This window comes from Flavivirga aquimarina (genome assembly GCF_030540835.1).
Classification (GTDB): domain Bacteria; phylum Bacteroidota; class Bacteroidia; order Flavobacteriales; family Flavobacteriaceae; genus Flavivirga; species Flavivirga aquimarina.
In genome coordinates this window covers 1-57,671 of the sequence record NZ_JAUOEK010000082.1, presented here as the reverse complement: position 1 = coordinate 57,671, position 57,671 = coordinate 1, and the positions used below count along the sequence as shown (strand labels likewise).

The following is a 57,671-nucleotide window of genomic DNA, read 5'->3' as shown; positions in this document are numbered from 1 at the left end:
CAATCAAACGATCTACATTGTTTAAATAATTTGGTTGTCGAGCACCTAAATCTTGAGGAAGAGGAAAAATAGCATCTGGATTTGTAAGCGACCAAACATCCGTTTGATAAGTATAAGGTACAGAGTTTCCTAAGAATGGTTGTACAATTTCATCCTTATTCCAGTATTGATTATTATCTAATGCACCATAAAAACGAGCAGATAATGATAAATTTTTATAAGATACAGCTAAGTTAAAACCAATGTTTAAATTAGTATCACTATTATCATCAATAATAACGCGGTCATCATCGTTAATGATACCGTCTGCTGCATCCATAATGCCATCTCCATCGGTATCTATAGTTAATTGGTCTACAAATTTATAATTACCTATGGCACTACCTCCTACTGCAGATTGATCGATAAGCGTTGTAGTACCATTGGTTACAAAGGTATTGCTATCTAGTTCTTCTTGATTATCAAAGAAACCATCTGTTACATAGCCAAAACGGTCATTAACACTCTGACCAATTTGGAAATCAGGGTCTAGAGCATCCTCTGTAATATAAGTAATTTCGTTATTATAACTAGAAATATTACCTGAAATGGTATAACCAAAATCTCCTATTTTGTTTCTATGTGTTGCATTTAGTTCCCAACCCCAACTTTTAACATCATAAGGGTTACCTTGTGCATCACCAAAACCATATTCAAATGGCGTTCCTTTAATCTCTGAAATGATGTCTGTTCGCTTATTATTAAAATAATCTGCTTCAAACTGTAGTTTACCATTAAATAATGAAGCGTCAATACCAATATTAAGGATTGTTGCTGTTTCCCAAATTAAATTTGGATTAACAACATCACCTATAAAAATTCTTGGAGCACTTACCCCTCCTAGTGGGTAACCTGAAGCATCAAAACGAACAAGTTGCTGAGTTACAGAACCAAGTGATCCATCATCACCAGCAGTACCATAAGAACCTCTAAGTTTTAATTGATCCATAAAGTCAACATCTTTCAAAAAGTCTTCTTTTGAAACTAACCAACCAACAGCAACAGATGGGAAAAATGCCCATTTATTAGTATCTGTAAAATAAGAAGATGCATCTCTTCTAAATGAAGCTTCAATTAAATATTTATCATCAAAACTATAATTAAATCTTCCAAAATATGATAGTGTAGATTCATTGCCATTTCTAATCTCATAATTCCCTACATTTTCATAGTCTGTATCGATAAGATTTATTAAATTACCTTGACCTAAGGCTATAATATGATCGAAAAGAAAACCTGTTCTTCCAGTTCCAAACTCTTGAGCTTCTCCTGTTTCGGTTTGCATAGCTAAGAATGCTTTTAACTTATGCTTATCTTTTTCAAATTCGTAAGTTAAAGAGGTCAATGTACGAATGGTTTTGGATGTCTTAGATATTAAATTTAATGATCTAGCATCTGTACTCCCTAAAAAATAAGCCCTGTTAGCAGAATCTGGGTTAGTATACGAGTCAGGATCTGTTGGGTCTAATAAAACTCTGTCATAAGTATTGTTCCATTCTCTTGTATTTTCATTCGTTTTAATAATAGATACTCTTTCTTCTAAAGTTAATCCAAAAATAGGTTTAACTTTAGCGTATAATTGCAGGTTAACTCTATCTATATCATCTTTTGTAAAGCTTCCAGACGCTGCATTCGCTACGTGGTTGGTTTGTGAGTTACTAGTACCATTATCTACCCAAAGACCATCTACAGTCTGAACAGGGAAAAATGGTAAACCTCTAACACCAATACCTCCAATGGTGTTAACAGCATTATCTGCTACATTACTAATTAAAGCATTAACTCCTGTAGAGAACCAATCAGTAATATCTGTATCTATTTTTAAACGTAAATTCAATCTTTCAAATTTATCATCTCCAATAGCTAAACCATCTTGGGTTAAGTAACTTCCAGACATTAAATAGCCTGTCTTTTCAGAACCACCTGTTAATGTTAAGTTATGCGATTGTTGTAAAGCTGTATTTTCGTAAAGTTCGTCTGCCCAATTTGTATCTGGGTAAAAACCACTACTAGCCAAATTTAAAGCCGCCTGATCCCATGTTCCAGGAACAATTTCGTTTTGAAATTGCATATACTCAGAGGAATTTAAGATTGTAGGCAAATTAGGTTTAGATTGTACTGATGAACTAAAATTATAACTTACAGAAGTTTTTTTATTTCGATTCGTATTTTTTGTGGTTACCAACAATACGCCATTTGCACCACGGGCTCCATAAATAGCTACTGCAGAGGCATCTTTTAAAACAGACACACTTTCTATAGTTTGCGGATCAATATCGGCTAACGAACCCTCAAAATTATCTATGATAATTAATAATTCAACATCATCTGGATCTGCTAGAGTACTTGTCCCTCTAATAGATATGTCTGGTGTTGCGCCAGGTGATCCATTATTGTTACTTAATACTAAACCAGGAACTGCTCCTATTAAAGCAGAATAACCATTTGTTACTGGTCTTTGCTCTACATTTAGCTGTTTACTAGTAACTTGTGCAACCGAACTTATTACAGAACTAGCTTTTTGTTTAGCAAACCCTACAACAACTACTTCTTCAAGGACAGATACATCTTCTTCTAAAACGACGGCTATACTTTTTTGGTTAGCAGCAACTTCTTTAGTTTTAAAGCCTATATACGATAATACTAATGTAGAATTTTGATTCAGTAAAGTTATTGAGAATGTGCCATCAAAATCTGTATAAACACCATTATTAGTGCCTTTTTCCATAATATGGACACCAGGAATTGAATGACCGTTAATATCTCTAACGATACCATTAACTTGTTGTTGTAAATTATTATTAATATTTTCTGATGCTATTACAGTATTTGGCGAAAAACCAAAAGCTATAGTAAAGCTCAAAAAAATAAAAGTTCTCATAATGAGAATTAACAGCCTTTTTTTAAAAAATAAAAAGCTATTGTTTAATTTGATTTTCATAAAATGCGAGTTGAGTTAATTAATGTAAATAAAAAGAGGTGAGATCTTTTTTATATTTTTTCAATTGAATTTGTTAAATATTTTATTCTGTTGTTTTATATCATATTGTTTTATTTTAATTAGTTATTTTATTTTTTAATTATTAAAAGACATAACACCTCTTCTCTTATAAAAAGAAGGTTAAATCTAGGGCTGTAACAAGCTTATTGATTTAATGCCAATCGATTAAATCAATTTTGATATTACAACTCTTTCGTATTTAATTTGGAAAATTTATTCTTGAACTATTAATCTTTGTGCTTTAAAAATTTGGGGTTTTGTTCGCAGCTTTAAAACTTTGAATAAAATTAGGCTTTTCTCTGTTGGCGAAAATAAAAATTTCGACAGGCAGCTTCTAGTCATCGATAAAAATAGCAATGTTTGATCCTATAAATTTTTAAGGAATTATAAGCAAACTTGAGAGGCATTACATAAAAAGATCGATTAATTTCTATTGAAAATAATTATAAGGAATGAGGGGTTTAAAAGTTTACTTAGGGGTTGTATGGAGAGAGAATTTTAAGTAAACCTATGGACTATAAGTCTATAGGTTCATTTTAGCAGAATGAAAGTTTACTTTCGTGAAATACCGAAATAAAAGAAAAAGAATAAACATTGTAAAACTGAATTCCTGTGAATTCGTGAAACCTGTTAGCCGGTAGGCTGGTTCGTGTCATTTTTTTAGAAGCTGAAAGCGAAATGTAATAAGAACGCAGTTTTAACTACAGTTGAGACCAATAAAAAAAGATTACCCAAACAGATTACTTTATATAAAGTAATCTTAATTTGAGTAATCTGGAAAATAACTAAACTCGCTTTTATTTAGTTATAACAATATTATTAATTTATCTACCTTCCCATCCAGGATTTTGTTGCCAAACAACATCCTTATTACGATCTATTACCGCTTGTGGAATTGGAAATGTATTATAATCAAAAGTTAAACTATTAACTTGGTAATCATACCTGGCGAATCTTCTAATACGATCTGAAGCAACATTACCTCCCATACGTAATAAAGTAGCCCATCTATTTTCTTCTACATATAGCTCTCTAGCTCTTTCGTCTAGAATAAAATCTATATCTACCATACCCGCAGTAGCTAACACGTTACATTGTGCTCTTTCTCTTATTAAATTAATATCATCTGCAGCAGATTGGTTATCTCCTTTTCTAAAATGTGCTTCTGCTCTTAAAAGAATAGTTGAAGGTAGTCTTACCGCATAACGACCTCTCCATAGATCTTCCATTCTTCTACCATCTTCAAGACCTTCAAATTGATCTGTAGTTAGCTTTTCAAAAATTGGAAAATAAGCGCCATCTGCTAAACCATCATTAGCGGCAATTAAATCAGCCATAGGTACTTCTTGACCAAGTAATGACCCTGGGTCACTATCTGGGAATGTTGGGTCGTTATAAAAAACGGTACGTCTAATATTACTTTCATCACCCCTCATATCACCATCAGAAATACTAGGATCCCAAATTATATTTTCCGCTAAATCAGTCGGTCTAAAAATAGCTATCCCTCTACCACCTGTGTACTCATCCTCTCCAATAACACCTGGTATTGCTCTCCAAACAGGACTATAATAATAAGGGTAACGTAATCTTGCACCATCACCTGCTTTGAAGGCTTCATAGTCAAATTGATACACCCAAATACTTTCGGTATTTCCATCAGCATAATTTTGATTACCTAAACGGAATAAATCCCACCATACATTTTTTCCTGCCTCTGCCGCTCTAGTACCAAAACGATTTTGCATTAATGAGTAAGTACCTCCATCGATAATATCAGATGCATATTTTATAGCTTGATCATAAGCACTGTCATCATTATTCTCTACACCAACACCTAAATAAAACTCAGCTAAGTAGTGTTGTGCTGCCCCTCTAACAACTCTTCCCGGCTCGGTAGTAGTTACTGGTAAGTCATTTAGAATAGATTCTAAATCATCAATTGCAAATTGATAAATCTCTGCTCTTTCTGATTGTTCATAATCAAATCGAACAGTAGTTGTTGGCTCATCTACAATAGCAACTCTACCAAAAAATTGAGCTGCTTCTCCATGCGCTTTAGCTCTAAAAAATTTCGCTTGTGCAGCAATATATGCACGTACCGCTTCTGATTCGAAAGCAATATCTTCTCGCTCTGTTAAAGAAAGCACAAGATTAGCACGCGATATCATTTCATATAGCTCTCTATATATCGTATTTAAACGACCAGCTCTTGGTGTAAATGTTGAATTGTAATCACTAAAATTGGTGTTTTGACGAAACGTTGGCACCGTTATAAGATCTGTTCCTTGTCCATGCATTACTCTTCCTTGAGCATTATCAACCTGTGCATGTAATGCACGGTCTTGTTGGTACATGGTTATAAGAACCTGATCTACTTGTGCACCTGATGTAAATATATTATCAACTGTTAAAAATGTTTCAGGAGATGTATCTAAAAAATCCGAATCATCACAACCAATAGCCAAGATAACTAATGATAAAAATATTATTCTTCTCATATTATTTATTTTCATGATATTTTTTTTTTAAATTAAAAGCTAAGATTAACTCCAAAGGTATAAGCGCTCATTACCGGTAGTGTACCACTTGTTGCATTTATTCCCCTTTCTGGATCTCCACCTCCAAACCAATCCGTAAAAACTAAAGGATTGTCTGCACTTATATAAACGCTTAAGGATTTTACATTCAGATTTAAACGATCAAAAATATTTTGATCAAACTGATAAGATAAATTCACATTTTGTACACGTACAAAACCTCTAGACTGGTAGCCTTGATAACGGGAATCATTAAAATCAGGACGTAAATTGGTGGTACTTTGATTTTCTGGTGTCCACCAATCTCCATTTTCTATCTCGTTAAAATCAAATCTAGTTCCGTAAGAATTACTTCGCGGATTTTGGCCTATAAAATAATTATCTTTTCCGCCACCAAAAGTACCATTAACTAGCACATATAAAGTAAAATTTTTATATTCTAATGTGTTAGCAAAGCCCATTCTAAAACTTGGCGTGTTATATCCTAAAATTTTACGATCATCAGCAGTTATACCTGGTTCGCCATCTATATCTTGAAACATAGGATCTCCAGGCTGTGCCCCATTATCAGTTATATACTGAGTATCACTTTCTTGTACAACACCTATATATTCATAACCATACTGTGCACCTAAAGGCTTCCCAATAAATAAACTGTTAGAAATATCATCATCTTCTACGCCATCACCATCAATATCATCTCCATATAATGAGACAATTTCATTTCGGTTTCTCCAATACGTTATTGTCGACGTCCAATTCAAATCTTCTGTATTTACATTTACAGTACGCAATGAAACTTCAACACCTTGATTATCAATTTGCCCTAAACTAGCAAGTATATTTGAAAACCCACTCGTAGTTGGGATATTACGTTGGAAAATTTGATCTCTAGTTTGAGAGAAATATACATCGGCATCTAAGAAAATACGATTATTTAAAAATGCAGCATGTACTCCGAAGTTTAATGATGTAGTTTCTTCCCATCCTAATTCTGAATTACCAATACCGGATTGCGAAATACCAAATTGGCTAACTGAAGGGTTGTCTCCAAAGGCATATCTAATATTTCCTGGTTGACCAGCACTTACAGGGGATAGTGTTTCGTATGGATCTAATCCTTGATTACCATTTAAACCATAAGAAGCATTAATCTTTAAATAATTTAAAAAATCATTACCCTTTAAAAAGCTTTCTTCAGAAACAGTCCATGCTCCCCCAACAGACCAAAAAGTACCCCATCTATTATCGGCTCCAAAAACAGAAGCTCCATCTCTTCTAATAGATCCGGTTAAGTTGTATTTATTATCATAGCCATAAGATAAACGTCCTAAATAACCAATATTTGATCTTTCAGTTGAATCATAATCACTCTGTAAATTTGTACCAAAATGTACGCCTTTAACTCCTAAAGTTGTATTTCCAACAGCTGCAAAATCAGAACCAATTAAGGAAGAAACATCTGTAAATCGGTAATCTCTTGTAGCAGCAAAAGTTGCATCAATACTATGATTACCAAAAACATTATTATAATTTATGACATTATCAATTACATAATTTCTATCTGTATATCGTCTATTACGACCAATTGCTTGAGAGAGGTTGGCTTGTATAGATTCCTGAGAATACCTATCAAAATAAGGTGTACCCTGAGCCGGAAGTGCTATAAAATGACTTTCATACTCAAATTGATCAAAACTACGGTTTTGTTTGCTCAATGTATAGTTTACTGTATACTTCAATCCTTTTATCCAAGGTACTTTAACAGTAGCATTAGCAGCCAATCTATAATAATTTCTATTATCAAAACTGTCTTGTGTTCCATCAGTACCCCAAAGAGGACTTTCTACGTTATTTGCTGTAGGGTAACGTTCTAAATCTGTTGAAGTATTTGAAGCCGTATTAAATGGCTGTCCATCATAACGATATGGATAACCAATAGGCGCCATTGTAATTGCTCTACCTACATTAGCTTGTACTCCAGAAAAATCACTATTTGTATATGACCCATCGAGACCAACTTTCAACCAATCGGTTATATCTGCTTGTAAACGTGTACGCAATGTTATTCTATTAAAGTCATCACCAATAATAACACCTTCATGGTCTTCATATCCTCCAGACATGAAATAATTAAAATTATCTGATCTTCCAGAAACAGAAAGATTATGTTTTTGAATTTGTCCCGTTCTAGAGATTAAATCAATCCAATCTGTATCAACACCTTCGTCTTGTAATACATCTCTATACTCTTCTTCCCAAACAATATCATCTACTGTAGGAAAATTCTGTTGTACAATGTATTTTTCTAAGTAACGGTCTCTACCTAATACATTTGGTTTGTTTTGCCAAGTATTAAAACCAGTAGATGTAGAAAGATTAATTACTGGTTTATCTGTTTTACCTTTTTTAGTATTTATTAAAATTACGCCGTTAGCAGCACGAGAACCATAAACCACGGCAGCCGAAGCATCTTTTAAAATATCGATAGAAGCGATATCATTAGGGTTAATATCATTAATACTTCCTAAAAACACAATTCCATCTAACACAATTAGTGGGTCATTATTACCATTAATTGAATTTGTCCCTCTTATTAATATAGAAGGTGTGCCTCCTGCTGAGTTTTGAGCACCAATATTTACACCAGGTGTAGCACCTCTTATGGCTTGCAATATACTCGTATTAGAAGTTCGAGCAATAGGAGAGTCTTCCAACGTAACACGTTCTACCGCACCCGTTATATCTCTACGCTTTGCTGTACCATATCCAACCACTATCACTTCATCAAGTGCCGCAATATCTTGGTCTAGAACTATATTTATATTGGTTTGACTATTAACTGCTACCTCTTTGGTAATATAACCAATGTAAGTTACTACAAGAGTGGCATCGCCAGATACAGTCAAGGAGAACTGACCATCAAAATCGGCTTGAGCTCCATTAGTTGTGCCTTTTTCTAAGATATTAGCACCGGGTAATGGCAGTCCATTATTATCTGTAATAGTACCAGAAATTTTTTGTTGTATTACATTATCAACTTTTTTTTCTTTTACAAGTACAGTATTATTTGCAGTAATAGTAACATTAAAATTGCCTTTAGACAAACTCTTATTAAGTAACTTGTTAGCATTAATAATGCCTTTTTTAACTCTCGTTTTAGGGAAATTGTCAAAAATGCCTTCCTGATAAATAAATTTATAATCAGTCTGTTGCATTATAAGGTCAAAAACTTCATCTACTGTTAATGTCTTGTCTGCTTCAATTTTAATTTTAGAGTTTTGTGATAAAACATCTATGGAAGTAAAACTAAAAGCTGTGGTTAGACATAAAAAAGCGAAGGATTTCATAATGATAATTAATAGCCTCTTTCTACAAAAGAAAAAAGAACTGTCTAATTTAATTTTCATAAATTTGTTTGTTATTAATTAGTTGAACATTTTATTAATTAGTAATCTTAAAAAAGGGGAATGGAGTTTATACTTTGCACGGTCTATACTCTTTCCTCTTTGTTTTTTAATACATTCTGAAACTGGTTCAGTAGAAGAATAGTTGTTTTATTTCATATTTTTAAATTTTGTTAAAGGTTAATAAAAATTGTCTTCTCTAATTCAATATTTCATAATTGAAAATTGAAAATTGAATTAGTTTAATATTATGGTTTTACCGTTAATTTTATAATTTTCAATATCGCTTAAAGTCTTAATTGACTTTAAAATGTTTTCAATGCTTTGGTCTTTCCCTAATACACCTTTAAATTTTATATTTTCAAGATCTTTGTCCATAAAAATAAAATCTACATCATACCATCTGGAAATTACCTTCATAATGCGTTTTAAATCTTTTCCTTTAAAACTAAAAATGCCTTTTTTCCATGCTATTTCAGCTTTAACATCCACAAAAGCAATCTGTATATTATTGTCCTTAACATCTAGAACAGACTGCTGATTTGGTAATAAATTTCGTTTTACAGAACCATTGTCTATTACTACGCTACCTTCTACTAAAGTAGTGTAAACATGTGTTTCGTCTTTATAGGCTTTAATGTTAAATTCAGTACCCAAAACTTCAATTTCTTGAGCTTGGTTGGAGACTTTAAACTTTGCTCCTTTGTGATTTGTACTTGGAGATACCGAAAAATAGGCTTCTCCATAAACTAATTCTACTAATCTGGTTTCTCCTTCTATAAATGCAACTGGAAATTTTAATCGAGATTCAGAATTTAACCAAACTTCTGTGCCATCAGAAAGTACCAAGTTATATTGCCCCCCTCTAGGGATTGTTAAGTAATTATAAGCTATTTCTGCTTTTGGTTTGCTAGGTTTTGTGTAAATTAATTTCTCTCCATTGCTATTAATGGTATTGTTTTTAAACATTTTCCCTTTCTCTAATTCTATATTAGAACCATCTTCTAATGTTAAAGTAGCTTTGTCTGTACCTACTACTATGATATCGTTATTTTTAACTATAGGTGTTGCAGATTCTATTGTATTGGTAGGTGCTGTTTTATCTAATAACAAAGGAATAGATATCAAAGCACCAATTATAATCGAAGCAGCCGCGTATCTCCAGAATATCATTTTTTTAACAGGCATGTTTACCTTATTTTTAACAGCTTTCCAATCTTCTTGAGTACCAATTTTTTCAGATAAGTTATTACGTTCTTTTACTAGTGCTTTATCAGTAAGGTTTTTTAATATATAATCTTTATCCTCTTTATTAAAGAGTTTTGATTTTTGTAAATCAATAGGTTCTTTTTCTTTTAACAACGAAGCAGCTATACGTTTAGATAATTCGATAAATTTATAAAAATGAGACATGGTAGGGTTGTGTACTATTTTAGCTTAATTATATACTTATTTAACCCTAAGACGATAAAATTTATCAGTAGGGTTAAAAAAATAAAATATTTTTTGAAATTTATATAGTGAACAGAGTTAATAGGATCGTTATATTCCTATTAATAAAAGAATAGTTTTAATTAAAAATAAAGGCTATAAAAACAAAATATTCTTTTAGTATGGGTTTTAACCTTTTGTAGGCTATTTTTTTTTGGGCTTTTACAGTATTAATTGAGATATCCATTTTTTTTGCTATTTCAGCATTTGTAAAATTCTTACTGCTAAGTCTAATTATTTGTGCACATTTTTTTGGCAGCGTATTGATTGCTTTTTCTATAATGAATGAGGTTTCAAGAACAACCACTTCTCTCATAAAAAAAGATTCTGTTTCTATTTGCTCCATTTTTATAGAAGAAAAATGATCTGTAGATTTATAATGTTTGCTTTTTAAATAATCTAAAGATTTATTTTTTACAGAAGTATATAGGAACGATTTGACATTATTCTTATTTTTGAATTCAATTTTATTTTCCCATACTTTTATAAATACGTCTTGAACAATATCTTTTGATACTTCTAAATTTTCTACATATTTGTTAGCAAATAAGCATAACGATTTATACAGCTTGTGAAAAATGTTTCTATAAGCTGATACCGATAATTGATATGTGTCTACTTTTCTCAATTGTTAATAAAATCTTAATTCTTCCAAATCCAAATTAAAGAAATTTAATTTTAAGATTTGATAATTTTTAAATTTTTCTGAAAAATAATTTAAAAAAAACAATGCAAAAATGCAAATTATCCAATCATATTCATAGTTTTATAAACTAATGTTAATTATTTATGTTGTTTTATAAACTAATGTTAATTATTTATGTTATTATATTCCTATGATATCAGTCGGTATTGGTCAATATTTTGACTTACCCTAAAGTTGATGAGCTTATTTCTAACTCATAATAATTTAAAAATAACAAGGAATCTGTTTAAGTATTAAAAAAATCGAAACTTAAACGTTATTTTTTTAACTTAAAATGGAGCAATTTTATTCGCAACTAATTATAAATTTAGACTGAGTACAAGTATACTTATTATTGCTATACCAAATAAAGTTCGTTCGTTCTGTTTTTGAATATTTATAATAATTAATTATCGGTCTTTTTAATAGTTCCTATTATTAATTTGTTTTAAAAGTATACAAATATGATAAAATACAAATAACCCCCATTAATCAAGTTATTTATATTAGCTATACCATTTTTATCTATTAACAGAAGTTATTGGTCGAAATTTTAATTCTTAAAGATAAATAAATATATAGTTTTACTATTTAATAAAAAGTAATTGTTTAGATGAATACGCAACTTATAAAGTATAAAGAAGCTGGTAAATTTGAAGAAACCCGCTTTGAGAAGATTCATAATGTTATTTTTGACTCGTCGCAAGAAGCTTCAATAATAGTAGCTCAAGAGATTGCAGGTTTAATTAAAGAAAAGCAATCGTTAAATACTCCATGTATATTAGGTTTAGCAACTGGTTCATCTCCAATAAAAGTTTATGAAGAGTTGGTAAGAATGCATAAAGAGGAAGGCTTAAGTTTTGCTAACGTTATTACTTTCAATTTGGATGAATATTATCCAATGGATAAGGACAATATCCAAAGTTATTTTTATTTCATGCATGAACACCTCTTTAATCATGTTGATATTTTACCAGAAAACATTAATATACCCAGTGGTACAATAAGCAATGAAGAATTGTATCAATATTGTATTGATTATGAAACAAAAATCAAATCACTTGGCGGGTTAGATTTTCAATTGCTTGGTATAGGACGTACCGGACACATAGGATTTAACGAGCCCGGATCTCATTTTAATTCAGGCACCAGAAGTATTACACTCGACCATATAACCAGAGTTGATGCTGCTCCTGCATTTTTAGGTATTGATAATGTACCTAGAAAAGCCATAACTATGGGAGTAGGAACAGTAAGAAGTGCTAAAAGAATTGTGCTTTTGGGCTGGGGTATTAGTAAAGCAAATGTTTTAAAAAAGACTATAGAAGGCGATATTACACCTCAAGTACCAGCTACATACTTACAAGAACATAATAATACAACTTTTGTACTAGACAAAGGAGCTTCATCAGAACTTACAAGGGTAAAAACACCTTGGTTAGTATCCTCCTGTAAATGGACGGAAGCTCTTGAACTAAAAGCCGTCGTATGGTTAAGTGAGTTAACAAATAAACCGTTTCTTAAACTAACAGACAAAGATTATAACGATCATGGAATGTCTGATTTATTAGCTGAGGAAGGAACTGCATACGATTTAAACATTAAGATGTTTAATAAATTACAGCACACCATTACTGGGTGGCCAGGGGGAAAACCAAATGCTGATGATACCAACCGACCTGAGCGATCTACTCCAGAAAAAAAGAGAATTATTATTTTTAGTCCACATCCCGATGATGATGTTATTTCTATGGGAGGTACATTTGATAGATTAGTTCAGCAAGGTCATGACGTACATATTGCTTACCAAACTTCGGGGAACATTGCTGTATCTGATGATGAAGCGTTAAAGTTTGCAGAGATTTCAAAAGCTTTAAACCCAAAGTCCATTGAGGCGAATGCTATTATTAGTTATTTACATAAAAAAACGGGTAACGCCATTGATTCTGTAGAAGTAAGGAAACTAAAAGGCCTTATAAGAAGAAGTGAATCTGTAGGAGCTACACGATATTTAGGATTAGATGATGCTAATGTACATTTTTTAGATCTTCCTTTTTATGAAACAGGAACTATAAAAAAGAATAATTTATCTCAAGTGGATATAGATATCATGTGTAGCTTAATTGAACACATAAAACCACACCAAATTTATGCTGCCGGAGATTTGGCAGATCCTCACGGCACACATAAAGTTTGTTTGGATGCGCTATTTGCATCCTTAGAAAAAATGAAAGGTCTACCCTATATGAACGATTGTTGGGTTTGGCTATACCGTGGTGCATGGCACGAATGGGAATCGTATGAAATTGAAATGGCTGTCCCATTAAGCCCAGATCAAGTATTAAGAAAGCGACATGCTATATTTTATCACCAGTCACAAAAAGATGGTGTTATGTTTCAAGGTGATGACAATAGAGAATTTTGGGTAAGAGTTGAAGACAGAAATAGATTAACAGCAAAAAAATATAACGATCTTGGTTTAGCAGATTATGCTGCTATTGAGGCTTTTAGGCGTTATTATTTCTAACGTCTCTCATTGTTTTTCATAACACTTTGGTTTTAACATAACCTTTATTTCAAAACAAGATTATATAAAAAAGTAAATCGTCTATAAAGTAATTTATAGGCGATTTTCTTTTTTTAATACTGATTATAATTGCTTACCAGAAAGTTCTGAAGAATTTTTTAGCCCTAAATGGTTTAGATTAGCCTATTTGCTGGCCTCAGATCATTTCAAATACCTCGAAAAATTAACTTCTAAATAGACAAAATAGCATGGAAACTAAATGAGATCAGCTATCAAATCCTTTTTGGTGTTCATCACTTTGATCTGATTTTACTAATCTCTTTAATTTTGATGTAAGTATCTAATTTTGAAATTATTTGCGAAAACAATGTTATATTTAGCATCTAAGAAAGGTTGTTTGTGGCGCACCACAAAGGTGACTTTGGGTAACTAAACGCCCTTTTTCTTTCTAATCATCTAATATATAGATTGTTTACATTTATGAAATGGCACCGAAAAATCGACTTTATTATATTATTTGGTATTATAATAAATTTTTGGAGTTTTGTTCAAGCTCAAAACTTTGAACGATTCTCCAACAAAGAAGGTTTTAATCAAAATACCATAAATGTAATAGAGCAAGACCGATATGGTTTTCTATGGTATGGCACCCCTAATGGATTGATTAGGTATGATGGCTATGAATTTAAAACATATACGACACAATCTAAAACCAACGGCAACTTATCTAGCAATTATATATTTTCACTTTTCAAAGATGAGCAAGGTGTATTATGGATTGGTACAAACTTAGGCGTTAATATATATATACCTTGGTTAGAAAAATTTTACACCGTTCCATTATCCAAAAAAGTTTCAATAACCCATATAGAATCTGGACCTTTGGGACGTATATGGTTCTCTGGGAAAAATCATTTATTTGTCTGTGAACTAGCCGATATTGAAAACGGTACATTTAAGGTGTCAGAAAACATTTTGAAAAGTTCCCCAGAATTCCCAACAATTAATTCATTCGCTTTTAAAGATGAAAACACATTGATTTTAGGAACCTCAACAGGCTTAAAAAATATATCTTTAAAAGACGACGTACCATCAATATCTAGTTTCGATAAATTAACTGATATTCCTATAACAACAGTTGTACTTATAAATAATATATTTTGGATTGGTACTTATCAGGGCTTATATAAAGCGACTTTAGACAAGAATAGGCTACACATAATACAATCATTTAATAACACAAAAAAACAATCTGCACCAGAAAAGGTAAATACTATTTTTGAAGATCGTGTAGGAATGGTATGGATAGGAACAAAAGATGATGGGTTATATAAATACAATCAAGAACAAAATACATTCGATCACTTTTCTTTTAATCAAAAAAACGAATTAGGCTTAAGTAGCCACCAGATTAACTCCTTGTATCAAGATGATTTTGATGTATTATGGATTGGTACTGCCCAAGGCGGTATTAATAAACTAGACCTAACTCAAAAACCATTTATTAATTATTCAAGCAACCCTTATGACAGCTTTTCAATATCAGATAATCTAATAACATCAATCATAGAAGACAAACGAGGCTACCTATGGCTATCTGGTTATAACACTCCTTTAGTTAGAAGTAAAAGCATCATAAACAGCAATACAATTAATAAATTAAAATTTGAAGATTTACAATCTAAACTACCCTGGTCCGAAGGTGATGTTATGCGCTGTATCTTTGAAGATCAAAAAGGATACATATGGCTAAGCTCTGATAATTCATTAATAGTTTATAATCCATTAAATAATAAATTCAAAAAAGTTATACTTCAAGATAACAAAAACGCTCCCCTCAGAAACGGGTTTCGTAATATTATTCAAATTAACAAAAACAATCTACTCTTTGCCGGTGCCCAGATTATCGCTATAGAAAACCCATGGGAAAAAATAAAAAATAAAACGAACCCTATTTTAAAAATAAAATCAAAATTAGATTTTAAAAACAATCTTGCAAATGTTGTACTCAAAGATGGGGAAAATTCTTTTTGGCTTGGAACTTACAAAGGCCTTCTTAAAGTTTTATTTAAACAAAGTAAACTAATAATAGAGCAACAATATACTGCTAATAGCATTGATGCAATAAAGTTAAGTTACGATAATATATTTTCTCTTCATAAAGAAAATAATCATTTATGGATAGGAACCTTTGGAGGAGGTATAAATAAAATGACATTAAATAATCAAGGGTTACCTACTAAAACTGAATATTTTAGAAAAAATGATATTTTACCTGATGATGCCATTTACGGCATTTTACAGGAAAATGAGTCTGACTTATGGATTAGCACAGATATGGGCTTAGTTAAATTCAATATTAAAAATGATAATGTTGATGTTTTTGATGTAAGAGATGGTTTATCTCAAAACAATTTTAGACAAGCTTCTTATTTTAAAGGAAACTCTGGTTATTTTTATTTTGGAGGATTAAATGGTTTAACCATATTTAGACCTGAAAATATTCAATTAAATAGTACACCTCCAAAAATTATAATTACATCACTTTTAGTGAACAATAAGGTCATGGAAATTGGAGAAAAGATTAACAACAAAGTTATTCTTGAAAAATCCATTTCGGAAACAGAAAACATTTCTATAAGTCAGAATGAACAAACCATAGCATTTCAATTAGTAGTTAAACACACATCCACTCCATCCAAAAACAAATTAGCATATAAATTGGAAGGGTTTAATGATATGTGGATTGAAGCACAAACTGGAAAAAAGACTATAACCTACACCAATCTTTCTGCTGGAGATTACGTATTTAAAGTAAAAGCTGCTAATGGTGATAGTGTTTGGAGCCCAGAAATAAAGAGTTTAAATGTTACCATATTACCCCCATGGTATCAAACTTGGTGGAGTTATTTACTTTTTGTTTTACTAACAGTTTTAGTTTGTGCTGGAATTATTATTTATTTTGTTCAGCACGAAAAGTTAAAACAGCGCTTAAAATACGAACAACTAGACAAAGAACGACTAGACACCATCAATCAAGGTAAATTTAGATATTTTACAAATATCTCTCATGAATTTAGAACACCACTAACTTTAATAACTGGACCATTAGAACATATAATCTCTCTCAATAAAGATTCCGAAAACACAAAATATTTAGCCATCATTCAAAAAAACACAAAACGACTACTTAGCTTAGTAGATCAATTAATAACATTTAGAAAAGCAGAACAAGGTTATGTAGACTTAAATTTTAGCCATAATACTTTAGGAGGCTTTATATATCCAACTACAGAAGCGTTTGAAAATTATGCTACTGAAAACAACATAAACTTTTTTTACAAAGTCAATTCACCTAATGAAGACATCATAATTGATACTGAAAAAGTGGAACGTATTCTCTTTAATTTATTATCTAATGCATTTAAAAATACACCTATCAACGGAAGTATTAGTATAGAATCTGATATAATTCAGGATTCTGGAACCAAAATGATACAAATAGATGTTATTGATAATGGAAAAGGTATACCTGCAAAAGATTTAGATAACATTTTTGAAAGATTTTATCAATTAGGAAACCATGACGATACGGTTAGTGGTGGTGGTATTGGGCTTGCGTTTTGCAAATCACTTATCAATTTACTTGAAGGAGACATTTCTGTAAAAAGTGAACCTTTTGTTGAAACAAGATTTTCTATTTTAATCCCCACGGGGAACATTGAAGACTATAAAAGCATTGAAGTAAACACAAATACAAAATCGTTTATTAAAGATTGGGTGCCATTATCTCCCGAATATAAGAATGAAGCTTTAAATAAAATTTCAAATAATGAACTAAAAGAACACCATTTATTGATTGTAGAAGATGAAGAAGATGTTCAAAACTTTTTAACTAGTACGCTTTCTAAAAAATATAACATAACATTAGCTAATAACGGATTAGAGGGATTAGAAAAGATAAAACTAAAGGAACCTAGCCTTATAATTAGCGATGTTATGATGCCCGAAATGGATGGGTTCGCGTTTTGCGAAAAAGTTAAATCAAACCCAGAAACATGCCATATTCCTGTATTACTATTAACAGCATTAGGAGATAACGATGATATCATTAAAGGCTTAGAATTTGGAGCTGATGAATACGTAAGTAAACCTTTCTCAATAAAAGTTTTAGAATTACGCATTAAAAAACTTATCGATAATAATACAAAAATAAAAGAGTATTTTTCCAAAAACAGTAAGCTTCCCAAAAAAGGAATTGAACTATCTACTAGAGATAAAGCATTTTTAAATGATATCATTCAAGTTATAGAACAAAATATTTCAGATTCTAATTTTGGTGTTGAAGAATTATCTATAAAAATGAATTTAAGTGCTTCTCATTTTTACCGACGATTAAAGCAACTTACAGGGCAAATTCCCAATGCATATTTACGGAATTTCAGGCTCCAACGGGCAGCAGAATTATTGAGTAAAAATGACGGCACTAATGTTAGTGAGGTTATGTATCAAATAGGTATCGAATCTAACTCTTATTTTTCTACCTCATTTAAAAAGTTACATGGAGTTTCACCATCAGAGTTTTTAAAGAAACAATAAGAAATAACCTTTCTACAAACAGATATAATAAATTTATTAAAACAATATAAAATCAATTACCATTAAGTAAAATACAATAATCACCTCTTTTGTTTTTATAACTAACATTATTTTATATAAAAAACGCACTTATATACCTAAACTAAAAAAATTCTACAACTAATTTCAACGACTTCTTATAATGAGTAGTCAATCTTGAAATACTATGATTTTTATTCTTACATAAAAGAAGTGTTTTTTCTTACCATATAAAAACAGAATATATTAAGAAGCATCACTTTAACTATTTACATTTTCGATTAAGCTCTTATCTCTCTACCTCTTATTTAACAGTAACATAATGACTATGGTACAAATAAGCAAAACTATAATGGATTAGAGCAATAATAAAATCTTATATAGTAATAAATTTAGCACAAACTTTTTCAAGTTCTTTTAAAAAAGAGCTTCAACACGTTTCAAATAGAAATTTTAAAAAACAAAATAACTCTAAAAATGAAAAAAAATGAAAAACGTTAAACTAACTGCAATATTGCTTATCCTTAGTTTATCGGTTATTGCCCAAAATCCAATAAACATTGACCCTTCAACAGCTGTAGATGAATCCTTTTTTGAATTTATCCCAACAGTAGATTATGGAAACCTCTTACAACAAAGTGGTACAACAAGTTTCACTACCCAATATTCGGCTTCAGGAAGTTATTGGCTAGACCCTACAGCTGCAGATGAACAGCATGTATACCTCGCAAAACTTCAACATGATGCTGCTACAACCGAGAATTCTTGGGAATTACGTATAGGCCAAGGAGGTCAAATTTATTCTTTTAAAAGTGCCTATGGAGAAGGCATACCACCTCAATCAAAAGAAATATCAACATGGGTAGATGAAGTTTGGCAACCAGTTGCTGTAAGCGGCAGCCTAAACAATAGAGATTTCACTTCAGCATTTTATTTTATTCATGGAGCAGGTGCTTATAATAATGATGGAATTCAAGAAAGCTGGTATAGCCCATTAATGGCATCATATTATAACGATACAGAAAAAGCATATTATGTTAGTAATTGGGGGACTCAAGCCCATATTCCTTCATTATATAAATCTGAAACTTTATATACAACCAAATACAAAGAAATAGGAGAAGGTGTTTTGGAAGTAACATATATTATTCAAAATTTTGGAGACGAAACACTCAGCCATATCAATGCGCCATGGGGAGGTGTTCGTGCTTCAAGCTTACGTGGTAAATTCGTAGGATTACCAGATGGCAGTATTGAAATATCAAATGGTCAAACAGGAACAACTCAAGGTACAGATACAAGAGATATTGATGAAACTGGCGGATATGTAATATGGTCTCAAGACACTATAAGCAATACGGCTCCATCTATGGGAATGGTTTTTGGTAATAACATTAAAACTACAGAACTGAGTTCTCATGGATTAAGAAATGTTTTTATGAGACTTGCCCAAGTTGGAGGAGACCCTAACCCTCGTGATTATACATTGTTTACAATTATTTCTCAAATAAATATAGAACGTGGAGAAACATTTTACTATAGGACATATTATATCAATGGCACAAGGGATTTTGTTCAAACTAAAGCAAACTTATTGGCTCCTTATAGCGATTATGGTTTTATTGAACCCGTTCCTGAAACAACACCTACAGTATCTGTTACGGTGGCAGATTCAAATCAGGGATTATCTCAAGATATCTCTTTGTTTACCTCTTTTACAGAAGATATGCTTCCAATATTTTTAATGAAAGACACTACTACTGGTGAAGAATACATTTCTCCAGATTTATACTACAATGTAACTACTGAAGCATTAGTAAATCCATATACAACAGCAGACAGCGAATATGCAACATATCAAAACAGATTTACCTATAAACCTTATGAAAGCGATATTGAATATGTGCGTCTTTTGGGGTATGCTTACAACAAAGATATGTCTGCAGACGATTCATATCTATTACTTGATAATTTAATTTTAGACAACACCAAAGTTGTTCTTACTAGCAATTACACAAATCAAATATGGGTACAAAGCAATCAAAATTTAGCCTTAAATGGTACAGCAAGACAATCTTCAACATTGCATGATGGAGTGGCACCAAGAGCTATTGATGATAACACAAATGGAGCGTATTCTGGCGGATCAGTTACACATACAGCCTCAGAAACAAATGCCTACTGGCAAGTAACATTAGATGATACGTATAACATAGGAGATATTAATATTTTTGGAAGAACTGATAGTTGTTGTTTAACAAGATTATCAAACTTTACAGTCTTAGTTTATGATGAGTCTACCAGAAATTTTGCTAAGGTGGTTAATAGCTATCCAGATCCATCAGTTACTGTAAATGCAAATGGTGCTACAGGAAATATAATAAGAATAAGAAGTAATACTGGAGCTTCTTTATCCCTTGCAGAAGTTCAAGTTTTTGAATCTTCAAGCTCTTCTGCTAAAGTTGCATTTACAAAGGATACAGAAGAAGACACAGTTTCAATTGAGGAGAGCCCTATTTTGCTATTCCCAAACCCAACAAAAAACGCTTTCTCTATAGGTACAAAAAACATTAAAAACATTACTATATACAATATTTCAGGAAAAATAGTAAAAAGTTATAACAAGCCTCAAAACCAGTATTCTATTCAAGATTTAATATCGGGTTTTTATTACGTAAAAATAGACGAGGTAGGAAAATCGACTATCAAAAAATTAATTAAATTATAAACCCTCTTTAGTAAAAACTTAACCTAAAAATATAAAGTAATGATAAAAAATATTATTCAATTTATTGCAATCGTTCTATTCTGTACACCTATAAATTCACAAACAAGTGGTCCAGAATTTATAAAAAATAGTTTAACAGCAAGTGGAGTCTACAATGCTCCAAACTTTGAATTTACAACTGCATATGATTCGTATAATACATCTACTGCAGCTGGAACTATTAAAGGTATGTTTTTTGACGGGTTACCGTATTCTAAAGCATTAAATACAGAAAATAAAACTAAGGTTTTTTGTTGGTATGGAGAACCAGAAGGTTTAGTTGAAGGCGAAAAAGTTCCGGCAGTAATTTTAATACACGGAGGCGGTGGTAGAGCCTACACAGCTTGGGTTGACAAGTGGATAAATAAAGGATATATTGCCATAGCGCTATCTTTAAGAGGAACGGTTCCCGATGATTCTGAAACATGGACATATGGAGGCCCTTCTCAAGAATATTTTTTCTCAGACAATGATGAAGCATTAGGAGATCAATGGTTCTACCATGCAATAGCAAATGCAATGTTAGCCAATAGTTTATTGAGAGATACAAACTTTACCTCTCATGTGGATACAAATCATATTGGTGTCACAGGAATTTCATGGGGAGGTATTAATAACACTGTATTAGCAGGTATTGACGAGCGTCTGGACTTTATAATACCTGTTTACGGTTGTGGGTATTTATTTGATTCCCCTATTTATTCTAACCAACTATCTAGAATGACTTCAACTGCACAGAATTTTTATCTAGAAAATTGGGAACCTTCATTATATGCACCCTTACATACTGCACCTATGCTATTTGTAAATGGAAATAAAGATTTACAATTTACCTTAAATGTTTTCACAGAAACCTTTGAAGCATCTGCTAGTCCAGATAAATATTTACGAATAGAAGATGTTATGCCACATGGACATGCAGCTGGATGGACTCCTGAAGAGATTTATGATTTTGCAAACTATATTACTGGATTTGATTCATCAATATTGAAACCTGTAGAATTTACATCAGAGACTATTGATGAAAATCTGGAATTAAATTATAACTACAATTATGAAGGCGCTTTAACTAGTGCTATACTTTATTATTGTACAGACGTTAGAGAATGGGGCAAATTTGATGAAGAATTTGAATGGAAAACAATAAATGCAACAATTACAGAAGGTGTTAATTCTGGAAATATTGTTGCAAGTCTTCCAGAAGCTGCTCAAGTATATTATATAAATGTAAATACGACTGATGGTCTTATGTATAGCTCTGCAATGAAATATAATGGTAATATTGACGAAACGGAAACGCCAATAATTGAAACAGATTATTCTTGGTTAGATTATACAGAATTACCTGCATTTATAGGTATAAATAAATATAGAGATGTTGGAGGGGTATATACTGAAAATCATGATCTTTCGTTAGATGCTGAAATTACTGCGAACGGATCTACTTCAAATATCGCTAATAAATTTATCAAAACTGCAGGAGACTATAAATTTGCTCAAATTGATTACAATTTTACAGATGGTACTATAGAAAACTCCAGTGTGACTTTCGTTTTAAACGCTTTGTTTAAACCAGAAACAATAGATGAAATAAATATATTAGATGAAAAAAGTAGAAGCGTTACTCTATTCCTTAAAAATGCAGCAGGAGACAATACAGATACTGTAAATCAAATAAGTAAAACAGCCTATTTTACACAAACAAATACATGGGAAGAATTAAGTTTTACGTTTACAGATGATAACTTAAGTGATTATGACCGAATGTATATTATGTTTGCTAAAGACTATACAAACCCTATAGATGAAGATGGGCTAACATTAGACGAAGATTTGGTATATTATTTTGACGAGTTAAAATCTGACGTTAAATGTGAATTATGTGAAGAAATTGCCCCTAAAAACCTTGCCTTAAATGGTACTGCAAGACAATCTTCAACATTGCATGATGGAGTGGCATCAGGAGCTATTGATGATAACACAAATGGAGCCTATTCTGACGGATCAGTTACACATACAGCCTCAGAAACAAACGCCTACTGGCAAGTAACATTAGATGATACATATAACATAGGAGATATTAATATTTTTGGAAGAACTGATAGTTGTTGTTTAACAAGATTATCAAACTTTACAGTATTAGTTTATGATGAGTCTACCAGAAATTTTGCTAAGGTGGTTAATAGTTACCCAGATCCATCAATTACTGTAAATGCAAATGGTGCTGCAGGAAATATAATAAGAGTAAGGAGTAATACAGGAGCTTCTTTATCACTTGCAGAAGTTCAAGTTTTTGAATCTTCAAGCTCTTCTGCTTTAAAGACTAAAACTAAAGTAGATTCAAATCAAGAAATAACACCTTTCATATATCCCAATCCTGTAAAAACATCATTTCAGTTAAACACAATTAATATTCAAGGTGTTAGAATTTATAATATTTCAGGACAACAAGTAAAGCACTTTAACAAACCACAAAGTAGTTATTCTGTTAGTGACTTAAACTCAGGAATTTATTTTGTAAAAATAAGTACTCCTGAAAAACTAATTATCAACAAGTTAATTAAAAAATAAAAACATGAAACAAAAATTGTTTTTAATTAGTTTACTCTTTACAGCATATCAATGCTTATATGCTCAAACTTCAAATTTATGGATTGTATTAAATCCCAATGCAGGAGATACAGCTCAAGTTAATGAAGACATCATTATTAATAATGGATCTATAATTCAAAATTATTCATCTGGGAATATCAATTGCTCTCAAACTAGAAATAATAACGATTTAATATATTCAATTACTTTTAATGGAAGTGATTTTAATAAAGATGGTAATAATGATCTCGTTTCGTTTGACTTAAGTGTAAAAGGTTATACTGGAGCAATGTATAACTATAGTGCAGATGAAAATGCTTCTTCTGTTTCAAATTATGGAACACAATCTGATGTAACAATAATTAATAATACTTGGGGCGTTTTTGGAGATTTTGATGTTGACCCTGGTGAATCATTAGTTTATGAAATTAAAAACTTTATGGTTAATGGACTGAGTTCTGATTTCACTCATGAGTCTGATTTTACGCTTGTTGATTTAATTGAGACTAATGGAGGGCGTGACCATACCATGATTTTTGGTCTTGGTAACAATTTAGAGTCTTTTGAAATGGATAGCAATAAGAGTTTTTCTCCATCAGGTATAAATAATTCGTTTTCTGTAACAGGAGCAGGTAGTCCTACTACTGTTACACGTGAATTTGCAATTACATCATTAACATTTAATATTAAAATAAATGGACCAAATAATACGGTGTGGGATGTAACCGATTACTCAACTTTTGAAAAAGGACCTACTCTATATCATGATTACCCTGCGCAAACAGAAAATAAAACAACATTTCCTAGTTTTTCTTGGAATAAAATACCTAGATGGGTAGCTGCAAGGAACGCACAAGCTTTTTCAGATCAACAAATAAAAGATATTGCAGACAATTTTCAATTAATCATGTTAGAAAAAGCGAACGCTCAAGGATTCACTTATATCGAAGATGGAATAGAAAACGCAGCAACTAGAATTAAAGCTCTAAACCCAAACTTAACTACGCTTTTTTATTACAATACTTATATAAACTATGGTGGTTACAGAGCTAATATAGAATACGATCAAAATGCAGCTGCTTGGAGCACATACGAAAACGGAGAAATTTACCTTTTTAAAGATTTATATTATTGGTATAATCAAGATGTAGAAGGTATGAGAGACTGGTGGATTGATACTTGTTTAGAAATGGCCAATTTAGATGTTATTGATGGTGTTTTTGTAGACAAGGTAGTAAACCCAGATGTTAATGGTGATGTTTTTTTAGGAGATGGTACTACTCCATCAAATAACTACACTAGAATGTTAAGTGATTTATATAATCAGTTACCTCCAAATAAGCTATTAGTTGGGAATACTTTAAGAAATGAACGTGCTGGAGCTTCTAGAGGTTTAATGGACATAATGGATGGTTCGTATATGGAACGTTGGGATTTCCCTAGTGCTGGTCAAACCAATGCAGATGCAATTGCTGTTTCTATTCAGTTAATGAGAGAAGCATTACAAAAAGGAAAAATGATAAATTTTCAAACAAGTCCGGGCTCTGCTACTGAAGAAGAAAAGCCAACAGATGATGATGAATTATTAGCCTATACCAAAGAACATGTCTATTTTCCGTTAGCAATCTTTTTAATAATTGCAGAAGAGAATGCTTATTTTAGTTATACAACAGGAGTAAATGCTTTAAGCTCTAGTTCCGATTTATGGAATACTAGTTTTATAGACGAGTTTCATTATTACTTAGGGGCTCCTCTAGGCGACCCTATCAAAAATGGATATCTATATGAACGTTCTTTTGAAAACCTAGATGTTTCGGTTAATCTAGAGACTAAAGAAACTGTTTTTAATTGGGTAGATAAAACGATAGACCCTACTACCCTATCTATAAATAATGATATCAATTTTAATAATCCTATCGATCTATACCCTAACCCTATAGATAATACATTTAGCTTATCTCAAAAAATAAAATCTGCAACAATCTTTAATACTTTAGGTCAAAAAATCATGTCATTTTCTGAAAACAAAAATGAATATGATATATCTAATTTAAAAAACGGAACCTTTATTATTAAAGTTCTTTTTGAAAACAATAAAAAGCAGTCTTTTCGTTTTGTAAAAAAATAAAGTGATGAAATTTTATATTTAACGTCAATTATTTTATAAAAAAGAGATCGTCTAGAAATTACTTTCTAGACGATCTCTTTTTGTACAAAAAAACTTGATGGAATACCTTCTTCATACGTTCCAATAAAGGAACAAATCTGTCCGCCTTTACCCTATACTTTTTTTATTTCAAAAAATGTTCGATAGGTATGAATTTATCAAATTCTTTGATCTCTATATTTCGATAATAAATTTCTGCAGTTTCTGATTGAAACCCAAAAATCCCAGAACTTGGTTTCAAATTAAAAGCCATATTTACAATTTCACCATTTAATTTATGAATAGAGTACTTATCACCCATAACAATAATCTCACATTTATTCCATTGGTTATTTACCCCATTAAAATTCTGGGTAGGTTTCGCAAAGTGCAACCAATGTCTTTTTTGTTCGGGTATTCCTCCATCATCTGGGTGTAAAAACGTTTTACCGTCTGTTGTACTATACCAATCGTAATTTACTCCTTTAGGTCTAATTAAATCTCCTGTATGATTCTTATTATTTAAGTGATTATATCGTATTTGGTACTCTATCCCTACAGGCCAAACAGCATCATTAGTTACATGGTAATATACACCTGCATCATATTGCCATCTTCCAAAATTATTGGCTATTCTATCACCCCATTTATATTCAAATCTTAATATGTATTTATTGTACGCTTTTTTACTATATATAAGTCCATGCGTATCATTCTCCCCTGTATTTAATTTATATTCTTTTGGAAAATCTTTGTTAAACACATGAATCTCTCCGTTTTCTACAGCAAATATTTTTTTTGCCATTTCTTCATCTCCACTTCTAATTTTCAAATACCAACCTTCTAAATTTTCGCCATTAAATATTTTTTTAAAGCCTTCGTCTTCACCAATATTGGTTACTTTTTGAGCACACTCTAAAAAAATAATTATTAAACCAAAAGACAAGACTAGTTTCAACATTTGGGTAAAGTTTGGTTTTTTCATTTTTTTATAATTTTTAAAATAATCCCTATGATTAAAGTTAAATTTTTGATGCGTTCATACATAATTAATCATTTTGAAATGATGAATAATATTGATGACTTGGTAATCTTTTTGTTCTAGAGCTATATCCAAATAAATTTATTTCATCATCACTTTTAGGTAATTCTTCAATAGTTAGATTAACATTGCTTATATCTTTTGAAGTAATAATTACGGATTCATTTACTTTCAAATCAATAGTATAAAAACCATCCTTTCCCTTTTTTATAAAACGCTCTTTACCATTAATATAAAATTTAGGGTTTTTAATATCTATCTGCACTGTACAAATATTTCCTTTTAAACTTTTTATAGACACAAATTCTGTAGTGCCATTTACCTTTTTTGCACTAACTAAAAAAGCACCTTGTGTTCTTAAATCATGAAACGCAACGTCTTCCCATTTTTTAGGACTCGCAGGAAACACTCTTATTTTTCCTCCCCAACTTTGAAGCATCATATCATGCAAACTTGTTGTAAAAGACAAAGGGCTTTCAATAACAGGGTTACTTTTCCCCTCAGCATACATAGTTGTTGATGAAATATTTTTATGCTTTATTAAAAAATCAAGGTAGTAATAGGCTTTTTCAGCATCTCCTAAACAGGCGTACATGGAGGAAGCACCAGTTGCGGTATAACCTGTTACTGGCATTGCTTTTATTGCTATTCCACTATTAAACGTAACATCCAACCAATGGTCTAGTGAGGTACGTAATAGTTTTTTATCCGCTTCGTTTTCTGGACTAATAACCATTAAGGGATAAAAAGCTAACAAGTGAGAATAATGGCGGTGGGGTAAAGAAAAAGGAATATCTTTTCCTATTCTAAGTCCATTTTCATCAATTTGAAATTCCACCAAATTATCTAACAGATACTCCCATTCCTTTAGTAATGGATCATTTAAAGCATGTTCGTTATTAATATCAATTAAAGTCTGACAACTCCATCGGATTAATGCTAGTGTAAAATTTATATCTTGACCGTGTCCAGGTTTATATTCTGGAGACCAACTATTTTTAATATGTATTTTTCCATCATTGGAATCTACAGGATTCTCCTTTATATAATTCAAATAACTATTCACTGTCTTTTTTAATATAGGAAATAGTTTATCACGCATACGAATATCATCTCCAGCAAATTTGCAATGCAACCAATAATCGTTTAGCATCCATGCTAACATATCGGGTACTTTTGCACCATTATAAGCTATTAAGTCTTGAGGCAACAAAGCTGCCACGGCAGCACTATTTTTCCATCTATCCGGAACATTTCCTTCTAAATTTTCAGCATATTTATCAATATTATTTGGTAAAGATTCTCCTATAGACATTCTATTTGCCGTTAAATGTGTCCAATAAATTAATTGCACATTTAAATCGCCCCAAACCATAGGCCAAAACGTTCTATTGTACCATGGTCCCATTAAATCTAAAATAGGCCCATTACCTCGTACGGCAGATGCCAATTTGTACATTTGTATCCAATAAAACGATTCTTTTTCAGCATCGTTGATGGTTAAAAAACTTAGAGGATAATAATCATGCCACCATTTTTGATGAGAAGTCACAAAACTATTTTCTTCCATAAGTTTTTCTGCAACTGTCAAGTTTTTAGTTACAATCTCTAAAGAATTATGTTCGGGATAGCTGTGGTGAACGCTCGTAATTAATTGTTGTTTCCCCGAAGGGTTACCTGTAATTTTCCATCCTGTTGTGGTTTCCCCTCTATTATTAAACAAGGGTTGATAACAAAAATCATAACCGTTTTTTGAACTAAATGTTGGTTTTGGAGGCATTTCTAAATGTGTTGCACGCATTTTATCCCAAGCACTTCCTTTTGGTCCGCCTCCATTTTCAAGTGCTTCATATACTGGAGGTATTGGAGCTTCAGGATACCATGTCATTTCTATTTTTTCATCCTTACCTGCATTTGTTTCAAAATAAATAATATCTTTTTCGCTATGCGTAAATCCTCTAATTTCATAAGTCCCTTTCGATGTCGTGATTGTTCCGGTTAATTCTGCATTCCATAAACTTAAACGCATATCAACTCCTATTACTTTTCCTTTCGAAACCAAATCAAAATGACCTAAAGGCAACCTACTGCGCTTTATCCATAGCATTTCTTCGTCTTTAGTTTTAGCTTCTCTATGGTCATAGTAATCATGTCTGCCTACGTAAACAGACATCACATTATTTCCTTTCTTTTTTGTTTGATAAAAAAGAAACCCAACATTTCCATTACCTGTATACGGTGCTGTTTGCCATTTATCGGGAACAACATCCCAAAGCATATCATGTTTTGATAGAAAAGATTTGTAATCAACTTTAAAATCGACTTGTTTCTTCTGTGAAAAAATTGGAATCGAAAAAAGAATAACACTAAAAAAACACAGTGTTTTAAATTTTAAACTGGACATTGAAATTGTAAGTTGTAATTAGTAAAAATGTTGTTTCTATAAATTGTCACATATTTATTATGCAACATATTTACAAAGATGTTTTATATAAGTATAAATCTCTTTCTCTAATCTTGCTATTGCTTTCTGTAAACGAACATAAGATTAATTTTTCTCCATTTTTCCTATAAAGGCATTAAGCTGCTACAGGCTAAGAATCTCTTAAAATTTAAAGTATCAATATTATATTGGATTTTACTCTCCAACCAAAGACGCACCTTCAGGCCTTACATAAGGTTCGTAACTTGGAATAGGATTACTAAGTAACCTATCATTAATTTTTTTCATTATAAGCATTTCATCTGCCATCATATAACCATTTAAAAAAGGATATATTAATCCCTAGTAAAAAGGTTATAAGATATCATAGAAGCTATGTTTTTTTATACAGAGTTCATAATTATTTTTTAAACTCTATTTCCATTTCTTTCTGATTTCTTACTATATTAAATGTCGTGTTTTCACTGAAATCATATTTTTTATAAGTGTCTATAAAATTAGATATGTTTTTGACTTTTTCTTGCTCAACACCAATAATGACATCACCTTCTTTAATAGATGATTTCGACAACTTACTGTTCTTATCTATTTTTAAAATGATAACACCATCCATACTATGCGTTCCGAAAGAAGATTGTTCCTCAATGGTTTCAATCTCTTTAAGAGTTGCTCCTAACCAATTTTTAGTTTTTGTCCCCTCTTTCTCTGAAGATTCAATTTGTAAGTTTGGAATTTCTGGTTGTTTAGCAATAGCTTTAAGTTCTGGTTTTTGAACACCAAAACGATCCATAGGGAAGTTTTTAAAACCAATTTTTAAGGCTGGTGAATTTTCTTTTACTGTAAAATCTCCTTTCTTAGGGTTTATAAATAATGGATTGCCGTATAAACTATTTGCATCCGTACTATTACTCTGTGCTTTTTTCAAGGCTGTTTCGGTTGGAAATAAATTATAATCCACTTCTTTCCCCCATCCTTTAAGACGTATATCGGCATACTTTTTCATGACAATATTATTTGTAAAAACATCTTCACTATTTGAAAACCAAACATGCGGATGAAAGGAGTTATTTACCATAATATTATTCTTAACAACACGGTGATACCCCTCTCTTAACTTTATCCCTCTGTTTAAACAAAGGTTATTATAAATTTCATAATTGGTAGACCCATCATCTAAATCGATATCCCATCCATGGTCACAACGAAATCGATTATTTCTAATAATGGTAGTATGCATAGCATCCCACATTGGCATTTTTGGGTTTTGCTTTACCAAACTATCCATCACATTATACTCTGGATGCCAAAAACGATCACGCCCCCAAGAATTAAATGAACCGTGGTCGCTTGTTTCTAAAACGGTATTAAACACATCGTTATATTCAATAATATGACCGCCCCACGTACCTTCACTAACATTAATTCCAGAGCGAGGTACATCATAAATACTATTGTTTTTTACATGAATTTTCATAGCCATGGAAATCTGTACTCCAGCAACTTGCTTTTCAATACGTCCAATCTTATATATTAAATTGTCTTCCACTTTACAGTTAGAAGGGTATAACTCATTTTTAGGCCCTGTAATGGTGTCCATATCTTTCATAGGAACAAACTCTCTGTATTGATACGATGGTGAGCGCACTGCTGTTGAGTCACCAACAAAAGAGATTGCAGATGCACCACAATTATATATATGGTTACCAGTAATTTCTATGTTTCTATTATAACCATTTGCAAAAATAACGTTACCACCAAGATTTGTAAATTCGCAATCATTAATGGAAACATTTTCTGTACCATCTAGTAATAAAGCGCCTCCTCTATAAATGGTCCAATCACTACGCAAAAGTTGATGATATTGTTCCATAAAAGTACGTGAAGCATGTTGAAAATTAACACCCGAGATATTTACATTTTTCACAGGGTTTTCTGTGTTTCCTTTTATTTCTATAAGGTGTTTTAAAACACTTACTTCAATTTTGGCATTTGCTAAATCTGTATCACTATTTTTCCAAACATACAGTTTATGATTTGTTTTATCTAAATACCATTCTTTATCACTATCTAATTCTTCAAATACATTCTCTACCATTCTATATTTGGCATGCATTGGTGATGGACGATTATTTTGATGCCCCCCTTTTAATTCTAACTCACCATCTTCTGCTACAGAAACAATTTCATAATGAAAACCTCCCCAACGGCCTCGATGCATAGCATGTACAAAACCGCCTTTTGGTTTTTTCCAATTAGAAATGCGCTCTTTATCTATAGCATCTTCTGCGTAGCCTTGCCAATAGCGTCCATTCTCATCATAATTCGGGTACCTTGCTAAAATTTGCTCTTCGCCATTAATAAATAGTTGATTAAAATCTAATGTAGAATCAATATTAGTGACCAAAATATTTTCATTAAAAGACTCCCATTTCGTGTCAATAATTTTTGAACCTTTGATTGTAACTTTGTCTACTCCTTCTCCAACAATATTTATATTATTTAATTGAGATGTAATAACCAAAGTAGATGATAAATGATAATCACCTTCTAGAAGATGTATTTTAATATAATCGCTTTCATTTCTTATAATTGACAGGGCATTATCTAAGGCACTTTTTAATGTTTTTAGAGGCTTTTCTTTTGTTCCATCATTGGTATTATTGCCTAATGGGCTAACATAAATATCTATTGTTTTATTTTTGCAACCATGAAAAATGATAGTTAACAAAAATAAAAAACTCATACATAACACTTTTTTCATTTTTAAAATCAAATTTATATTTCGTTAATTTAAACGTATCTGTAAAAACCCTATTTTTTATGTAAAATAACTACATTTATTTCAAATATTACATATACAAACCAAACATTTCAAAACTAGTAAAATAAAGAGTTTGTTTGAGGCCATTCAATAGTTTTATCACCATTTTCTTGAATTTCACCTTGTGTTGTTCTCCCCTCTTTTAATTTGTTTTATAAGTTTACGGTTTATTAAAAAAATATTATTGTTCGTGAGAAGATTAAGTTATTATATAATACACATACTATCGTTAGAATTAGCAAAATAAAAGGTAGCAATTTTAAATTGCTACCTTTTTCTATAAGCCAAAGTTAATTTCAGTATTATTAATTTTCTATTCTTTTTCTCTTTTCTATAACCAGACAAGATTGTTTTATGCTCTTTTCGACTCCTTCCTTCTCATAAGGCTTTTTAGTATTCTACTTCAAGATTCAAATAAGTTAAGTTGAATTCCTAGTGGTAAAAAATATTCTATAACTAAAAATGTTCAAGTATTGTATTTACATATTTTGAGCAGTCATATTTTCTTGAGAATATACATTTTTTTTAAAGTCAGTACTTGCAACAGTATAATAACTTTCTAATATTCTTTTATAATTTATCCCTTAAATTTGATCGTAGATTATTCTATTAAGAACAAAAAAATAAAAATGAGTGATCTTTTTTTTAATTATTTTTCATTTTATTAAAAACTTACTTCAACAACAAAACCGTTTTTATTAGTTTGTATATCTTTTAAATTAACCCTAAGTCCATCATCTGTTTGATTCCATTTCACTTCTTTTTTACTACCAAGGATTTTTACACTTTTAATTGTGCCTTCTTTTTTCCCTAGAGCTTTTATCGAAATTATTCCAGAGGCTTCAACGAGAGATATAGCATATACTTTATTATTTTTAGTAGTAAACCAAAAATCTTGAGGTGTAAAACTTCGGCTAAAGCCTTTAGCGGCTCTATGTCCAGTCCCTTCTAAAAGCGTTTCTTCTTGCCCTTCATTTGGAGTTTTCCAACGAGAAGTTCCGTATACAGCTTCACTATTAATTTGTATCCATGCTCCCATTTCACGTAGTCCTTTTGCACTTGCTTCTGGAACATGCCCTACACCATCTGGTCCAATATTTAAAAGGTAATTACCGCCTTTAGACATAATATCTACAAAATAGTATAAAAGTTCTTTTGTGCTTTTCCAATCATTATCATAAGATTTGTAACCCCAAGAATTATTTGTAGTACCACAAGTCTCCCAATACTTCTCTAAAGTTTCATCTGCAGAAGGAATTTTATTGTCTCCTGCATCTAAATAATCACCAAACTCCCATCCTACTCTTCTATTTACTAATATATTTGGATTAGCATCAAATATTAGTTTATAAAATCGGAATGATTGTTCTTCTGTAATAAAACCTTCTCCATCAAACCAAATTAATCGAAGTTTTGGTAATGCTTTTACGAGTTCATTAATTTGAGGGTACGCTTTACTTTCCACATATGCCTCGTGGGTGTTCGGACTAGGATCCCAAAGATTTTTCCCCATTGGATGCGTAAAAACACCTAAAGAGTCATTCACTTTTTTAATATTTACATAATTACCATCTGTACCATCTTTCCAATCATTTCCATGAGAATAATACACGCCAAAATCTATCCCTTCATTTAAACAAGCTTCGTATAATTCTTTTATAGCGTCTGCTTTGTAAGGTGTTGCATCTACCATATCGTAATCTGAACTCTCAGAATCAAACAAGGCAAATCCATCATGATGCTTCGATGTAATGACTACATATTTCATCCCTGCATCTTTAGCTAGTTTTGCTATGTTTTGTGCAAAAGACTTATCAGGGTTAAATGTTTTTGCTAATGTTGCATATTCATCTCTCGGAATTCGGAATGCATGCATAAGCCATTCTGCAACTTTAGGTCCTGGATAAGGCGCATCATTAATCCTAGTGCCTTTCCAAACACCTCCGGCTTGAGAATATAAACCCCAATGTATAAACATGCCAAACTTTGCTTCTTTAAACCAATCTAGGGCTGCTTGTTTCTCTGGTGATTGATGCATTTTTAACCATTCTTCATGGTGCTCACCTGTTCCTATTGGGTTTCTAAAATTGGGAACAATTCTAATTTGCTCAAAATCGGCAGTAGTTTCAATTGTCAATATATGTTTTCCTTTTTTATTGAATTTAATTGTTTTCTCAAATTCTGAAACTACTTGATTTTTATATGTTTTGTAACTTTCGTTGATAGATTCTTTTATTTCTTGTTCATCTACATTTACCCTTACTATTTCTAAATCTTTAGTTAGTAACTTAGTAAAAAGAACTTGAACGTTATAAATAATAGGGTGCTTAACTTCAAAGTCCCAAGAATAAGAATTACCATCTTTTATAGCATCCGTTTTATTGAGTAATATCCATTTACTAGTTTGATCGAAGGACTCTTTAACTGGTTCGCTAATTTGAATTGTTTCTGAAGCCTTTTTACATGAATGCAAACCAAATAAAAGCGTGATACAAACATAGATAGATAGTTTTTTAATTTTTTTCATAAATACTCTAATTGATAAATAATTCTAAAATGTGTTTAATTGCTTCTTATTAAGAGATTAAAAAAATATTATTAATCTATAATTCATTTATGTTATTGAGTTTACTTTTTATTATAAACTGATTTTCATCAATTAGAACAATACAATATTCTTTTGCCTCTTTGGGCACTTTAAAAGAGAAGCTTAACCCTGCTTCATTTGTATTGATTGGTATTTTTAAATAAGTAGATTTTGTTTTTGCTTTTTTCTCGTTTGATTTTTTTCTAATTTTATCTTGGACTTTTATTAGCGCATAACCATCATTAATTTTAGATTTCCCTCTTTCTAGTTCAACCGTAGCTCTATTTGTTTTAGAGTCAAAAACATCCTTTATAATTTTTGGAACGTAAATGGCATTTTCTTTCCCGAGATAATCCTTTTTCTCTAAAGGGTTTTTATATGGGTATTGTGCCTTGTAATCTTTTAGATACTTTTCTAATTTTGCAGACAAGTTTTGAGTTACTTGTGTGTCTTGTTTAGAAATATCATTTTTTTCTTCTAAATCATATCTTTTGCCATCCTTATATAAACGATATAATTCGTAACTACCATCAATAAGGTTTTTATATAATTTATAATCTCCACTTCTTATAGCAGATTGCATTTGAGAATCTCTGTTATGAGGAAAGTGCCACCATAAATCTTCTCTAGGTTTTCCATTTTTATTTAAAATAACAGATTCATTATTTATTAGAACGCCCGAAATATCTAAACCATCAAAATCTGAGCTGTATTTAGCAGGAATTTTAGTGTTTGTAATATTTAAAATTGTAGGAAATAAATCTAATTGATTCATTAACCCATTATAAGTTGATGCTTTAGCAATATTTGGTCCAGAAATTAGCATGGGCACTCTAATCCCTCCTTCTTGGTTAAATTGTTTCCCTTTATCCAGAGGGTAATTATCCGTAATTATTTCTTTTCCATGTCTTTCAGTTCCACCATTATCGGAAGAAAATATGATATATGTGGTTTCGAATAATTTTTTACCAGGATTTCTAGGGTCTTCTGTCTTTTTAAGATACTCTACAATACGACCTAAACTCCAATCTAAAGTAGTAACCATAGAACCATAGTAAGGATTTGTTTGCCCTTCTGAAGACATTGGAATATCTTCTTTAGGAAAATCTACGCCTAATTTGTCACAATAATATTGCAACAATTCACGATTCTTTGTGTGAATTGGATAATGAACCATCCAATGTGCTAAATACAAAAAAAACGGTTCTTCTTTACTCTTGTCAATAAATTCTAAGGCTTTTTCGGTAACATCGTCTTTTGGGTACGAAATTCCTTTAGGCGAATTTTTAGTAAAAGGCGGGTATTTTTCATCACTCAAACGATACGGATCTTTATCTGAGTATGTTGCAAAATTAGTTAATCGATTGTTAGGTTTTTTAGACCCTTGATGCGCGCCTCGAGATTCAAAAGCAAAATCAAAACCTTGATTTGTTGATTTTTGAATTTTGAGATCTCCCATATGCCATTTTCCAACATGTCCAGTTTTGTAACCATTCATTTTTAAGGCTTCTGCTATAGTAAAATGTTCAGGACTTAATCCTAATGGATAAAATGGTGAAATATGTGTAGAATATTTTGTGTCTGGTATTCTTCCGCCAGCTACATGTGTTATTCCTGTTTTTGCAGGATGCAACCCTGTAAGCATAGCACATCTAGAAGGCGCACAACTAGGAGCTGGAGAATATGCATTGGTAAAATTTACACTTTCATTTGCCAGTTTTAAAATATTAGGAGTCTCCCAAGGTGTCGGTTCATTTAAATTATTTAATTCAGTATCCTGCCAACCCAAATCGTCTGCATAGAAAATGATAATGTTGGGTTGTATAGCATTATCTTTTTTCTGACTATTTACATAGTTAGAAAAAAAACATATAGTTAAAGCTAAGGTTAAGAGTGATTTCCTATTTTTCATTATAAAGTTTTTATTTCCAGTTTAATTGAGCTGTTTGATTTTCTATATCTAACCAAACGTCTAAGTGTTCAAAAGATCTTGTATAAATGTATCCATCACGTATGGCATATCCTTTTGGTGCTCCTAAGTTTTTCTCATATTGAGAAAATGTTTTTAACCAGGTAGCTGAAGTTAAACTGTTATAGCCATCATGAGGGTACACATAGCTATATTCCTCTGCACAAACAAGAAAAATAGCTAATAAATAATTTAAACGCTCATTAATATTATCGTCTTTATTTATTTTTTTTCTCGCATCATCAATTCCTACTTTAGCATTATCTAATGCTTTACCAAGACCTATGGACATGGCAACAATTTTACCTTCTCTAGCTGTTTTTTGAAAAGCATCAATACCCTTAGCCAAGTAATCTTCATAAGTCATTCCAAAATTCTCATGCTCAAACCCTTCCAAATACGTTCCATCAAAAAACCTTAAATATTCTCTACCTACATCTTTAAATTCTGGACGAACTCGCAAAATATTTGCCAGAAGTATATTATCTTTCCCTAACTGTGTATTTAACTCTTCCATCATTGTTAAATATCCAGATTCAATTTCTTTTTGCTTCTCTTTCCCCACTCTACTGTTAAAAAACCCGGGTACTAATACCTTTATATTCGCATCCAAGAATACCCCATCAATATAAGGGCTACTTGTTATTTTATTAACATGATTTAACCAATGAGAACGCACTTTATCTTTTGATAAATCAAAAAAACCCGTTTTTTTGTTAGGCATTAAAGCTTTATCACCTCTGTTATTAAAAAGAAGCGCCTCTGGATTTTTTTTTAAAAAAGCGTCATCTTCTTTATATCCTCCCCAATTAATAACCACATTCTTATAATACAATATTTTCGTATTTGGGTTTATGGCTTTAACTGATTTTGCTGCTTGAATAGTTCCTTCTTCTGTAGATCCATACGTTTTACTTCCTGTTGTTTTTTCGAATGTAATTAAGGGGAATTTTGCTAAATAATTTATCTCTTCATTTGTAAAAGCTGTTGCTTTACGAAGGTGCATATACAATGGCATTGTATCCCATGAGAAATCAGGTAACATAGCGTGTGATTCGTTAGTATTAACATGTTCAGCAACTTTTTCTTGAGATTTACATGCACTAAAAAATAACACTACTATTATTAACCCTTTTACTAACAAATGTTTCATTATAATTTATTTTAGTGAAATTTTAAATCCTATTACAGTTTGAGCTGGTAAATTTTTAGGACATTCTATTTTTAAACCTTCTTTAGATTGTGTCCAACTAATTTTCTCATGACTTCCTAATAGCTCTATATTTTTTATTTGTTTTTTAAGTAGCCCTTTCCTTTTTAAAGATGTTATTAGAATATTTTGAGAAGGTGTATTCAATATAAAAGCATACAGATTGCCTGATTTAGATGTAAAACGAACATCTTTAGCTGAATACTTTTTTAAATTCTCCCCTGTTCTTTTAGTTACAATTTTCAAAGGACCTTCTCCAAAAATCTTCCATGGTCGAGTTCCATAAATACCTTCGCCGTTAATTTTAATCCAATCTCCAAATGCGCGTAACATTTTGGCTTGAGGCTCCGGAAGTGTACCATCACCTTTTAAGGCTATATTCATCATCACGACACCATTTTTACTTATAGCGTCTACTGCATTACCTATTAATACAGGAATACTCATTCGGGTCTTAGCTTGTTTCCTGTAAAACCAATTTCCAGAAAGATCAGTCGCCCACATCCATGGATGTTCTTGTGTCTCTCCAAACATCCCTCGTTCTAAATTATAGGTAAATGCCGCTTTATTCATTTTAGGATTTTTAAACGACAACACTGTGGTTTGTTTTCCTTTATTTTCAGACAAATCTTTATTAAGAAAATCGGAAAAAAGTTTTACTCCCAAACCTTTTCCTGTTTTAATTGAAGGATATGGTGAATCGTTATTAAACATATCTGGACTATATTTTTCTATTAAGTCCCAACACCTTTTATACCAATGTTCATTCCAACTATCTTGACTCGCATACTTTTTAGGATCATAGTCCATATTAAAAAACTCCCATTCTGCCGTGTTTGGTTTTTGGTATTTACGAGCAGTATTAAAAAACCGTGGAGACCAATATAGATGTGTCGATACTCCAAATTTTAAGTCATATTTATAAGCAGCATCTTTCCATTCTTGAATAACATCTCGTTTTGGGCCCATTTTTACAGAGTTCCATGAAAAAAACGAATTGTACATATCAAAATTATCATGGTGTGTAGCCACTGGCATAATAAAATGCGCACCACAATCTTTAAAAAATTTAACTAATTCTTCAGGGTTCCAATTTTCAGCTTTAAAGTTTTTAATAAATTTCTCATAGCCAAAAGATTCTGGAGGCCCGTAAGTTTCAACATGCCAATCAGATAAGGTTTGTGTCATATTTAGCTGCATGCCCGTTTCTCCGTCGTTTGGCCCATACATTCTTCTTCCATAATGAGAACCATCATTAGGTCGGTTTTCATCAATTGCTGATGATACTCCCCAATGCATCCAAACCCCTATTTTTCCATCTTGAAACCATTTTGGAACATTGTAATTTTGTGCCATCGATTCCCAATTAGCTTCAATTTTATCATATTCAAAAGGTCTTTGCTTTTTTTGACCAAAACAAATTAATATTGAACTAAGTAAAGAGCTAACTAAAAAAAATCTGAATTTAAACATATTAATAATTATAGTTAATTGAGCAAAACTAACTTTAAACAAAAAAAATGTTTTTCTCTTTTTAATCAAAAACATGCTCTAATTGACCATGATGATGAAAATAAAGAATGCGAAAACTGTTAATGTTTTCTATTTTTTAAATAATTCATGATTGCCCGTTTTGTGTCATAATGTTGTTTTTTATGTCATGCTGAATGTGTTTAAATACCCTATAACACCTATAAACATTGATCTTTTATGTTGAGAACCTAAAACAAGTTCAGGTTGACAATGGGCTTTATGATTAATTACGGACATTCAAAATAATTCTATTAAAATCTAAAAAAACAACTAAAACAAGCATTTACCCCTATTTGCAAAAAATGAGCAAAGATTTGGTTGAATAAAGAAAAACGCTCTTACATTCAACTAATACATTAGCCCCAACTAAATTAAGTAACAAAAACTAACTAAGTATGAAGAAAATTTTAACCATTTTTCTTGTTCTACTAACAACTCAAGTATTTTCGCAAGAGAGAAGTATTTCAGGAAATGTAACAGATGAAACAGGTCAACCTTTAATAGGAGTTACCTTATTAATTAAAGGTACTTCAAAAGGTACCGTCACAGATTTTGATGGTAATTATACCTTAACTGCAAAAACTGGAGATATTCTAGTCTTTTTCTATTTGGGTACAGAAACAAAAGAAATTACCGTAGGTAATGAAAACACTGTAAATGCCGTACTTATAAAAACAGACACATCACTTGATGAAGTGGTAGTTATAGGGTATGGTGAAGTTAAAAAAAGTGATTTAACAGGTTCTGTATCTACAGTTAAAGCGGAAGATCTTACAAAGGTAGGAGCTGTAAGTTTAGATCAAGCATTAGCAGGAAGAGCTCCAGGCGTTTTGGTAACACAAAACTCTGGTGAACCTGGCTCGGGTGCTTCTATTAGGGTTAGAGCTGTTAGTTCTTTAAACGGTAGTGAACCTTTATATGTTATAGACGGTATACCGATGGATAATACTAGTGCTGGAGGATTGGGTGATCAAGATGTAGAGAGTTCATCATTAAGCCCTTTAGCCATGATTAATCCTTCAGATATTCAATCTATAGAAATTCTTAAAGATGCATCGTCAACCGCTATATATGGTTCTCGTGGTGCAAATGGCGTTATATTAATTACTACAAAAGCAGGAGATGTAGGTAAAGGTGTTGTTTCTATTGAACATGAGTATGGAATTACAGAGGTTCCTAATTATATCGATTTATTAGAATCTAATGAGTATACCATATTAAATCTTGAAGGTTTTAGAAATGCAGGTAATGTACTTAATGAAGAGAATATAACTAGATTAGATTCTGCAAGAGCTGGGTTATTGCCAAGCACCAATTGGCAAAAGGCCATTGTACATATAGGGACAACATCTAATACAAATGTAGGCTTTAGCGGAGGAAATAAAGATGTTAGATATTTAATCTCATCAAACCTTCTTAACGCACAAGGTATTGTTTTAGATACTGATTTCAAACGTGTCTCAACAAGAGTAAATGTTAATGCTAATATATCTGAAAAATTTAAAGTAAGTACTAGAATAAATTATTCTCATGTAACTTCAAACCAAAGAGCTATTAGCACAGGTGTTAATAACCTGAGAGGTGCAACTAGTGCCATTAGTAGAGCACTTAGAACGTCGCCTTTAAGTGGCCTTCTTGCCGATGATGATGATGAAGGTATTGAGCTTTGGAATCCGTTAACAGGATTAGAAGCTAACCAATATAATAATTTGTTAACACAAATGATAGGTAGTATAGATGCCACCTATAATTTCACCAAAGCATTATCTTTTAAAACTGCTTTTTCTTATCAAAATAGAAATACAGCACAACGTTATTATCAATTAAATATTTTACCTGGTAATTATTCAGCAGGAGGACGCGCTAAAACTGGGGATAGTAGATTTACTAGAACATCAATTACAAATACCTTCAATTTCAGAAAGAAAATAGGAAGAAAAAGTAATATTAATGCACTTTTAGGTCAATCTTTAGAATCGAGTGAAAGTGAAAGCATTAGAGTTTCTAACTTTGGTTTTGCAAATGATTTATTGACCTATTACGATCCAGGCTCTGCAACTTTTAACGATCCTGATGTGGTTACGTATTCAGAAACTAAATTAGCCTCCGTTTTTGGAAGAATAAACTTTAATATCAATAAAAAATATTTATTCACGCTAACAGGGCGTTATGATGGTTCTTCAAAATTTGCTGCTAATAACAAATGGGCCTTTTTTCCAGCTGCAGCATTTGCATATAAGTTATCGGAAGAAAACTTCATGAAAAATAGTAATGTCATAAATGAGTTAAAACTACGTGTTAGCTATGGTACTTCTGGAAATCAAGCCATTAGACCTTATGAATCTTTAGATCAATACGAAAGTGGTATAACACCATTCGACGAGACTTCTACCACAATTTATTTTGCTAATCAGTTACCTAATGATGATTTAACTTGGGAAACTACAACACAATTGGATGCAGGGTTAGATATCAGCTTATTAAAAAACAAGTTTACAGCTACTTTTGATTATTATAAAAAAACAACTGACGACCTTTTATTTTTAGGTAGTAGAATACCTATACATTCTGGATTTCCAACATATACAGAAAACTTCGGATCTTTAGAAACTAATGGATTTGAAGCCTCCTTTAATGCAAATATCATTACTAAACATAATTTTTCATGGACACTAAATGCTAATGTTGCCACTGGAAAAACTACTGTAAAGAATATGGCTTCTGATAATCTTTTTAGTGGTTGGGATCCTGGCTTTATTTCTGGTGGAACGCAACGTTTAATCATAGGAGAAGAAATAGGAACATTTTTTGGTTATAAGAGAACAAGGATTTCTCAATTTGATGACTTTGTAGAATTTCAAGGACTTACAGATCAAGAGCGTATAGATACATATAATGCGGCTCCTGATGCGACTTATACATTTGTTGATGGTCATGATGGAGGTTACCCTGTTACTGATCAAAACCATAGACCAGGAGAACAATTATATGAGGATATAACTCCAGACGGTGCAATTACTGCTGATGATAGAACGACGATAGGACAAGCACAACCTGATGTAACTTTTGGAATAAATAACACCTTTAAAATTGGAGGGGTAGATATTAGTGTTTTTATAGATTCTCAATTAGGAAAAGATATGGCTGCTATGCAAAATATAGGCCTATTAAATTTTAGTGGAAGGCAAGGTTTAAAGGTTACTAATAATAGATGGACACCAGAAAACCCAAGTACTGTTTGGCCAAGGTTAGACTCTAATAACAACGGTAATACACTATTTAGTGATCGGTTTATTGAAGATGCCTCTTTTGTTCGCTTACAAAATATTACCATCGGTTATAGATTTCCAAAAGAACTTACCGATAAATTAAAGATAAGTAGTTTAAGAATATATGCTTCTGGAACCAATTTACATATCTGGACTAACTATACTGGGTATACTCCAGATGTCTCTTTAAGAGGGTCGTCTACAACAAATTTGGGACATGACAACGCTGGTTATCCTGCAGGCCGTGTTATCAGAATGGGAGTTAATTTAAAATTCTAATAAAAACTAACTAAAAAATACATAAAAATGAATATAAAAGTAAAAATAGGATTATTACTTATTATAGCAATGAGTATATCATGCGAGGAATATCTTGTTGAAGAACCACCTACATTCATTTCAGCGAGTAATTACTTTAAAACTGCCGGAGATGCCAGAACGGCTGTCGACGGTGTTTATCAACAAATGAATGAGGTACACAATAGATTTTGGACTATTATTGATGCCTATACAGATGATCAAGTTAGTAGAAATGCTGGAAGCTTTCACAATGCTTTTGGAACACATACCGTAACGCCTTCCGATCGCATGTTTGAGCAATTCTTAGTATATAGTCGTTGGTGGATAGGTATTGCTAGAGCTAATAACGTCTTAAATTATGTGCCCGCAATAGATATGGATGAAACAGAAAAAAACATAATTTTAGGAGAAGCAAGAGCATTAAGAGGATTATACTACTATCAATTAGTTAGAGCTTTTGGCGATCAACCATTAATTTTAGATGCAATAATTGTTGAAGCTGATTTTCAAAAACCACGAATTAGTGCAGAAGACATCTATGATCAAGTTATTATACCAGACCTTCAGTTTGCTGAAGAAAATTGTAGAGATGGTTTACACGATGGACACATTACAAAGTGGACTGCAAAACTATTGTTGTCAGAAGTATATTTAACACGAGCAGGACATAGAAGAACATCGCAGGGTGATTTTATTCAAGGTGATGCATCAAATTGGGCATTAGCGAGAGATAAGGCTAAAGAAGTTATTGATGATTCACCACACAGTTTAAATACTGTGGGTGATGGAGATACCCCTGCATATGGTATGGCATGGGAAGATGACGCCCCTTTTACAGACGAATCTATATTAGAGTTATCTTATGTCCCAATTCTTGGTCAAGGTAGTTGGTTAAGTCGTGAGAGTAACGGTGATGCGTTTGGTAGAGGATATTGGGGAGCAAATCCTAACGTTAGACCATTAGAAAGTGAAGGCAATAATTCTACAATGCGAGAAATGCGCTTTCCTGGAACGCCTCCAGGAGTTGGGGTACAATTACCTACACCAGATTTATATGATGCTTTTGAAGACGGTGATGAAAGAATTTGGAGTATCATGACACGTTATGATGTTTCTCCAACCGAAACCTACCTTTGCCAGCCAACTTTTAGAAAGTTTATCGACATTACTTATTACCTAGGAGGCGAAGGTTCAAGTTTTCAGTATACCGATTCAAATCTTGTTCTATATCGCTATGCAGATGCTTTATTAATTTATGCAGAAGCACAAAATGAAGCTGATGGGGCTCCAAATGCTGATGCCTATAAAGCTGTAAACGATATTAGGAATAGAGCCGGTTTAGCAGATTTAGCACCTGCTTTATCACAAAGTGACTTTAGAAATGCTGTTTGGCAAGAAAGGCGTGTTGAATTCAATGCAGAATTTAAACGAAAATTCGATTTAATTAGAACCAATAGACTCGTTTCTGAAACGACAAATATAAATCTTGATTGGACTGCAGAACAAGGGTCTGTTACAGATTATAGAAATTGTTATACGCCTTTTTATAACAACAGACCTGCATGGCCAGATAACGAGTGGTTGTTTCCAATTCCTCAATCAGAAATGGAGTTGAACATAGAAAATGGATGGGTTCAAAATGAAGGTTACTAAATAAAAAATAGGGAAAGAAATACCCCCCTTGTTTTTAATTTTGGTAAAAACAAGGGGTTTTGAAATAATACGCATACACTATTTAAATAAATAGAATAGATAACACCTTATTCTGTAGCATACAGACATCCCTTTTAAAATATTCTCTTTTCTAAAAAGGACATGTTTATAAATGAACGGAGAAATTTAAAATTTAAAAAATGAATTTAAAAAAAACAAAGAAACACCTATTACTGCTCTTATCTGTAATATATATATCAAATCTTTCATTTTCTCAAGATAAAAAAGAAAAGGGAATGGAAGAAATGTGGGGAGAAACCAATGTTTCGGTCGATGCCTTAAAAAACGGAAAAGCAAAGTTCTTTGATGAAAGTAATTTCGGAATGTTCATTCATTGGGGTCTGTTTTCAAATTTAGCCGGCGTTTGGGACGAGAAAACGTATTATGGTATTGGAGAATGGATTATGAACCCAAGAATGGCAGGTATTCCAGTTGAGGAATACAAGAAGACTGCTAAAAATTTTAATCCAACAGGGTTTGATGCAAAAAAAATAGCGCAATTAGCTAAAGATGCTGGAATGAAATACATAATTATCACCAGTAAACATCACGAAGGCTTTGCAATGTTCGATTCTAAGGTAAGTGATTTTGATATTGTAGATGCTACACCCTTTGGAAGAGACCCTATGCATGAATTATCTGATGCTTGTCATGAATTAGGGCTTGGTTTTGGTTTTTATTATTCACATAATCAAGATTGGACAACTCCAGGCGGCGGAAGAGGCCCCAAACTAGATGAAAATGGAAAAGAAGTCGATTTTAAAGATTACTTCTACAATAAATGTAAACCACAAGTAAAAGAAATTTGTACAAACTATGGAGCAATAGATTTTGTTTGGTTTGATACTCCGGGAGATATGAAAAAGGAATATGTAGTAGAACTAGCAGCCATGGTTAGAGAACTACAACCTAAAGCTATGATGTGTAGTCGAGTTGGCTATGATTTAGGTGATTATGCGAGTGTAGGTGATATGGAAGTGCCCACAAAACGTATACAAGGTTTATGGGAGACTTGTGATACTAATAACGATTCTTGGTCGTACGCATGGTATGATAACAATTTTAAAAGTCCAAAGGTTATATTGTCTAGGTTAGTAGAAACCGTAGCAAGAGGCGGATCTTATTTGTTTAATGTAGGTCCAAACAATATGGGAACAGTACCAGAAATTGGTGCTGAATTTTTGAGAGAATCTGGGAAATGGCTACAAAAATACCCTCAAGTTATATATGCCGCAGATCCTTCACCTTGGGATTACAAATTACCATGGGGAGATATTACCACTAAAAACAATTCCATGTTTTTGGCTGTTTCAGAATGGCCAATTGACGGAAAACTTTATTTACCAGGATTAAAAACAGAAATAGAATCTGCCGAAATATTAAACCCAAAAGAAAAAAACAAACACATTAAATTTAAACAAGAAAAAGATAATTGGATTGTTTTTGATGTTCCTTATAAAGCACCAGAAAAGTTGATTTCCATTATCGAATTAAAATTTAAAAATGGAAAAACAGTCGTCGTTAATGATGAAGAGTTGGGGGTGTATCCAAATACGGCAGCTGAATTAATTACCGAATTTGGGAAAGTCATTAACGCAGAACAAAAGAACATCCGTTGGATGGAAAAATTTGGAGAATGGAAGCATGTAAATCAAGTTAGTAACTGGGAAGAAAACAGTTCTGTTAAATGGGACGTTAATGTTCAAAAAGCAGGATATTATTATGCGAATCTTTGTTATGCTGGCACAGGAAGATTAGTTTGGAAAGTCTCTACAGATGACGATGTTTTCATTCAAAACCAACAAGCAGCAACTGAAAAATATGTGAGTTATAACATGGGGATTTTGGAGTTTAAAAAGCCTGGTAAGCATACTATCTCTGTATCATTAGTAGAGGGAGATAAAACAACTTCCAGTTTAAAATCGCTAATATTAACACCAATTAATAATTAATGAGTATTATGAAATATAGTTCAATCAAATACTTTATTCATGTCTTAGTTTTTTTAATTTGCTATCAATCTACTGGGCAAACGGATAAAAAATATCCAAAATTTAGTTGGGACAAAGTGCCTATTGCTTTTCATTTTGGAAAAAAAGGAAGCCTCACTAATCAAGAAGCAAAATTTATTACCTCCCATTCAAACTTTATTGTTTTAGAAAAAGGGCATGGAATTCCAAAATATAAAAACACAGAAATTGGTATTGAAAGTGATGCAAAAAAATTAAAAAAATTGAATCCCAATATGAAAGTCATTTTCTATTGGAATGCTTTTTTAGATTACTCCATGTACGAAGCCCATAATGTTTATGAAAGTCATCCAGAATGGTGGTTAAAAACAAAAAATGGTGAGTATGACCTTAAAAATGGGCGTATTAGACGTTATGACCTTTCTAATCCAGCAGTTCGTAAATGGTGGGTAGAAACTGCAAAAAAAGAAATTTTAAATGGCTCTACAGATGGTGTTTTTATGGATGCCTTTATTCAAGTAGCTAGTAAAGCTAATATAAAACTTTGGGGTCAAGAAAAATATAATGCTATCCAACAAGGTTTAAAAGATTTAATTAAGGAGACAAGAACAGCATTAGGCAACGATAAACTTATTGTTTATAATGGTATTCGCTCTATTCCAAACAATAACACAGGAAATAATTTCCCTGACCATACAGATGCTATAATGATTGAACATTTTGGCATCATTAAAAGCAACTCTAAAGAAAGTATGCTTAAAGATATACAAGAAATGGAGAAGGCTGGAAAAACTGGGAAAATAGTAGTATTTAAAGGATGGCCTGGATACGCTTGGATAGATAAAGATTTTATGGCAAAGCCTTTAAAAGAGAAACAAGACATTTCTAAAGAAAATATAACATTTCCTTTGGCATCCTTTTTAGCTGGTGCTCAAGAAAATTCATATTTCATATACAATTGGGGGTATCGTTTTAAACATGGTGCCACAGATTGGTATCCCGAATTTGATAAACCTTTAGGAAAGCCATTACATGATATGAAAGTTAATGGTTGGGAATTAACACGCGATTTCGAACATGCCTCTATTTGGGTTGATCTGGAAACTAAAAACGCTAAAATCGATTGGAAATAACCAAAAAATCTATTTAAAGTCAATTTAAAACGAATATGCTTGTATTTTATATTCTGAATTGTACTCTGTTACGAATTAAATACTATTGTGAAATTAACTTTTAATTCGTGACATTTAAACCAATCATTCTCAAAAATTCTGTATCTGTCTATTAAAACCATTTCAAAATGGCGTTAAATTTTTAAAAAAAATATTATTATGTTTTCATTAAAAACGTTTACATTTTTTTCTATTCTGTTTCTATTAACCGATTTAGTTCAATCTCAACAAGAAACATTAAAAATGGAAGGCGTTATTTTAGATCAAACTAAATCAAGCATACCTTATGCAGCTATTAGTATACCATCTAAATGGGTTGGAACTTCAAGTAATGAAGATGGAAAATTTTATTTAGAACTATCAAAAAAAAACTTATTAGATACCTTAGAAATTTCAAGTATAGGGTATATAACTTCCAAAATTTTAGTGAAAGATTTTTTTGCTTTAAGTGAAAAAATAATAACCTTAGAAGAAGATATTGTATCCCTTGACGAAATCAGCATACTGAACCCAACACAATATGTTAAATTGGCATTTAAAAATTTAAAAATTAATACTGTAAGTTCTGTACATGAATTAAAAATTTTGAATCGATTTTTTGCCGTAGAAAATAATAAAGCTAAGTTTTTTGTTGAACATTATGTAAAAGTTAAAGATATAGGTCCAAGAGGAGGAGATGAAGTAAACAGTATAGAAATTGTGGAAGGAAGAAAATCGGCAGACTATAGGTTTTTTAAAGACGAAAAATCAAGAAACATGTATCCCATAAATTTTATGATTCGAATAGACCCTTTAAGGAGAGGTATTTCAATTAATGATTATAAATGGACTAAAATTGGAGATACCTCTTATGATGGTGAAGATATTGTTATTATTCAAGGCGTAAACAAAATCAAAGAAAAGCAAAACTATTTAGATCCAGTATTTTATATTGGAGTAGATAGCTATAAAGTTTATAAAACAAGGAATAGGCCTTCTAATGTTGTTTATATTTATAAAAAGAATAAAGACGGAAAACTTTATTTAAGCTATCATAATCATTACACAAGAAGATTTAAAGACTTAAGTAAAAATCAACAAACACTTTTAAAGGCAAAAAGTAAAAAAGTCAAATTGGCAGTAAGGAATGAAATAATAGTTATAGATATAGAAACTAACAAAAGAAAAATAGACACCAAAGATTCAAATGTTTATAACAAAAAAATGCAGGATATTAGTATAAAATATAACGCATTTTTCTGGAAAAACTTTAACTTACCACCAGCAACAGAATACTATAAAAAAAGCGTTAATGAGTTAGAGTCTATTTACGCTGTACCGTTAGAAACTCAATTCAATGTGGTAAACAAATAATCGTAAAAGAAGATTATTTATGAAAATCTTTGCTGATTTTCTAACCAGTTTGTAGTTGTTCTAAATTTTTAGTGTTTAAATTACATAATTAATCTTAAAACAGCTATCATTAATGGTAATATCAAACCTTACCATGAGTTTGAATAAAACAAAAATGAAAAAATATTTAAAATTATCAATTACTTGTCTTTTTTTAGAAGCCTTGCTAATATTATTCAATGTCTTTTCTCTTTCAGCTCAAAAAATTGAACGCTTTTCTAATAAAGAAGGTCTTAACCAAAACACGATACTTACTATAGAGCATGATAAATATGGGTTTCTATGGTTTGGAACACCCAATGGGTTAATAAAATATGATGGATACGAATTTAAAAGTTATACGAATGAATCCGATATTAATAATAGTATCTCTAACAACTATATAAACTACTTGTATAATGACTCGAGCGGTATTTTATGGATTGGTACAAATACGGGTTTAAACACTTATATTCCTTGGCTTGAAAAATTTCGTACCATACCCATTCCATCAAATTTTAGAATAAGCCATATAGCTTCTGGACCTCATGGACGCATATGGGTATCTACTAAAAATGAATTATATATATGTAATCCCATTGATATTGAAAACGGTGTTTATGAAGTTTCTTCTAATATTTTAAGTGATTTTCCAGATACAACATATATAAACGATTTTTATTTTTTAAATGAAAACACCTTCCTTTTAGCTACTAGCAATGGCTTAAGTAGGTTTTCCATTGAAAACGAATCCAATATCAAAACAATAAAGGCAAAAACACCTACAGTTTTTAAATCTTTTTCAAACCGCGGTATTACAGCTATTAAAAAAATTAAAGATATCTTTTGGGTTGGTACAAATGCTGGTCTCTTTAAAACAACATTAGAAGGAAACCGGATGCATATTATTAGTGAAATAAATAAAATTAATAATACTTTTTTAACACCAAATATAGTAGTCAACACCATTTTAGAAGACCACAATGGTACTGTTTGGATAGGAACAAAAGAAAATGGACTAGCAAAATACGTTTCTAGTACAGATAGTTTTGAAAACTTTAATTACAATCCAAAAAATAAATTGGGGTTAAGCAGCCCTTATATTTATTCTATTTTTGAAGATGATTTTAATGTACTATGGATTGGTACTGCTCAAGGTGGTATTAATAAATTAGATGTATTACAGAAACAATTTATTAATTACACGAATAACCCTTACGATAACACATCAATTTCAGATAATTTAATTACATCTATTTTAGAAGATAGTAGAGGCACATTATGGGTATCAAGCTATAACGAATCTATCTTTAGAAGTACAGAGAAAATAAATAATGATAACATACAAAATCTACGCTTTGAAAAACTTGGTAAAGAATTCCCCTTATCAAAACAGGATATCGTTAGATGTATTTATGAAGACAGAAAAGGCTATATATGGATTGGTTCGGAATTTTCATTAGTTATCTATAACCCTTTAACCAATACATTTAAAAAAATTGCTTTAAAAGAAAATGGTAAAATAGCCCCAGACCAAACATACTTCACAATCAATCAAACCGATGATGATCAAATTATTATAGGTGGTACTCAAATTATTGTGCTTCAAAACCCATGGCAATACATTGAAAAAGAAAAAGAGCCTGTTATTGAAGTCTCATCCTATTTCGAACTTGGTTCAAAACTAGCCTATACCATTTTAAAAGATTCTCGCGATAATTATTGGTTTGGTACTTTTAACGGGTTATATAAAGGCACTATAAATAATGGCAAGATAAATTTTACAGATGAATATAAATCAAATAATAATGAAAAACTAAAACTTAGCAACAGTGATATTTTTTCGCTTTATGAAGATGGTGAAAAAAATGTATGGGTTGGAACTTTTGGCGGTGGTTTAAACAAAATGGTTTTTGATGATGTAGGTAAGCTTATAAAAATTGATTATTTCAGAAAAAAAAGCATTTTACCAGATGATGCTGTGTATGGCATTTTACCTGAAGGAAAAGATTTTTTATGGATGAGTACCGATATGGGTTTGTGCAAATTTGACACTAAAGAGAATACCTTAGATGTTTTTGATGTTAGGGATGGTTTAATTAATAATAATTTTAGACAAGGAGCATACCATAAAGGTAAATCTGGATTTTACTATTTTGGAGGGTTAAACGGATTAACACTTTTTAATCCTAGCACAATCAAAACAAATAAATTAGTCCCTAAAGTTTTAATAACAGCATTGCAGTTAAATAATAAAACTGTAGAAATAGGAAAAGAGTATAAGGGTGATGTTTTGCTTAAAAATTCAATCTCAGAAACCGAAAGTATATCCATAAATCAAAATGAGCAAATAATTACATTTAATCTTGCAGTCCAGCATAGTACGTCTCCCTATAAAAACAAAATAGCTTATCAATTAGAAGGTTTTAATGAAAGTTGGATAGAAAAAAACACTGGTAAAACTAATGCTACATACACAAATTTATCTCCTGGCAGTTATACTCTAAAAGTAAAAGGAGCAAATGGAGATGGTGTTTGGAATAATGAAACAACAAATTTAAAACTAGAAATTTTACCACCATGGTATTTTACTTGGTGGAGTATTTTAATTTTCTCAATATTAATTATATCGGCAACCTTAGGAATAATAATTTATTTTGTAGAGCACGAAAAATTAAAACAGCGTTTAAAATATGAGGAGTTAAACAAAAAACAATTGGATGAAACAAACCAAGGTAAATTTAGATTTTTCACTAATATTTCTCATGAATTCCGTACGCCGTTAACCCTAATTTCTGGTCCTTTAGAACGTGTTATTGAACAGAATAATGATATTAAAAACACTAAGTATTTAGAAATTATTCAAAAAAACACAAAAAGGCTCCTTAGTTTAGCCGATCAATTAATTACGTTTAGGCAAGCAGAACAAGGTTATACAAACTTAAAGTTAACTAAAAACACCTTAGGTAACTTTATGTATCCTGCAACCGAAGCATTTGAAAATTATGCAACCGAAAAAAACATAAACTTCTTTTATAAAGTTAATTCACCAAATGAAGAAATTGTTTTAGATGTAGAAAAAGTAGAACGTATTATTTATAATTTACTATCAAATTCGTTTAAAAACACACCACCAAATGGTAATATAAGTGTAGAGTCCGATATTATAAAACAGTCTAATAAAAAAATAATTAAAATTGATGTCATTGATAACGGAAAAGGGATACCAGAAGAAAATTTGAAAGATATTTTTGAGCGGTTTTATCAATTAGGAGATAATGACGAAAAAATAAGTGGAGGAGGTATTGGTTTAGCTTTTTGTAAATCTATAACAGATTTATTGGGAGGAACTATTTCTGTTAAGAGTACCCCTTTTAGTGAAACTCGTTTTTCTATTTTGATTCCTTCCAAAAATGATGATGAAATCTTGTTAGATAATGTTTCACAATCAGGAGAATCTTTTATAAAAAATTGGGTTTCTATTCCTATTAATTCTAAAACTATAAATGCAGAAAATATATCCAAAAATAGTTTTCAAAAAAAGCATACTATTTTAATTGTTGAGAATGAAGAAGATGTTCAGAATTTTTTAACAATTTCGTTATCAGAACACTATAATATTATAATAGCAAACAATGGAGTTGAAGGTTTAGAGAAAATTAAATCTAGTAAACCCCACTTAGTAATTAGTGATGTAATGATGCCAGAAATGAATGGTTTTGAGCTTTGTAATGAAATTAAAAAAGATGTAGAAATTTGCCATATACCCGTACTTTTATTAACAGCATTAGGAGATAGCGAAAACCTTATTAAAGGGTTAGAATTTGGAGCAGATGAATATATTAGTAAGCCTTTTTCTTTAAAACACCTTGAGTTACGTATAGATAAATTAATTAAAAACAATATTAAATTAAAAGAGTATTTCTCTAAAAATAGCTTATTACCCAAAAAAGATATAGATATTTCTACCAGAGATATAGAGTTTTTGAATAAGGTTATTAGTGCTATAGAAAAGAATATATCTGATTCTAATTTTGGGGTTGAAGAATTAGCTAATGAAGTAAATTTAAGTACTTCCCACCTTTATAGAAGATTAAAGCAATTAACGGGGCAAGTACCAAACGTGTATTTACGTAATTTCAGATTGCAAAGAGCAGCAGAGTTACTAAGAGAAAATAACGGATTAAAAGTTGCAGAAGTTATGTACCAAATAGGTATAGAATCGACTTCCTATTTTTCTACGTCTTTTAAAAAGTTACACGGTGTTCCGCCTTCTGAATTTTAATAGTAAACTATTAATAGTTCATAAATGATGAAGCACATAAATATTTATGTGCTTCATACGACTAACTCAAAACAAAAAACTCATTTTTATTTAACACACCGTGTTTAATAAGGCTAATATATTTAATGTTAACTACCTTTTGTTTCTCAAATCAATCAATTACTTTTTCTATCATTGCAGGTAGGAAACAACACCAATAAATGAAACACCTTTTTAGTTTTCTAATATGGGTATAAAATTTAGAGTTCCTTTCTTTCTTTTGAGAATAATTTTTTATTTGGTTTTTCAGGTAGTGTTTTTTTCCACGCCATTATTTTATTTTTTAGATCTTTAACGACTAGAGCATTACCTGTTTTAAGATCGTTTTTCTCATAAGTATCAGTCACTATATTGTATAACTCTACATAACTTAAATCGTGATTAGCTACCAGTTTCCATTTTTGGTCTACAATAGCATAAGACACCCAATGATCTGGTTTTGCATTGTTTGCAGGCCAACTAGCTCCTATTTTCCAAAAAAGAGTTTTTTTACGCAACGGATAAGGTTCTCCAAAAAGCGTAGAGACTTGGCTAATTCCATCAGGTTTATACGTTTCTGGCAATTTCACATCTGCTATTTCACAAAATGTAGGGAGTAAATCTACCGCAGACATAAGAGAAACACTATCAATAACGCCTGCTTTTATTTTCCCAGGCCAACGTGCTATAAACGGTACACCTATACCGCCTTCAAAAAGTGCTGCCTTATACCCTCTTCTCCCTCCTGTTATCCCTTTAGAACCAGCAATATTGTAACCAACGCCAGTGGCTGTATCAAGATACGTTTTTAGTTCGGTGGCAGTAGTTGATCTTGCAGGTCCATTGTCTGAGCTAAAAACAACCAAAGTATTGTCTGTCAAGTTTAAGCGATCTAATGCATCCAAAACTTCACCAATTCTATCATCAGCATGCGATAAAACAGAGGCATAAATGTTATCTGATTCTTCTAATTCTGGAAAACGCCATTGGTATTTTGGTACTACGTGGTGCGGTGTATGTGGTTCATGCACCCATAGATTAATGAAAAACGGTTTATTTTCCTTATTACTTTTTTCTATAAAAGCCACTGTATTATCAGCATCTTTATAATAAGGCATTTGTTCTCCAGAACAATTAAAGGCTCCATACGTATCATATCCGTACTTATCTGGAGTAGGCGAATCTGTAACCATATTGTTAGAAATATGCCACTTACCAAAATGTGCAGTGGCATAACCACTTTGTTGTAGTAATTTAGGTAATAGCGTTGTATCATAATCTAACCAATCGGGCATATTTCGTTTAGCATTACTAGGTACCCATGCAAAATGCCCATCAATATTATGTCTTGCAGGAAATTGCCCTGTTATAACACCTACCCTACTTGGCGAACACACACCACTTGCAACCGTAAATCTTTGAAAATCGGTACCTTCTTTAACTAGCCTATCAATATTTGGAGTTTTCACATAAGGATGACCATGTGCACTTAAATCTCCCCACCCCCAATCATCTGCAAAAATGAAAACAATATTAGGTTTTGTTTCTTTAATGGGTTCTGCTTTTTTATCTATTGTTTCACAACTTATGTTCATTATTAAACACGCAAAACATAAAACATAAAATTTAAAGACTTTCATAAAAAAATGGTTTTACTATAGCTAGTACATTGATAGTAAAAATATTTTGTATTTAACATAATTCGTTGCTTAAATATACCCATTTGTTTCTCTAATCTACTATTTAACATATTAGATAATATTTATATATATATTTATCCAGTTAATTAAAAAACAACTTAAATGAACTCTTTTAAAGGCTCCCTTTTTTTTATATTTTTTATAACTCTAACAGTAAATTCTACTGCACAAGAATTAAAATTTACAGACGTTCCTGAAGATTATCGCTTATATGCGCGAAATAAATTAGACAGTGCTAAAGTTTATGTTTCTGGAGTTGTTAAAGGTATCCCTGCTTTTAAAGAATACTCATTAAAAGTATTTAAGAATGGTGTCTTATATGATACACAAAAAGACACTTTAAAAAACAAGAAGTTTTCTCTTTCTACTAAAATTGATGCAGGTTTACACCAGTTTAAATTTGAATTTTATATCAAAAAAAACAATATAGACAGTTTGTATTTAACAGCTAATAATATTGTTTGTGGAGATGCCTATATTATTTCTGGCCAGTCTAATTCACATGCAAGCAGTAGCTTATCAACATATAGTAGTCCCTATTGCAGAAGCTTTGGTGTTAAAACTGGTTTTAAAACTTATAATGACAATGATAAACAAGTACGCTGGGGTTTAGCCACAGGGAACTGCCCTAATTTAGAAGGTGTTGGTGGTTGGTTTAAAAAAAATCCACATGGTGTTGGTATTTGGGGCATGGAATTAATGCGCCTTATTGTAGAAAAACATCAAGTTCCTGTTTGTATTATTAATGGCGGTAGCGGTTCTTCTTCAATAGAACAAAACATGTTGTACCCAGAGCAACCTTCATTAGAAACTAGCTTTGGCAGATTAGCTTATCGCGTAAATGAAGCTGGATTAAAAAATAATATTAAAGCCATTTTATGGCATCAAGGAGAAACAAACACCAATATTTTAGAATCTTATGAAGCTTACGAATCAAATTTTGATACGCTTTTAGCAGATTGGAAAAAAGTATATTTAGGTTTAGAAAAAGTTTATTTGTTTCAATTACACCCGGGCTGTGGTGGTGATTACGCTTCTCAATTAAGAGAAAAACAATATGAAATTGCTGAGAAGTATGACATGATAGATATTATGTCTACTAACAGTGTTATTGGTCATGATGGGTGCCATTTTTCTTATGAGGGCTATTTAGAGTTTGCAGATCGTATTTTCCCTTTAATATCTCGTGATTTTTATAATAAAAAAGCAGAGACGATTATTACACCGCCAAAACTACAAAATGTATACTATCATGATGATAACGTGGTATTAAAGTTTGACCAACCTATAACTTATAGTGAGAAAAAAGAAGTTAAAAGAAAGCTACACTATCTTAAAAACCAATTCTTTTTCTCTAAAAAAAATAATACGGAACAAGTATCGAATATTGTTGAAAGTATAACGATTGATGATAGTAAACTCATACTAAAAATTAAAGGAAAGAGCGCTTTTGATAAAATTACATATTTGCCTAATAAATTCTATACAAATACTAAAAATGTATATAATGGGCCATGGATTAAAGGTGTAGAAAACAATATAGGTGCCTTAAGTTTTTACAATAAAACAATAAAGCCCTCTAATAATATAAAAGAATGGCATGGGTATAAAATAGTAGACTCCACACTTAATGGTGTTAAATTTAAAATTGTTTTCCCTAAAATAGCCAATAAAAATAGAAACTGGATATGGCGTGCTCGATTTTGGGGTCATGAACCACAAACCGATTTAGCCCTTTTAGAAAAAGGGTTTCATTTAGCTTATATTGATGTTGGTGGTTTATTTGGAAACGAAAAAGCTGTCCAAATCTGGGATGATTTTTACGATGCCATGACAACAAAATATAAATTAAACCCTAAAGTTGTTTTAGAGGGCATGAGTCGTGGCGGACTTATTGTTTTAAATTGGGCAAATCGTAATGCTAATAAAATAGCTTGTATATATGTTGATGCTCCTGTTTGCGATTTTAAAAGTTGGCCGGCAGGAAAAGGTATTGGAAAAGGTTCTCCTTCTGCTTGGGAAAACTGTTTAGAACAATATGGTTTTTCGGAAAAAGAAGCGCTATTATATAACGGAAACCCAATAAACCATTTAGAATATTTAGCAAGTAATAAAGTTCCTATTTTAAGTGTTGTAGGCGATGCAGATAAAGTTGTTCCTGTTATAGAAAACACAGCTTTATTACAAAAAAGACTTATAGAATTAGGATGGGATATTACCATTATTCACAAACCTAAAGTTGGTCATCATCCACATTCATTAAAGAACCCAAAACCCATTGTAGATTTTATTTTAAAAAATAGTATTAATTGAATTTAATAAAGAATTTCTTGAAACCAACTATCCTCGAGGCAGTCCCGATAGCTATCGGGACATAGAGGTATTTCGCTGGTTTCATTTTGACCTAAAAAGGTCAAAAACCGAAATTCTGTATTTAGATTCCCGTTTTCACGGGA

26 protein-coding genes (1 of these 26 running past the window's edge) are annotated in these 57,671 nt (G+C 31.5%); 12 read left to right on the top strand and 14 right to left on the bottom strand.

From position 1 onward, the window contains the following. From Q4Q35_RS07295 to Q4Q35_RS07275, 5 genes are all read right to left on the bottom strand, one after another. A protein-coding gene (locus tag Q4Q35_RS07295; protein WP_303277303.1) for a SusC/RagA family TonB-linked outer membrane protein crosses the window boundary here: on the bottom strand, positions 1-2,920 show its 5' portion. It extends 239 nt beyond the left edge of the window; 2,920 of the gene's 3,159 nt are visible here — the first part of the coding sequence; the start codon lies at positions 2,918-2,920; the stop codon falls past the left edge of the window. Between the two features lie 944 nt (positions 2,921-3,864). After that, positions 3,865-5,541 carry a RagB/SusD family nutrient uptake outer membrane protein gene (locus tag Q4Q35_RS07290; protein WP_303277302.1) on the bottom strand — a complete coding sequence of 559 codons (1,677 nt, stop codon included), beginning with the start codon at positions 5,539-5,541 and terminating at the stop codon, positions 3,865-3,867. 32 nt (positions 5,542-5,573) lie between these two features. Continuing rightward, a complete protein-coding gene (locus Q4Q35_RS07285) occupies positions 5,574-8,990 on the bottom strand; it encodes a SusC/RagA family TonB-linked outer membrane protein (RefSeq protein WP_303277301.1) in 3,417 nt (1,138 codons plus the stop codon). Between the two features lie 234 nt (positions 8,991-9,224). Next, positions 9,225-10,400 (bottom strand): FecR family protein, encoded by a 1,176-nt coding sequence (locus Q4Q35_RS07280; RefSeq protein ID WP_303277300.1) that lies wholly within the window; start codon positions 10,398-10,400, stop codon positions 9,225-9,227. 157 nt (positions 10,401-10,557) lie between these two features. Beyond that, positions 10,558-11,106 carry an RNA polymerase sigma-70 factor gene (locus tag Q4Q35_RS07275; protein ID WP_303277299.1) on the bottom strand — a complete coding sequence of 183 codons (549 nt, stop codon included), beginning with the start codon at positions 11,104-11,106 and terminating at the stop codon, positions 10,558-10,560. Positions 11,107-11,776: 670 nt separating this feature from the next. On the opposite strand from Q4Q35_RS07275, the gene nagB reads away from it, so the two are divergent. The 5 genes from nagB (at position 11,777) to Q4Q35_RS07250 (ending at position 25,794) form a co-directional block, all read left to right on the top strand. Next, positions 11,777-13,690: a glucosamine-6-phosphate deaminase gene (gene nagB, locus Q4Q35_RS07270; RefSeq protein ID WP_303277298.1), complete on the top strand. Its 1,914-nt coding sequence runs from the start codon at positions 11,777-11,779 to the stop codon at positions 13,688-13,690. A 480-nt stretch (positions 13,691-14,170) separates the two neighbouring features. Further along, positions 14,171-18,289, top strand: coding sequence for a hybrid sensor histidine kinase/response regulator transcription factor (locus Q4Q35_RS07265; protein ID WP_303277297.1), 4,119 nt, complete (start codon positions 14,171-14,173; stop codon positions 18,287-18,289). A gap of 505 nt (positions 18,290-18,794) precedes the next feature. Next, positions 18,795-21,035, top strand: coding sequence for a T9SS type A sorting domain-containing protein (locus tag Q4Q35_RS07260; protein ID WP_303277296.1), 2,241 nt, complete (start codon positions 18,795-18,797; stop codon positions 21,033-21,035). A 39-nt stretch (positions 21,036-21,074) separates the two neighbouring features. After that, positions 21,075-23,645, top strand: a complete 2,571-nt coding sequence (locus Q4Q35_RS07255) for a T9SS type A sorting domain-containing protein (RefSeq protein ID WP_303277295.1) — start codon at positions 21,075-21,077, stop codon at positions 23,643-23,645. Positions 23,646-23,649: 4 nt separating this feature from the next. Next, entirely contained in the window at positions 23,650-25,794 is a 2,145-nt protein-coding gene (locus Q4Q35_RS07250) for a putative glycoside hydrolase (RefSeq protein WP_303277294.1), read from the top strand. Between the two features lie 163 nt (positions 25,795-25,957). Here Q4Q35_RS07250 and Q4Q35_RS07245 read toward each other — a convergent pair whose 3' ends face one another. The 8 genes from Q4Q35_RS07245 to Q4Q35_RS07215 all read right to left on the bottom strand — a co-directional run bounded on the left by Q4Q35_RS07245 (position 25,958) and on the right by Q4Q35_RS07215 (position 39,357). After that, positions 25,958-26,797: a 3-keto-disaccharide hydrolase gene (locus Q4Q35_RS07245; protein ID WP_303277293.1), complete on the bottom strand. Its 840-nt coding sequence runs from the start codon at positions 26,795-26,797 to the stop codon at positions 25,958-25,960. A 64-nt stretch (positions 26,798-26,861) separates the two neighbouring features. Continuing rightward, entirely contained in the window at positions 26,862-29,258 is a 2,397-nt protein-coding gene (locus tag Q4Q35_RS07240; RefSeq protein WP_303277292.1) for a glycosyl hydrolase family 95 catalytic domain-containing protein, read from the bottom strand. A gap of 234 nt (positions 29,259-29,492) precedes the next feature. After that, on the bottom strand, positions 29,493-29,606 hold the full coding sequence (locus Q4Q35_RS22570; RefSeq protein WP_496559756.1) for a hypothetical protein: 114 nt from the start codon (positions 29,604-29,606) through the stop codon (positions 29,493-29,495). Positions 29,607-29,697: 91 nt separating this feature from the next. Beyond that, on the bottom strand, positions 29,698-32,040 hold the full coding sequence (locus tag Q4Q35_RS07235) for a PDZ domain-containing protein (RefSeq protein WP_303277291.1): 2,343 nt from the start codon (positions 32,038-32,040) through the stop codon (positions 29,698-29,700). 742 nt (positions 32,041-32,782) lie between these two features. Next, positions 32,783-34,645, bottom strand: coding sequence for an alpha-L-fucosidase (locus tag Q4Q35_RS07230; RefSeq protein ID WP_303277290.1), 1,863 nt, complete (start codon positions 34,643-34,645; stop codon positions 32,783-32,785). A 76-nt stretch (positions 34,646-34,721) separates the two neighbouring features. Further along, the gene (locus Q4Q35_RS07225; RefSeq protein WP_303277289.1) at positions 34,722-36,617 is read right to left on the bottom strand and encodes a sulfatase; all 1,896 of its coding nucleotides are present in this window, start codon (positions 36,615-36,617) and stop codon (positions 34,722-34,724) included. A gap of 10 nt (positions 36,618-36,627) precedes the next feature. Continuing rightward, complete coding sequence (locus tag Q4Q35_RS07220; RefSeq protein ID WP_303277288.1) at positions 36,628-37,827, bottom strand: putative glycoside hydrolase; 1,200 nt, start codon at positions 37,825-37,827, stop codon at positions 36,628-36,630. Between the two features lie 6 nt (positions 37,828-37,833). Further along, positions 37,834-39,357, bottom strand: a complete 1,524-nt coding sequence (locus tag Q4Q35_RS07215; protein WP_303277287.1) for an alpha-L-fucosidase — start codon at positions 39,355-39,357, stop codon at positions 37,834-37,836. Positions 39,358-39,812: 455 nt separating this feature from the next. Here Q4Q35_RS07215 and Q4Q35_RS07210 point away from each other — a divergent pair, with 455 nt between their 5' ends. The 6 genes from Q4Q35_RS07210 (at position 39,813) to Q4Q35_RS07185 (ending at position 53,497) form a co-directional block, all read left to right on the top strand. Next, positions 39,813-42,965, top strand: a complete 3,153-nt coding sequence (locus Q4Q35_RS07210; protein ID WP_303277286.1) for a SusC/RagA family TonB-linked outer membrane protein — start codon at positions 39,813-39,815, stop codon at positions 42,963-42,965. 27 nt (positions 42,966-42,992) lie between these two features. After that, positions 42,993-44,639 carry a RagB/SusD family nutrient uptake outer membrane protein gene (locus Q4Q35_RS07205; RefSeq protein ID WP_303277285.1) on the top strand — a complete coding sequence of 549 codons (1,647 nt, stop codon included), beginning with the start codon at positions 42,993-42,995 and terminating at the stop codon, positions 44,637-44,639. Positions 44,640-44,839: 200 nt separating this feature from the next. Continuing rightward, a complete protein-coding gene (locus tag Q4Q35_RS07200) occupies positions 44,840-46,651 on the top strand; it encodes an alpha-L-fucosidase (protein WP_303277284.1) in 1,812 nt (603 codons plus the stop codon). 8 nt (positions 46,652-46,659) lie between these two features. Next, positions 46,660-47,802, top strand: a complete 1,143-nt coding sequence (locus tag Q4Q35_RS07195; RefSeq protein WP_303277283.1) for a putative glycoside hydrolase — start codon at positions 46,660-46,662, stop codon at positions 47,800-47,802. Between the two features lie 198 nt (positions 47,803-48,000). Next, positions 48,001-49,194: a carboxypeptidase-like regulatory domain-containing protein gene (locus tag Q4Q35_RS07190; protein WP_303277282.1), complete on the top strand. Its 1,194-nt coding sequence runs from the start codon at positions 48,001-48,003 to the stop codon at positions 49,192-49,194. A gap of 154 nt (positions 49,195-49,348) precedes the next feature. Next, on the top strand, positions 49,349-53,497 hold the full coding sequence (locus Q4Q35_RS07185) for a hybrid sensor histidine kinase/response regulator transcription factor (RefSeq protein ID WP_303277281.1): 4,149 nt from the start codon (positions 49,349-49,351) through the stop codon (positions 53,495-53,497). Between the two features lie 239 nt (positions 53,498-53,736). On the opposite strand, the gene Q4Q35_RS07180 is transcribed toward Q4Q35_RS07185, so the two are convergent. Beyond that, a complete protein-coding gene (locus tag Q4Q35_RS07180) occupies positions 53,737-55,110 on the bottom strand; it encodes a sulfatase-like hydrolase/transferase (protein WP_303277280.1) in 1,374 nt (457 codons plus the stop codon). A gap of 207 nt (positions 55,111-55,317) precedes the next feature. On the opposite strand from Q4Q35_RS07180, the gene Q4Q35_RS07175 reads away from it, so the two are divergent. After that, positions 55,318-57,528: a sialate O-acetylesterase gene (locus Q4Q35_RS07175; protein ID WP_303277279.1), complete on the top strand. Its 2,211-nt coding sequence runs from the start codon at positions 55,318-55,320 to the stop codon at positions 57,526-57,528. Positions 57,529-57,671 lie beyond the last annotated feature (143 nt).

Coding starts and splice junctions, on each gene's coding strand:
- Q4Q35_RS07205 (WP_303277285.1), top strand. CDS start 42,993: ATGAATATAAAAGTAAAAATAGGATTATTACTTATTATAGCAATGAGT.
- Q4Q35_RS07190 (WP_303277282.1), top strand. CDS start 48,001: ATGTTTTCATTAAAAACGTTTACATTTTTTTCTATTCTGTTTCTATTA.
- Q4Q35_RS07290 (WP_303277302.1), bottom strand. CDS start 5,541: ATGAGAAGAATAATATTTTTATCATTAGTTATCTTGGCTATTGGTTGT.
- Q4Q35_RS07215 (WP_303277287.1), bottom strand. CDS start 39,357: ATGTTTAAATTCAGATTTTTTTTAGTTAGCTCTTTACTTAGTTCAATA.
- Q4Q35_RS07195 (WP_303277283.1), top strand. CDS start 46,660: ATGAAATATAGTTCAATCAAATACTTTATTCATGTCTTAGTTTTTTTA.
- Q4Q35_RS07175 (WP_303277279.1), top strand. CDS start 55,318: ATGAACTCTTTTAAAGGCTCCCTTTTTTTTATATTTTTTATAACTCTA.
- Q4Q35_RS07230 (WP_303277290.1), bottom strand. CDS start 34,645: ATGAAAAAAATTAAAAAACTATCTATCTATGTTTGTATCACGCTTTTA.
- Q4Q35_RS07280 (WP_303277300.1), bottom strand. CDS start 10,400: ATGTCTCATTTTTATAAATTTATCGAATTATCTAAACGTATAGCTGCT.
- Q4Q35_RS07255 (WP_303277295.1), top strand. CDS start 21,075: ATGATAAAAAATATTATTCAATTTATTGCAATCGTTCTATTCTGTACA.
- Q4Q35_RS07240 (WP_303277292.1), bottom strand. CDS start 29,258: ATGTCCAGTTTAAAATTTAAAACACTGTGTTTTTTTAGTGTTATTCTT.
- nagB (WP_303277298.1), top strand. CDS start 11,777: ATGAATACGCAACTTATAAAGTATAAAGAAGCTGGTAAATTTGAAGAA.
- Q4Q35_RS07260 (WP_303277296.1), top strand. CDS start 18,795: ATGAAAAACGTTAAACTAACTGCAATATTGCTTATCCTTAGTTTATCG.
- Q4Q35_RS07265 (WP_303277297.1), top strand. CDS start 14,171: ATGAAATGGCACCGAAAAATCGACTTTATTATATTATTTGGTATTATA.
- Q4Q35_RS07180 (WP_303277280.1), bottom strand. CDS start 55,110: ATGAACATAAGTTGTGAAACAATAGATAAAAAAGCAGAACCCATTAAA.
- Q4Q35_RS07185 (WP_303277281.1), top strand. CDS start 49,349: ATGAAAAAATATTTAAAATTATCAATTACTTGTCTTTTTTTAGAAGCC.
- Q4Q35_RS07285 (WP_303277301.1), bottom strand. CDS start 8,990: ATGAAAATTAAATTAGACAGTTCTTTTTTCTTTTGTAGAAAGAGGCTA.
- Q4Q35_RS07200 (WP_303277284.1), top strand. CDS start 44,840: ATGAATTTAAAAAAAACAAAGAAACACCTATTACTGCTCTTATCTGTA.
- Q4Q35_RS22570 (WP_496559756.1), bottom strand. CDS start 29,606: ATGGCAGATGAAATGCTTATAATGAAAAAAATTAATGATAGGTTACTT.
- Q4Q35_RS07225 (WP_303277289.1), bottom strand. CDS start 36,617: ATGAAAAATAGGAAATCACTCTTAACCTTAGCTTTAACTATATGTTTT.
- Q4Q35_RS07235 (WP_303277291.1), bottom strand. CDS start 32,040: ATGAGTTTTTTATTTTTGTTAACTATCATTTTTCATGGTTGCAAAAAT.
- Q4Q35_RS07220 (WP_303277288.1), bottom strand. CDS start 37,827: ATGAAACATTTGTTAGTAAAAGGGTTAATAATAGTAGTGTTATTTTTT.
- Q4Q35_RS07245 (WP_303277293.1), bottom strand. CDS start 26,797: ATGAAAAAACCAAACTTTACCCAAATGTTGAAACTAGTCTTGTCTTTT.
- Q4Q35_RS07210 (WP_303277286.1), top strand. CDS start 39,813: ATGAAGAAAATTTTAACCATTTTTCTTGTTCTACTAACAACTCAAGTA.
- Q4Q35_RS07250 (WP_303277294.1), top strand. CDS start 23,650: ATGAAACAAAAATTGTTTTTAATTAGTTTACTCTTTACAGCATATCAA.